Genomic DNA, 54,625 nt, shown 5'->3' on the forward strand with positions numbered 1-54,625 from the left:
CGCCTCCCGCACGGCCGCGAGCGCGCCCTGCTGGTCGCCGTCGGCGTGCTGCTGTCCCGCCCGCCGGGCCAGCAACCGGACGCGGGCCAGGTCGACCTGCTCCGGCGCGAGGGCGAGGCGGTAACCGGCCGGGCCGGCCTCGACCGCCCCGTCGGGCAACGCCGACCGCAGCCGGGAGATCTGGGTGTGCAGGGCATTGGCCGGCGACTTGGGCGGGCTGTCGCCCCACACGTCCTCGACGAGGGCGGACGCGCTACGACTGTGCCCCGGACGCCGGGCCAGCGCGACCAGCAGGCTGCGAGCGCGGGGACCGGGCAACGGAACGAGCACACCGTCCCGGCGTGTGGCGATGTCACCCAGCAGGGCCACGTCCACCGGCGGTCCTGTGGGTGCCGGAGTCTCGGAATCGCTCGTCACTGGTTGCACCGGCGCCCAGCCTATGGGAGCAACCGACCGTGCGGCCACCCGATTCGGCGGGGGTGAAAGGATCGCCACATGGCTACTGTCTCCCAGTGGATCGAAGGCGCCCGGCCGCGCACCCTTCCGAACGCGATCGCGCCGGTGTTCGCCGGTACCGGTGCGGCGGCGTCCCTCGACGGCGCGGTGTGGTGGAAGGCGCTGCTCGCGCTGGTCGTATCACTCGCGTTGATCGTCGGTGTGAACTTCGCCAACGACTACTCGGACGGCATCCGCGGCACGGATGACGAGCGGGTCGGTCCGCTGCGCCTCGTGGGATCGGGGCTCGCCTCCCCGGCGTCCGTGAAGGCCGCCGCGATGGGGTGTTTCGCGGTGGCGGCCGTGGCCGGTGTCGCACTCGCCCTCGTGTCGGCGTGGTGGCTGATCCTCGTCGGCGCGGTGTGCATCCTCGGCGCCTGGTATTACACGGGCGGCAAGAAGCCTTACGGCTACAGCGGTTTCGGTGAGATCGCGGTATTCGTGTTCTTCGGTCTGGTAGCAGTGCTCGGCACCGAGTTCGTGCAGGCCGGTCGCGTCGACTGGGCAGGCCTGCTCGCGGCGATCGCCGTCGGCTCGTACTCGAGTGCGGTCCTGGTGGCGAACAACCTGCGCGACATCCCCACCGACACCGAGTCCGGGAAGATCACGCTCGCAGTCAAGCTCGGCGACGCCCGGACCCGCGCCCTGCACCTGGTGCTGCTGGTGGTGCCGTTCGTGGTGACCCTTGCGTTGGTGGCGCGGACGCCGTGGGCCCTCGTGGGCCTCCTCGCGCTTCCGTTGGCGGTCAAGGCCAATGCCCCCGTGCGCAGCGGTGGCCGCGGCCCCGCACTGATCCCCGCCCTCGCGGTCACAGGGCAGTCGATGCTGGTGTGGGCCACGGCCACCGGTCTCGCGCTAGGCCTCGGCTGAGGGACGGCCACGCTCGGCGCGGTGCTCCAGCACGTTGACGATCTTGCCGTCGGGGTCGCGGACGAAGAACCGTCGTACGCCCCACTCCTCGTCCTGAAGCGGGTGGACGATGGTCGCGCCGCGCGCGACCATCGCGTCGTGGACCGCGTCCACGTCGTCCACCTCGACGCTCATGTCCGGATGCACCGGAGCGGTCGCGTCGTCACCCAGGAACGTCACCTGGGCGGTGGGATTCGACGGCGACGCCATCGTCATCACCCACCCCTGGTGCATCACCACGGTGAAGCCGAGCGCGCCGTAGAAACTGCGGCTCGCGTCCAGCGACGCCGCCCGGATGTCGGGGACGACCCGCCGGATCGTCATGTCACTTCTTGTCCGGGACGAGGGCGCTGAGCACGAAGTTCACCACCGAGATGATGAGCGCGCCCCACACCGCGGTCCAGAAGCCGTCGACGCTCAGGCCCCACTCGGTCTGCGAACTGATCCACGACGTGAGCAGCAGCATCAGCGCATTGATCACGAGAGTGAACAGGCCCAGGGTCAGGATGAGCAGCGGCAGCGACAGCAGTTGGACGATCGGCTTCACGAACGCGTTCACGACGGTGAACACCAGCGCGATCCCCAGGACGATCAGGATGTCCGTGCCGGTGCCCTCGCCGGAATCGGCGACGGTGATGCCGCTCACCCACTGCGACGCGAGCCAGATGGCGACCGCATTGATCACCAGGCGTATCAGGAATGTCATTCCCTCATGCTGGCACGGATCGTGTTCGGCGGAGTACCGGCGGTGCGGCAGTCACTCGCGACGAACGAGGCTGGCGTTCAGGCGCAGACGTTCGTGCAGCAGGTGCTCGATCGCCTCGATCTCGTCGGGCGAGCAGTCCAGCAGAATCTTCACCTCGACATCGCGTTTGGTCAGGTCGGCGGTGAGGACGATGCCGACGATGCCGGCACCGGACACGGTTCCCCGGAACACGTCGACGCCCTCGCCGTCTCCCCCGCTCGTGCCTTCGAGGTAGCCGTAGTCGACCGGATAGATCACCTCGGGAAACCGCGGATGCGCACTGCCGCAGGGCCTGTCGATGTGCAGTGACGCCCCACCGACGAGTCGGTCGAGTGCAGAGAAGAAGGCCTGCATCGTCTGCTCCATGCCCACAGCCTGCCACGGCCGCGGCAGGGCGTCGGCCGAACGAGACCGCATTCCCGCGTGAAATTTCATCGAAACGTGACCAATGCCGGGAACAGGAAATCCCGCAGATCCCACCCAATCCCGACTAGCATCCAGCCATGACCGCGCGCCGCGCCCATTGGCTGATGGCCGCCTGCGCGGGAGTGTTGCTGCTGGTGGTCGGCGTGGTGGCCGGCCGAACAGCGGTCGGGGACGATGCCTCCGTGCGGGCGGGCCGCGAGTACGGCTCCAATCAGGCCGTCATGTACAACCAGATCAAGCACGCCGACCCGAGCGACCACGACTTGGCCCAATGGTGCAACGAGGGCGCGGAACTGTCTGCGGCGACGCAGATCTGGTACCGCGGCGGTGTCATCCAGGTGGGCGAGCTCGACCGGCAGCGCTTCGCCGACGGCTGTATCGAGAGCTACCGCGACGGCGTCCGCTGACGGGCGGGCCGGGTGGCGATCGCCTCGTCCACCGCGGCCTGCAGTTCGGTCGCGACCGTGCGCGTGATGTTCATCGGGGTGGTCGGGAGATCGGCGACGGGGCGCGCGACGAAGACGTCGGCGGGACGGTCCGGGTGGTAGCTGATCCCCAGTCCGAGGAGCGCCGGTTCGGATCCGAGCTTGCGCGCCTTCACCGCGATGTGCCCGACGCCGCTGTTGATCTGCTGGACGCGTGCCGGATCCCCGTCGTTGCACGTGCCCTCGGGGAAGATGGCGAGAACGTCGCCGCGGTGCAATCGTTCGGCCGCGACGTCCATCATGGCGCGGCCGGCGTCGGCGACCGCCCGCAGTCCGTGATCCTTGCCCCGGAACACCGGGATCGAGCCCATCATGTCGATCGCGCGGCGCATTTTGGGATCGGCGAACAATTCGTCCTTCGCGAGCACGCGGGTTCGCCCGATGGCCGATCGCAGAGGCGTCCGCCAGGCCGTGGCCGCGAGTGTGTACTGATCCCGGTCGGTGAGGTGGTTGGCGACCACGATCAGACGGGTTCCACTGCGCAGCAATTCCTGCAACTGCGCCCGGGCGCCGTCCGCATACCGGATCTGCGGCCGGTAGCGCGCACTCAGCGCGGCGTAGGCAGCGCGAGCGAGGAATCGGTTCTGCCGGTGATCCAGATAGAAGCGGTAGACGTCCTCGTAGTTCTCGAGCGTCACTTCCGGCCGGACCATGGCACACCTCTCCTTCGGATGCCCCCGCCCGATCACCCACGGTACACAACCTACGCAACCGTAGGTTGTGTCCCGCGGTCGCGCTCGATCAGTGCAGGCGCGACCGGAACGCCGCGACCAGCCCGGGCAGAGCCGCCTCGGCGGCATCCGGGTCGGGGTCGATCCCGGCGACCGCCATCATCAGATCCGTTGCGCCGCTCGCGACGAGCGCCTCGGCGCCGTCCATCGTCCGGTCGAGGTCGATCGAACCGTTCGCCCGGCGCTCCACGACGAGCCGACCACGGACCTGCAGCGACTGCGGGTCACGCCCGGCCTCCGCGAAGCTGCGCCGCAGCAGTGCCGTACCCGCCGCGAGATCCTCGTCGGTCGCGCCCATGATCGGGATCCAACCGTCGCCCCACGTCGTCACCCGCCGCACGACAGGCTTCGACAGCGACCCCGACACCCAGATCGGGATGCTCCGGCCCGCCGCCGGACGGGGCGAGCAGTACGCGTCCTCGAACGACAGTCTGGGCGTCGACACCGCCGCCGGGGCACCCGACCACAACGCCCGGCAAGTCGCGAGGGCGTCGTCGAGCAGCGGACCGCGCTTCGCGAAGTCGAGTCCGGCGGCCTCGTACTCCCGTGCCTGCCAACCCGTTCCGACGCCCAGATCGAAACGGCCGCCCGAGACCAGGTCGAGTGTCGCGGCCGTCTTCGCGAGCACGGCACCGCCACGCAGGGCCGCGATCACGATGCCGGTGCCCAGGCGCACCCGCTCCGTTCTGCCGGCCAGCAGCGCCAGCATCGTGAGCGGCTCGAGCCAGACCGCGTCGGGCTCGGTGGGGAACGCCGACCACGTGTAGCCGGAGGTGTCGGAGCCCATCACCACGTGATCGGTGACCATGACCCGGTCGATGCCGGCGCGGTCCGCGGCGACACAGAACCGCACGAACCGGTCGTAGTCGTCCTGCGCCAGCAGGGGGCCGAAGTTCGGGACGTTGATGCTCAGGGTGGGTTTGTCGACGGACACGATCGACCTTTCGGCAAGGGGAGCGGAAGGGCGGCAGGGGTTCTCGCCGGTCACGGGTTGCGCGGACGGTTGGTCCAACCGCCCTCGGGCTTGGGGAACCATCCGCCGGCCGCGAACGTGCCGCCGTCGACGTGCACCGTGGTGCCCGTCGTGTAGCGACCGAGATCCGACGCCAGGAACAGCGCGGAGCCCGCGACGTCGTCCGGCTGTCCGGGGCCACCGAGCGGCGCCCACGTCGGCCATTTGGCCCACTCCTCCTCCGACAGCCACTCGGAGTACGGCACCTGCACGGACTCGATGAGGTCGGGAGCGATCGCGTTCACCCGGACCCCGATGCGCCCCACCTCGACCGCGAGGCTGCGACTGAACTGCGTCACGGCCGCCTTGTACGCCGCGTACACCGAGTGCCCCGGAATCGCCCGATGCGCCTCGACGGTGGTGAGATTGATGATGGAGCCGCCCCGCCCGCGCTCGGCCATCCCGGGCAGCACCGCGTGGGTGAGCCGCAGGACGTGATCGAGGTTGATGCCGCCGACCTCCGCCCAGAACTCGGGCTCGGTCTCGGCGAACGGGCGCGGCGGGCGCAGGAAGTGGCCGGCGTTGTTCACCAGAACATCCGGGGCGAACTCGACGATCCGCGCGGGCACCGTCGCGTCGAGGACGTCGTACCCGAGAACCTCGATCGCTCCCCCGGCGGCCGGGTCGAACTCGAGCGTCCGCGCCGCGTCGGCGTCGATGTCGGCGACGAGCACCTCGGCTCCGTGCGCTGCGAAGGATCGGGCGATCGCGGCGCCGATCCCGTGCGCTCCACCGGTGACGATCGCCTTCTTGCCCGCGAGCAGCGGCCCGGGACTGAACGCCGGCCGATCCGACGGCGTGACTTCTGACGACACGATTCCTCCTCGATTGACGAACGGGCGGCTGGCCCGATGTCACACGCGTCCAGCAGGACTGGACGCGTGTGACATTCGGCCATGATCGATCGGCCTCGGTGGAGTGCACACAACATTTCCCGGTTATCGAGAAACGGCACGCGTGGGGGTTCTCACGACGGGCCCCACAGCGGGCTGTCGTAGCCTCGAATCGAAGAATCACCACACGGAATCGGAGAAACCCCACATGCTGAACAAGACCGCCACCTCCGCCCTCGCCGCAGCCGGACTCGTCGGCGGCTACACCGTCGCGCGGCAGACCGGAAACCGTCAGCTCGGCGGCGCGGTCCTCGCAGCGGTCGGCGGCGTCTGCACCTACAACTGGGCCAAGAGCTCGGGTCCGGGCCGGGCCGCAGCTCTGCTCGGCACCTACGTCGGCGCGTTCGGTGGCTCGCACCCGCTCGCCAAGAAGATCGGCGCGTGGCCGTCCGTCGGCGTGGTCGCGGCCGGCACCGCGATCGCGTCGCAGGTCGTCTCCAAGGGCTGAGCGTGATCCGGCTCGCCGAACCCGCCGACCTGGCGTATCTCCCGGCGATCGACGTCGCGGCGGGCGCGGTGTTTCGCGACGTGGGCATGGAGGCCGTCGCGGACGACGAACCGCCTCCGCTCGCGCTGTTCGAGAAGCATCTCGCCCAGGGGCACGTATGGGTCTGGGGGAAGCGCAAGCAGCCACCGGCCGCCTTCTGCCTCGTCGAGGTGGTCGACGGCACCGCCCATATCGGACAGATCTCGGTGCATCCCGACCATGCTCGGCGCGGGATCGGAGCGGCCCTGATCGATCACCTCGACGAGTGGGCACGCGATCGCGGCCTCCCTGAGATCACGCTCACGACGTTCCGTGACGTGCCGTGGAACGCGCCGTACTACGCGCGCCTCGGGTTCACGGCGGTTGCCGACGCCGATCTCGGTCCCGGTCTGGCCGCCATCCGCGCGGCCGAGGCCGAACGGGGCCTCGACCGCTGGCCGCGGGTCGTGATGACCCGCCACGTGCCGATCGACGCGCCCGCTCGGACGGACATCGAGGGAGACTAGGCCGTCCAGCGCCCGGTCGCGGTGAACTCGGCGAGCACCGCGGCCGGGCCGGCCAGGTCGATGCCCTCCGACCCGACCCAGTCGTCGTCGAAATAGGTCCCGGCGTATCGCTCACCGCCATCGCACAGCAGCGTCACCACGCTGCCACTGCGCCCCTGCGCGAGCATCTCGGCGACGAGCCCGAACGCGCCCCACAGATTTGTCCCGGTCGAGCCGCCCACCTTGCGTCCCAGCACGTCGCTCGCGTGCCGCATCGCGGCAATGGACCCGGCGTCGGGCACCTTCACCATCCGGTCGATCACCTGACCGATGAACGACGGTTCGACGCGCGGACGGCCGATCCCCTCGATCCGCGAGCCGCGCTCGAACGTCGGCGCGGTGGCACAGTCCCCGCTGCGCCAGGCGTCGAAGAACACCGAGTTCTCCGGGTCCACCACGCACAGCCCGGTGTCGAACTTGCGATACCTCAGGAACCGCCCGATCGTCGCCCCGGTGCCTCCGGTGCCCGCACCGACCACGATCCACTCCGGAATCGGATGGTCCTCCTGCTGGAGTTGGGTGAAGATGCTCTCGGCGATGTTGTTGTTCCCGCGCCAGTCGGTCGCACGTTCCGCGTGAGTGAACTGGTCCATGTAGTGGCCACCGGTCTCGGCGGCCAGGCGCTGGGATTCCGCGTAGATGCGGGAGGGATCGCCGACGAAGTGGCAGCGCCCGCCCTGCGCCTCGATGAGGGCGATCTTGGCGGGGCTGGTGCTCGCGGGCATGACGGCGACGAAATCGAGTCCGAGCAGCTTCGCGAAGTACGCCTCGCTGACTGCCGTCGAGCCCGACGACGCCTCGATGACCGTCGTGTTCTCACCGACCCACCCGTTGCAGATCGAGTACAGGAACAGCGACCGCGCCAGCCGGTGCTTGAGGCTGCCGGTGATGTGGGTGGACTCGTCCTTGAGGTACAGCTGGACGTTCCACTCCGGCGGAAGCGGATAGCGCAGCAGATGGGTGTCGGCGCTGCGCTGCGCGTCGGCCTCGATCAGCCGGACGGCATTGTCGACCCAGGCCCGCGAGCCTCGCCGGTCCAGGACCGCCGTCACCGGTGCGGGCCTTCACCCCGCAGCTTCGCGTGCAGATCGGCCTTGTCGGCCCGACGCTGCGCGTCCACCGACGCGATGTCGAGGTTCACCCGCTTGCGGAGCTTCGCGAACAGGACCAGCGACAACGGCAGCGCGATGAGGACCGCGAAGAGTGCAGCCACGATGAGCGGCACGTCGACGCCGAAGGCCCTGCCACCGAACAGGATCAGGACCGCGAGCACGACGACGAGGCCGAGTCGTGCCACCGAGTAGAGGACGACGTCTCGGACCAGCGTCCCGGTCGTCACGCTGCCGGCGGCCGGCGTGCCGTCGGCTCGGGCCTGATCAGGACGGTTCTGCGCTGCTTCACTCACACGACCAGGGTACCGATCGCCCACCGGCGCCCTGCGGGAACTCCGGCCGACTGCGGTCTCCGTCACCGGTCTCAGAAGACCAGGGGCGCCACGCCCGGTCCCTGGTTGTTGAGGGTGGAGTCCCACTCCCAGACGCCGAACGCCACCATCAGACTGCCCCGGTTCCCCGTCACCACGGCGTTGCCGATGGTCGCGCCCTGCTGAAAGGCCCAGTAGACGCTGTCGATGATGTTCGTCCCGAGAAGCGGACCGCGGTTCTCGGCGACCATGCACATCCCCCTCCCGTCTTCACCGGTCTCGCAGATGCGGGGCCTCGGGCGCCTTCCGGATGTCCGGTCGGCCGTCTTCGCGTCGAGGCAGACACGGGCCACCATAGGGGCCGTCGGTGCTGTTCGTACCCGATTGCCGATTCCGGAGACACGGTTGATACCTATCGGCCCGAGTAGTCCGATTTGTCTATTACCTCCGCTTTACCAACTTTAGATCGTTCGAGTACCTGGGGGGTTGAGTGCCACTATGTCGAAGCCGGTCGACAAACGAACCGGTCCCGAATCTCTCCCCGGCCGACCGTCCTGGTGGGCCCCGAACCTTGGAGGATCGATGAGCGCACCCACCTACAACGGCGCCAAGGAAGCCCTGCTGACCCCGGGCCAGGTCGCCGCACTGTTCCATGTCGACCCCAAGACCGTCACCCGTTGGGCGCACGCAGGCCGGCTCGGATCGCTGCGTACCCCCGGAGGCCACCGGAGGTTCCGGGAGGCCGAGGTGATGGCACTCCTCTCGTCCCTCACCACCGAGGCGCATCACAGCTAGCTCCGGGGGTCCGGAACTTCGGACTCCAGGTGGATGCCGGGAACGCCCGGGCGCGGCTACCCTCGTAACCAGGAGGTGCACCGTGATCTACCTACTGGCGCTCATCGGCCTGGTGACGCTTGCGGTCCTGTTCTGGAAGGCGTTCGGGCCCACTCCCACCACCGCGGCACGCGGAGGCGGTAGGGGCGGCGGGGCTGTCGGCCCCGACGACGACCCCGAGTTCCTGTGGCGTGTGGATCGCGAGAATCACCGTCGGCACTCGGATCGTCCCGGTAGCGATTCGCCTACCGACCCGGACGCCTGACCACGCGCGAACGCAACACACAAAAGGAATCGGCCGCTGTCTTCACAGCGGCCGATTCCTTTTGTGCGTGGGAACGGAGTTTCGCGTTACGCGAGCGCGATCAGGTGAGACCCGCGTAGGAGTGCAGACCCGAGACCACCATGTTGATGATGAACAGGTTGAACAGCATCGCCACGAAGCCCGCCACGTTGATCCAGGCCGCCTTGGTGTCGCGCCAGCCCGACGTGGCACGGGCGTGCAGGTACGCGGCGTAGATGACCCAGGCGATGAAGGAGACGGTCTCCTTGGGGTCCCAGCCCCAGAAACGTCCCCAGGCCGCCTCGGCCCAGATCGCGCCGAGGATGATGCCGGCACCGAACAGCGGGAACGCGACGATCGTCGACTTGTAGGCGAGCCGGTCGAGGGTCTCGGCGTTCGGCAGTCGCTGCGCCACCTTGCCGAACGGCCCGTCGCCCTCCTCGCCCGCCGGGAACTTCATGCGGAACAGGAACAGGATGCTCGCGACGCCGGAGACCAGGAAGATACCGCTGCTCACGCTGATGATCGTGACGTGGATCGGCAGCCAGAACGAACGCAGCGCCGGAACCACGGGTGCCGCGTCGGCGTAGAGAACGGTTGCCGCGAGGAACATCAGGATGAGGACCGGCACCAGCATGAAGACCCAGAGGTCGGCCGTCTTGCGCAGGGCCACGAGGCCGGCGACGATCGCCGCCGCACACGCCATCGTCACGAACTCGTACATGTTGCCGAGCGGGAATCGTTCGGTCGCGAATCCGCGCAGCACGATCGATGCGATGTGCAGCACCGCGCCGACGACCAACAGGGCGTAGCCCATGCCGCCGAGCTTCTCGGACCACGTCTTGTCGGGCTTCTCGACCACCCGGCCGGGCACGAGCTCCGCGGTGTCGACGGGACCGCCGGAGGCGCCCGCCGCGACGAGTTCACGGTCCTGGACCGCGCGGGCACGCATCGAGGCGTACCGGGCGATGAGCAGCACCGTCGCGAGCGCGTAGATCGCGAAGGCCGACTCGAACGACCAGTCGCTGTAGCGAGCGAGTGTCTCGTTGATCGTCATATTCATCTCCTGCGCGTCGCGCGCTCGTCGTCCAGCAGTCGGGTGCACAGCCGATCGAACTCGTCGCCCCAGCCGGCCTGATCGGTCCTGGCGAGGCCACCGAGCTCTACTACGGTACGTCGTTCACCCTCGGCCAATGTAGCCGACACGGTGTCGGCATCCTTGCCGGGGCCGTTGGCGGGGTAGATCCGCACCCACACACGACGCCTCTTGATGACCAGCGAGACCAGCAGCCCCGCCATCATCACGATCGACGACACCAGCACCCACTTCTGTGCCGGGTCGTGCGAGACCTGCAGATTCACGAAGTCCACGGCGCCGTCGAACCGCACCTGGGTGCCGTCGGCGAGGGTCTTCGACTCGCCCGGGAACAGGTTCACGCGCTCCTGCTTGACGAGCCGGCCCTGGTTGATCAGCTCCTTGTTCAGCGAGAACAGGCTCTGCGGGTTGCCCGTGTCGAGACCGGTGTCGCCCTTGTAGATGTCGATCGCGACGGCCGGGTCGTTCATCGCCGGGTAGCCCGACGACAGCAGATTCCCGTGGAACACCGCGGTCGGCGCGAACAGCCCCTCGATCGCGATCTGGTTCTTGCGGCGCTCTTCCTCGTCGCCGTACATGCCACCGGGTGGGTCGAATCGCATCGCGCCGCTCGACAGGAACGTCGTGGCGTCGTCCGGCCGCCACTGCAGCGTCTCGGTGCGGATCTCCCCGTTCGGGAAGGTCACCGTGAACGTCGGCGCGTAGCCGTGGCCCTGCAGGTAGACGCGGTCACCGGCGACGCGGAGCGGGTGGTTGACCTTGAGCTGCGCGTCCCGCCACGTGTTCGATTCCAGGTCGTCGCCCGACTGGTACGAGATGTTCGAGGTGAACATCTCGGCCTGTCCGTTGTCGAGGTAGTCGGCGGTGAAGTCCTTGACCCGCACACACAGCGGGGTCATGCCGGTGCCGTCGCGCTCGTTGCCCGCCCGGAAGGAGTCGAACACCGCGGGCGACGTCGTGCAGAGTCCGGCGCCGTTGTTGGCGATCACGATGACGTTGCCCTCGTAGCTGTTGAGCTTGCCGACGGCCAGCGCGACGAGCAGCGCCACGAGCGACAGGTGGAAGACCAGGTTGCCGGCCTCACGCAGGAAGCCCTTCTCCGCGGAGAGGGTGATCTCCTCGGGGTGCTTGGCGCGGGCGCCCCCGACGCGCTTGACCACCCGCCAGCCGCGCAGCTGCTTGCGTACCTGCTCGGCGACCGCTTCCGGAGTCTCGTCGACCGTCTCGCTGCGGTGGTGCGGCAGCCGGCCGAGGTTGCGCGGCACCGCCACGGGCTGCGCGCGCAGCGCCTTGGCGTACTCGATGCACCGCGGCAGGATGCAGCCGACCAGCGAGATGAACAGCAGCACGTAGATCGCGGTGAACCAGTAGCTGCCGAACACGTCGAACAGCTCGAGCTTGTCCATGATCGGACCGAGCGTGGGCCGGGCCGCGATGTAGTCGTTGACCTTGCCCTCGTTGAGGCTGCGCTGCGGCAGCAAGGCGCCCGGGATGGCCGCCAGCGCCAGCAGGAACAGCAGCACCAGCGCGGTCCGCATCGACGTCAGGCCGCGCCACGTGTTGCGGACGAGAGCGACGGCTCGGCCGCCGGGCGACTGCCGCGGCGGGCGAGGCGGATTCTTCGGGGCGTCGGCGGGCGTTCCGCCGTCGCTCACTGTGTCTCGAACCGTCATATCGGCAGGGTCACCTCCGAGATAAATGCGTCACGGACCCAGCCGACGAACTGGTCCCACGCGCCGGTGACCAGCGCGATGCCGACAGCCACCAACATGATTCCGCCGATGACCTGAATGGTCCGGGTGTTGCGGCGCAGCCAGCCGACGCCGCGCAGCGCGCGTGCCGAACCGAGCGCGACGATCACGAACGGCAGCCCCAGGCCGAGGCAGTACGCGACGATCAGCGCGACGCCCCGGGCCGCGGTCGCGCCCTCGGTACCGGACGCGACCGAGATGACGCCGGCGAGCGTCGGGCCCAGGCACGGCGTCCAGCCGAGCGCGAACACCCCGCCGAGCAGCGGGGCACCCGCCAGGCTCGAGATGCGACGAGGCTCCATCCGCGTGTCCCGCTGCAGGGCGGGGACGAGGCCGATGAACACCAGGCCCATCACGATGGTCACGACACCGCCGACCCGCTGCAGCACGTCGCGGTTGAGGGCGAGCGCCTCGATCGCGCCGAACACCGACACCGTGGCCAGTACGAACACGACCGTGAAGCCCGCGACGAACAGGCCCGCGGCGCCCGCAACCCGCAGTCGGCCGTCCCGCAGAGTCTTCGTGCGGGTGGCGGCTTCCGACGCCGACACCGCGGGAGCATCGGCTCCGACGACACCGGCCAGGTACGACAGGTAACCGGGTACGAGCGGCACGACGCACGGCGACGCGAACGACACGAGACCTGCGAGCACGCACGCGCCGAGCGCGAGCAGGAGCGGTCCGCTCGCGGCGGCCGACTGGAAACTCTCGCCCACACCCGCGAGGAGGACGGTATCGGCCGTCATCCCTGGTCCTGCGGTTCCTGCGCAACCCGTTCGACCACCGGCTGGAGGTCCTCGACCAGCAGTTCCTTGAGGAACACCGCGGCCACCCGGTGCTGACGATCGAGCACGATCGTCGTCGGGATGACGCTGGTCGGGTAGTTCTTGCCGAGGGTGAGCAGCGTCCTCATCTCGGGGTCGTAGATGGACGGGTAGCCCACCTTGTTGTTGACGACGAAGTCCTGCGCCTTGTCCTTGGTGTGGTCGCGGACGTTGATCCCGAGGAACTGGACACCCATGTCCTTGGTGTTCTCGTAGACCTTCTCGAGATCGTCGGCCTCACCGCGGCACGGTCCGCACCACTGGCCCCACACGTTGAGCACGACGACCTGGCCCTCGTAGTCGGTGAGCGACGTCGTCTTGCCGTCGGTCATCAGGTCCTCGCCGGACACCTTGCCGACGGCCCCGCGATCGGACGGCGGATCGTAGAACAGTTCGGTCTTGCCGCCGGGCGAGACGAAGACGAACGTGCCGCCCTGCGCGACGGCGTCGTCACCGGTCGCGCAGCCCGCAACGGTGGCCGCGACAACCAGCGAGCACGCCGCGGCCGCCAAGCGGAGGGACGGGAACTTCATGCGCCGGTCACCCTCGGATCCGACGATCCGGCCGGCTCGGAGTAGACGATGTCGACGAGGGTGTCGCCCTCGTAGACCAGGGACGTCAGCGACGCGAGGCCGCACTGGCGATGGCGGGGGTCGTGCCACAGCCGCTCGCCCTGCAGGAAGCGGCGCAGCGTCCACACCGGGAGCTGGTGGCTGACGCACACGGCCTCGTGGCCGACGGCGGCGACGCGCGCGGCGTTCACCGCGGCGAGCATCCGGTGCGCGATCTGCAGGTACGGCTCGCCCCACGACGGAGTGAACGGGTCGCGCAGCTTCCACCAGTGCCGCGGGCGGCGCAGCGCACCGTCCCCGACAGCCACCTTGAGGCCCTCGAAGTCGTTGGCCGCCTCGATGAGGTTGGCGTCGGTGGCGATCTGCAGACCGTGCTTCTCCGCGATCGGTGCGGCGGTCTCCTGCGCCCGCTGCAGCGGCGACGCGACGACGTGCGTGATGTCGTGGTCCGCGAGCGCCGACGCGACGGACCGGGCCTGCGCTTCTCCGTTCACCGACAGCCGGAAGTTCGGCAGGCGCCCGTAGAGGATGCCGCTCGGGTTGTGCACCTCGCCGTGCCGGAGCACGTGAACGATGGTCCGGGTGTCGGAGTTGTCGGAGGTGTCGGCAGCGATCGCGTTGTCGGCGTCGGTCACGGTTGTGGTCCCTGCGTTTCGGTCGGTCGGCCGGTGTTCCGGTCGATCCGGTCTGGTCAGTTCTGGGCTGCTGCGGCGGCCTTCGCCGCGTGCGGTGCGGCGTCGGCGATCTTCGAGAAGGCGTCGTCGTCGAGGGCCGACGAGACGAACCATGCCTCGAACGCACTCGGCGGCGCGTAGATCCCGCGCGCGAGCAGGGCATGGAAGAAGTCCGGGAAACGCCACGTGTCGGCGGCCTTCGCCTCGGCGTAGTTGGTGACGGGCTTCTCGGTGAAGAAGACGCTGACCAGGGTGCCGGCGTACTGGACGCGGTGCGGGACGCCCTCGGCGGTGAGCGCGTCGCCCAGCAGGGTCCCCAGGGTCTGTGCATTCCGCTCGAGCGCCGCGTACACGGCGTCGTCGGCGGCGCGCAGGTTCGCCAGACCGGCGGCGACCGCGACGGGATTACCCGACAGCGTGCCCGCCTGGTAGACGGGGCCCGCCGGGGCCAGCTTGGCCATGACGTCGGCGCGGCCGCCGAACGCGGCGGCGGGCAGGCCACCGCTCATGACCTTGCCGAACGTGTAGAGGTCGCCGGCGACGCCGTCGCGGCCGAACCAACCGGAGCGGCTGACGCGGAAACCGGTCATGACCTCGTCCATGATCAGCAGCGCACCGTGCTCGGTGGTGAGCGCGCGCAGGCCCTCGTTGAAACCGGGCAGCGGCGCGACCGCGCCCATGTTGCCGGCGGCGGCCTCGGTGATGACGCACGCGATCTCGCCGGGGTTCGCGGCGAAGGCAGCGCGCACGGCCTCGAGGTCGTTGTAGGGCACGACGATGGTGTCCTCGGCCTGCGCGCCGGTCACGCCGGGCGACGTCGGGAGGCCGAAGGTGGCCAGACCCGAGCCGGCGTCGGCGAGCAGGGCGTCGACGTGACCGTGGTAGCAGCCGGAGAACTTGACGATCTTGGAGCGGCCGGTGAAGCCGCGGGCCAGGCGCACCGCGCTCATGGTGGCCTCGGTGCCGGAGTTGACCAGACGGACCTGCTCGACGGGCGCGACGCGCGAGACGATCTCCTCCGCGAGCGCGATCTCACCCTCGGTGGGGGCACCGAACGACAGGCCGGTGGTCGCGGCCTTCTGCACGGCCTCGACGACGGCCGGGTGCGCGTGCCCGAGGATCATCGGACCCCACGAGCACACGAGGTCGACATAGTCGTTGCCGTCGACGTCGGTGAGGGTGTAACCGGACGCCTTCTCGATGAACCGGGGGGCGCCGCCGACCGAACCGAACGCCCGGACCGGGGAGTTGACGCCGCCGGGGATCACCTTGGACGCCCGATCGAAGAGTTGGGTGGAACGGGCGTCACGAAGATCGGGTCCCAGGCCGGACCCGCTGGAGGCAGCAGTCACGGTTTCCAGTGTCCCAGTTCTGTCGAATTTGCCAACGACAGGGTGTAGGAGGTGGCCGGAATCACATCGGGTCGGTGTGTCCGTTCGCGCAGGTCGAGTGCCGGAGCGTTCCCCAGCAGGACCCGCCCGACCGCATTACCGTCGGGTCATGGCGACCACGGCGGACCATCTGCGGACGACTCTCGACGGACGATGGGCGGAGGTGCGCGAGAAGGCCCGGATCGATCTGTCGACGGACGAGTTCCGGCCCCACTACACGCCCGACACCGCGCAGGCTCGGGCGAAGACGCTCGAGCAGATGCGGGTTCTCGCGTCCGGCGGCTTCGTCGATCGCGGCTTCGGGGTCGAGATCGGCAGCGGGTCCGATCCCGGCGCGGCGGTGACCGCGATCGAGATGCTGGCGATGTCGGACCTGTCGCTCATGGTCAAGGCGGGCGTGCAGTGGGGGCTGTTCGGCGGTGCGATCGAGAACCTCGGCACCGCCGACCATCACGCCGAGTTCCTGCGGCCGATGATCGACCTGGATCTGCTGGGCTGTTTCGCGATGACCGAGACCGGGCACGGCAGCGACGTGCAGAGCCTCGAGACCACCGCCACGTACGACCCGGCCACCGACGAGTTCGTCGTGCACTCCCCCACCGCGTCGTCGCGCAAGGACTACATCGGCGGCGCCGCCGAGCACGCCCGGGTGGCAGCGGTGTTCGCGCAGTTGATCGTCGGTGACGAATCGCACGGCGTGCACTGCCTGGTGGTGCCGATCCGCAACGCCGACGGCACCGACCTGCCGGGCGTCACGACGTCGGACTGCGGCCTCAAGGGCGGTCTGCCCGGCGTCGACAACGGCCGCATCCTCTTCGACCAGGTCCGGGTGCCGCGCACGAATCTACTGAACCGGTACGGGTCGGTGGACGCCGACGGCGTGTACTCGTCACCGATCGAGAACAAGAACCGCCGCTTCTTCACGATGCTCGGCACACTGGTGCGCGGCCGGGTGACGGTGGGCGGGTCCGCGGCCGCGGCGGCCCGAGTGGCGCTCACGATCGCGACGCGGTACGCGTTGCAGCGCAAGCAGTTCAGCGCACCCAGCGGGAACGAGGCCACGCCGGATCCCGAGGTGCCGATCATGGACTACCTGGTGCACCAGCAGCGTCTGCTGCCGCACATCGCTCGCGCCTACGCGCTGGGCTTCGCGCAGAACGAACTGGTCGCGAAAATGCACGACGTCCAGACCGCCGACGAGGTCGATCCGACGGAGCAGCGCGAACTCGAATCGCGCGCCGCCGGACTCAAGGCCGCGAACACCTGGCACGCGACGCGCGCGATCCAGGAGTGCCGGGAGGCGTGCGGCGGCGCCGGCTACCTCGCCGAGAACCGTCTGACGGCGCTGAAAGCCGACACCGACGTCTTCACCACGTTCGAGGGTGACAACACGGTCCTCACCCAGCTGGTGGCGAAGGAACTGCTCACCAAGTACGCCGACGAGGTGCGCGGAATGAGCCCGGTCGAGTGGATGGGGTTCGCCGCCAACGCGTTCGGTGATGCGGTCCGGTCTCGCACAGCAGCACAGCAGATCATCCAGACGATTCTCGACACCCGCCAGGACAACGAGGAGGACGGCAGCCTCTTCAACCGCGGCACCCAGATGACGATGTTCGAGGACCGCGAGGAGTACCTGCTCGCGACGGCGGCCCGGCGCCTGCAGGCCGCGCGCAAGCGCGAGGACGATCCGTTCGACGCCTTCAACTTCGTGCAGGACCACGTGCTGCACGCGGCCCGCGCCCACATCGACCGCGTGGTACTGGAGGCGTTCATCGCCGGCATCGACGAGTGCGCCGACGAGGCCGCCCGGGATCTGCTGAGCGATCTGTGCGACCTGTTCGCGCTCACGGTCATCGACGAAGACAAGGCGTGGTTCATGGAGCACCGCATGCTGTCGGTCGAACGCGCGAAGGCGGTGCGCCGCGGCATCAACGAACGCTGCCGAACGCTGCGCCCGCACGCGGCGACGCTCGTCGACGGCCTGGGTGTGCCGGACGCCCTCGCGGGTGCGGCGATGCTCGACGGCCGGTAGACGGTCAGTAGTCGACCGGTCGGGTGCCCACGATCGCGGTCGCGTCGAGTTCGTCGGAGTGGACGATCCGCGCGAGCAGTCCTGCGGTCGTGAAGATTTCGATGGACGCGGGCGCTTGGTGAAAGCTGGTCTCGACCAGCAGGTGCCCGCCCGGCCGGAGCCAGCGCGGGGCCGCGTCGGCCACGGCCCGTTGGAAGTCCAGTCCGTCGGGCCCGCCGTCGAGAGCCGTGCGCGGTTCGTGGTCGCGGGCCTCGGGCGGCATCAGCGCGATCGCGTCGCTGGGCACGTACGGGACGTTGGCGACCACGACGTCGACCTGCCCTCGCAGGGTCTCGGGCAGTGCGTCGAACAGGTCGCCCTCGTGGACGCGTCCACCGACCGGTTCGACGTTGCGGCGGGCGCAGCGGACGGCGGCGGGATCGAGGTCGGCGGCATGGAGTTCGACACCGTCGATCGCCCCTGCGATCACGGCACCGATAGCGCCGGATCCGCAGCACAGGTCCACGGCGACGTCGCCCGGACACAGGAGCGCCACCGCCTCTCGTACGAGCAGTTCGGTCCGGCGTCGCGGGACGAAGACACCGGGCGCGGCATCGATTCGCCTGCCGCAGAACTCGACCCAGCCGAGCACGTGCTCGAGCGGAATCCCGGCGACTCGGCGGTCGATCATGCCGGACAGCTCGTCGGGGGTGGATGCCGCGGACATCAGCAGGTGCGCCTCGTCCTCGGCGAAGACGCAACCGGCGGTGCGCAGCGTGGCGACGACCACCGGGAGTGCGAAGTGCGAACGGTTGCTTTCGGGAGCGTGCACGTGAGGCCTTTCGACATACCGAAGAGGCTCCCGCGGCGGGACTACGCGGACGAGACCGCGCGACACGGAGACGAGAGCACCCTGCCTGGCTGAGCGTTGATGGATCTCACCTCCTCGGTCTGCACTCCCGATCGGTCACGAACACCGCGAGACTACCGCGGATCGACGCACCTGACGCCTACGATTGTTCGATGCCGAAGTGGTTCGAGCTGTCCGCCGGCGACGAGTCTCTGCTGGAGACGGCATCCTTCGTCCGTCGCTTCTCCGTCGACCTGTCGGTCTCCGCCGAGGCCGCGTGGGCAGAACTGACCCGCGACGACGCACTCGCATGGTGCGGGTCCGTCAGCGGTACCCGATACCTCACACCACGCCCCTTCGGCGCGGGCACACGACGTGAACTGTCGATGCGGCCGACCGCACTGAAGGCCACCGAGGAGTACTTCCGCTGGGAGGAAACCGCTGGAGTGCGGTATCGGAACACCTTTTACGTCAGCCGGTTCACCGCTCCCGGTCTGCGGCAGTTCGTCGAGGACACCCACGTCGAACAGCTCACTTCGGGCTCGCGACTCACGTGGACGTTCGCGATCGAACCGGGGCCGGTGCTCCGTGGTCCGCTGCGCCTCGGCGCGCCGGCGGTCACCGCCGGACTGCATCGTGTCGTGACGGATACCGCGGAGTATCTCGGACGCTCGCGGTAAACATGGCGGACGCCCGTCCTGAGTCCCGAGCCCCGAGCCCCGAGCCCTGAGCCCTGAGCCCTGCGGCTAGCCGGTCGTGAGCGCGAAGACCGGATGGTCGACGGGCTCCGGCAGCTTCTCCCAGTACCCCTGCACCGTTCTGCCCGCCTTGGCCCGATACGCCGCAATGATGGGATCCCGATCCGCGATGGGGACCTCTGCGGCGTTGTAGTGCACGGTGTGGCCGCGGCGGCTCACGTCCACCTCGGGGCTGGCGCGCAGGTTGCGGACCCACTCCGACTCCCCGCGCGTGGAGACCAGGTAGCGCACCCCGTCGACGTCCACGGGGACAACGGGAACCGATCGCGGTTCGTGACTGCGCCGGCCAGTGACGGTGATCTTCTCGGTGCCGCTGATGCCGGTCGCGAGGGCGATACGGTTGAACACCTCGCGGACCAGCAGCGGCGGTTTCAGGTATGCCATAACCGCAGTATGAGCGCGTTCACCGGACATGTCACCGACAAGCTGTCACCGATCGACTGCGGTCCGAACCGCGCCTGCCCGAGTAGCTTGGGACGAACCGGACGATTCGAGGGGGAACAATGACGGCCTGGGTCGAGGTCCTGGTGACCATGGCGGACGGTCCGAGCCTGCCGGTCCGGGGCGTGATCCGAAAGACGCCGGACACCCCTGAGCGCATCAACTTCGCGTTTGCTGCAGACCGTGAACCGGTCGTAGTCGGGATCGGCGGCGGCGATGTCCGCGTGTGGCGCGACCGCTCCCGGATGCGGATCGAAACCCCCGACGGGCGACCGGTGTTCATCACCGACGGCGACAGCGCGTGGCAGTTCGGACCCACCGACGAGCCACCGATCCGCAGCGACGCCCGGCGCGTCCGCTACCTCGGCACCGGGAATGAACTGCTGTCCAACCGGCCCGCCCACGACTGGCTCGGCGACGACTACACCCGACCGGTCGGGCCGATCGAGAACGTCACATTCCTCGAAAGAGACTGCTGGGCAGTGGACCTGGCGCCCGGACCTCACCAGACAGGTCTCCTGCGGATCGTTGTCGACCGCGAGAGCGGCGCGGTGCTCGAGCAGCGAAACGACACCGCCGAGGTGGACGTCGCCTACACCGAGATCTCGGTCGGGGAACCCGTCGGCCATGAACTGTTCACCTGGACCGGGCCGTCTCGCGACTTCGACGAGGAACGTCGAGCACGCGCAGAACTGGCCCGAGCCGACGACGCGAACAGGCTCGCGTGGTTCCACACCAACGTCGCCGACAGTCTGCCGGTCGTCCGGATACCGCTCCCGCTGCGGGTCGAGAGCATTCACACTCTCGACGAGGGAACCGGTGCATTCCAGGCGTCCATCGCGGCCGGGTTCGTCAACGGCATGCTGGCACGCCGTCCCCGATCCGATCAGCCGTGGAATCTCCGCTGGCACGGAGACGTTCAGCGCTGGTCGACCGACGAGTTCGACTGGGCCACAGTTCTGTACCAGGGCGCATTCGACGTCGACACCCTCACGGCACTGCAGGCCGCGCTGCATCCCGGCGAAACCGCGATCACCGACTGACCGGCCCGCCACTGCGGCGATCCGGTCAGTCCACGGATCCGCTCAGTCCACGAACGCCAGCACCCGGCACGGTCCGCCGGACCCGCCGCGATGCTTGGGCGCCCCGACCACGACGGTCGCCCCCACCGGCGGCAGGGCCGACAGGTTCGCCAGCGATTCGATGCCGTACTTGCCGGCGCCGAGGGCCGCGACGTGAGCGCCGTACGTGCGGCTGCGCGCGGCGTCCAGGCTCAGCGTGTCGACCCCGATCGCCACGATGTCGCGTTCCTCGACGAGGAAGGTGACTGCGTCGGGGTCGAATCCTGGGGAATGCGGTGTGCCGGACGGGTCCAATCCGACGTATTTCCGGGGGTTCGCGACATGCGCATCCCAGCCCGAGTTCATCGCGACCACCGAGCGCGCCGGGAGTCGACCGTGCACGCGCTCCCAGGCCTCGAGGTCGGCAACCGTCAGCACGGCGTCCGCGTCGGACCTGGCCCTGTCCGAGATGTCCACGACGGCGATGGGCGCGACGAAGTCCTCGATCGGCAGTTCCTCGACGGTGCAACCGTCGACAATCTTGTGGGCGGGCGCGTCGATGTGCGTCCCGACGTGCTCACAGTACGAGACCCGGTTGACGAGGAACTCGCCGCGCGCGGGTCCGAACGATCCACCCAGCGATCCCGTGAGCGACCCGAGCGGACTCGAATCGATCACGACGACGGGCTCCATCGCGAACGCTTCGCTGCCCGGCCACACCGGGAAATCGGCGGTGAGCGTATGCGTGAGATCGACGACCGAGCGCGCCCGGATCGAGATCGCCGGGGCTGCGGGCGTGGCAACTGCTGCGCGGGGAGCGAGCACCCCGCCGAGAGCCGCCAGACTGGCGACGCCGAACAGACCCCGCCGACTCATCCTCGGCCCGGTCGCACTCGGCCCGGTCTCACCGATCGTCCGGTGCACATGCGTCATCACCTCGGGAGCACACACGAGTTGCTCCTAGGAAGAGGCGGGGGCGACGCGCAGCACCTTGTCGCCCGACCCGTTGTCGGTGGTCACGAGCAGACTGCCGTCGGGCATCCGGGTGGCCGAACGCAGCCGCCCCTGGTCGGTGAGTACCGAATCCGTTGCGGTCACCGCGGTGCCGTCGGCGGACAGCTTCAGGAGCAGCATCTTCCGCCCCTGCTGGGTGGTGACCGCGAGGGCCCCGTCCCACTCACCCCACGCGGGACCGGAGACGAAGGTGCCGCCCGGGGTCGCGAGGGTCGGTGCCCCCGAACTCCACACCGCCGCAACCGCTCCGGGAACGCGGTCCGGATCGGTCATCGGCACGCTCTCGTCGTAGACGAACGGGGCACGGTCGGGGCGGTACCCGTAGTTGTTGCCGGCGGCGAGCAGGTTCACCTCGTCGTCGCGACTGGTGCCCTGCTCGATTCCGTAGATCCGGCCGCTACCCGGCTGCAGCGCCAGGCCCTGCACGTTGCGATGCCCGAGCGTGAAGACCGGGCTGTTCGGGAACGGGTTGCCCGCGGCAGGCGAGCCGTCCGTGTCGACGTGCAACACCTTGCCGCCGAGCGAGTTCGGATCCTGCGGCACCGTCGGGCTCGCAGTGTCACCCGTCCCGACGTACAGGGTGCCGTCCGGGTGCGCCAGGATCCGGCACCCACCGTGGCGCCCGTTGGGACCGGTCGGGATCCCGGTGAGGACGTCACCCGTGCGGGTCAGGGTGGTCCAACCGGGATCCACCGTCCACGAGACGACGCGGATGTCGGCGCCGGCGGCGGCACTGCCGAGTGACCCGGTATCGACCGAGCCGGTACCGAGCGAACCGTTGTCCGATCCGCGGTGTCCCTGGCACGTGAAGACGGTGCGACTCGTCGCGAAATCCGTGGCCAGCGCGATGCCCATCAGCCCGGTCTCGCCCTGCGCATACAGATCCGACAGGTCCGCACTCAGCTCGCCGACACTGTCGTCGGGGCGCTTGACGACGAAGCGGCCGGCCCGTTCACCCGTGAGGACCGCACCGTCGGGCGCGACCACGACGTCCCACGGCTTCTCGAGACCGTCGATCACCGTGGTGACCTCCAGTGGCGGCGACGACTCGACGGGCTCGGCGCATGCCGTCGGCGCCGTCCCGATACCGATGATCGCTGCCGCGACTGCGGCCCCTGCTCCGAGCGTCGACCTGCGCACGAACGACCCCTCCCCTGTCGGCTTGTGATGTGCCGCTCACCCTACGCGGACTCACCGACGTATGGTTCCGGAGTCGACGGACGGGCGACCGGTCAGGCGCAGGCAGCCACGGCCATGTCCAGGATTCGCGAGGCCTGCTCGTCGGACGGAACCGTCGTGCCGTTGGCGGCGAGCCCCTTGACCGCTTGCTTCAATTCGTCGTCGCTCGCGCCCTTTTCACGCAGCGCGCACGTGTCGTCGACGATCGCCTCGATCGAGTCGTCGTCTCGGTCGGTGGCCAGATCCGAGTACGAGGCACGGAAGGTGGCGACGAACGCCGCCTGCTTGGCGCTGTCGACGGCGTCACCCGCTCCGGCGGCAACGCTGGACGCGGCGCTCGAGGCCGAGGACGCCATCTCGGAAGCCTTGTCCCCGAGATCGTTTGCGGCCGACGACGCCGTGGTCGTGGCGGACGCGGTCACCGAGGCATCGGTCGAGTCGTTGTCGTCGCTGCTGCATGAACTGGCGAAAACGACTGTGGCGGAGGCGATCATGATTGCGGAGGCGATCTTCTTCCTGTTCATGACTACGAGTTTTGCACCGCTGGGGAAGTTCTGCCCGGCAACCGGTGACGTCGTCGGGGTATCCGGACGGCGATCCTCCCGGTCGCGCCGTTCGGCGGGATCGGAGGCGGGACCGTCGAGGTCAGTGGAAGCGCCTCAGGCGCAGGCTGTTGGCGACCACGAACAGCGACGACAGCGCCATCGCCAGGCCCGCGATCATCGGGTTGAGCAGGCCGGTCGCGGCGAGCGGGATCGCTGCGACGTTGTAGGCGAACGCCCAGAACAGGTTTCCCTTGATGGTGGCGAGGGTCCGTCGCGACAGCCGGATCGCGTCCGGCACCGACCGCAGGTCGCCGCGCACGAGCGTCAGATCACTCGCCTCGATTGCGGCATCGGTACCGGTGCCCATCGCGATCCCGACGTCGGCGGTCGCGAGCGCGGCGGCATCGTTGACGCCGTCGCCGACCATCGCGACGGCGCCTTCCTCGCGCAGTCGGGCGATCGTGGCGGCCTTCTGGTCGGGCAGCACCTCGGCGATGACGCGGTCGATCCCGACCTCGCGTGCGACCGCGGTCGCAACGGCCTGCGCGTCACCGGTGAGCAGCACCGGGGTCATGCCGAGTCCGCGGATCTCGCGGATCGCTTCGGCGCTGGTGGGCTTCACGGCGTCGGCGACGACCAGCGCGCCCCGCACCCGCCCGTCCCACGACACGATCACCGATGTCCGGCCCTCCGGGAGCAGCCCCCGCACCGCGGCCGGGACCTCGCCCTGCGCGCGCCCGACGCGGACCTCGTGACCGTTTACGGCGCCCTCGACGCCGATTCCCGGACGGTTCACGAATCCGCTCACCGGCAACGGCTGCGGCACCGCGCGTACGATCGCCTGCGCGACCGGATGCTCCGACCCGGATTCGACGGCCGCGGCCAGTTCCAGCACCCGATCGCGGTCCTCCCCCGGCACCGCGACGACGTCCTCGAGCTCCATCCGGCCGGTGGTGACGGTGCCGGTCTTGTCGAGAACGACGGTTGCGATACCGCGGGTCTGCTCGAGCACCTCCGGCCCCTTGATGAGGATGCCCAGCTGTGCGCCGCGGCCGGTTCCGACGAGCAGGGCGGTGGGTGTCGCGAGCCCCAGCGCGCACGGGCACGCGACGATCAGGACCGCGACCGCGGCGGTGAAGGCCTCCGTGGTCTCCCGCCCCACCAGCAGCCATACCGCGAGGGTCACCGCGGCGATCACCAGGACCACCGGCACGAACACCGCCGACACCCGGTCCGCGAGTCGCTGGGCGTGCGCCTTGCCGCTCTGCGCCTCGGTCACCAGCTTCGCGATGTGTGCCAGTTGCGTGTCGGCTCCGACGCGTTCGGCCCGCACGGTGAGCAGGCCGTCGGTGTCGAGCGTGCCGCCGACGACCGTGTCGCCCTCCGCTACCTCGACCGGCACGGACTCGCCCGTGAGCATGGACGTGTCGACGGCCGCGCGGCCGCGCACGATCCGGCCGTCGGTCGCGATCTTCTCGCCGGGCCGCACCACGAATTCGTCGCCGACCCGCAACGCCGACACCGGGATCCGCTGCTCGGCGCCGTCCCGCAGTACCGAGACGTCCTTGGCGCCGACCTCGAGCAGCGCGCGCAACGCGGCACCGGATCGGCGTTTGGCCCGCGCCTCGGCGTATCGGCCGGCCAGCAGGAACGTGGTGACGCCGGCCGCGACCTCGAGATAGATCTGGCCGGACGGATCGTGCGCGCCGGGGCGGAACGTGAACTCGTGCGTCGCGCCGATGTGTCCGGCGGTGCCGAACGCCAGCGCCCACGTCGACCACCCGTACGCGGCGAGGGTGCCGAGCGAGACGAGCGTGTCCATCGTCGCCATCCCGTGCCGGGCGGTGACGGCCGCGGCGCGGTGGAACGGATAGCCGCACCAGAACACGACGAGGGTGGTGAGGGCGAACGCGATCCACTGCCAGTAATCGAACTGCAACGGCGGGATCATCGACACCAGGACGACCGGCACCGACGCGACGGTCGCGACCGCGAGCCGAATTCCGAGGCGGTCGCGCGCGGCCTCCACCTCGGCGGGTTCCTCCGGCGCCGCGACGGCGGCCGTGTATCCGGTCTTCTCGACGACGTCGATGAGGTCCTGCACCGGCAGGTCGTCGGGGAACTCGACGTGCGCCTGCTCGGTGGCGTAGTTGACGGTGGCGGTGACCCCGTCGAGCTTGCCGAGCTTGCGCTCGATCCGGGCCGCGCACGACGCACAGGTCATGCCGCCGACGTCGAGTTCGACGGTGCGCGGCGCCGTGGTGGTCACTACCGGGCCAGTTCGTAACCCGCCTCGGTCACCGCGGCAGCGACGGCGACGGTGTCCAGCGGGGAATCACTCTGCACGACGACCCGGCCGGACTCGACGTCCACGTCGACCGCCGTGACCCCGGACAGATCGCTGATCTCCTCGGTGACCGCGGCAGCGCAGTGCTGACACGTCATGCCCTTGACGAGGTAGGTGTGCTCCATCGGAGGCCTCCTTCGGTTCGGAATCGCACCGGGGTCAGGATCGCACCAGGCGCGCGATCGCGTCGGACGCTTCCTTGACCTTGGCGTCCGCCTCCGGGCCGCCCTTCTTCGCGGCCTCGACGACGCAGCCCGCGAGATGCGCCTCGAGAAGCTTGAGCGACACCGACTGCAGCGCGGACGTGGCCGCGGACACCTGGGTGAGGACGTCGATGCAGTAGCGGTCGTCCGCGATCATCCGCGAAATACCCTGCACCTGCCCCTCGATGCGCCGCAGGCGCTTGAGCAGGTCTTCCTGCTGCGGGCTGTATCCGTTCATGTCACCCATGATACCCCCTATGGGTACTCGAGCGACGGCGTCGACGGATCGCGTCGAGCGCGAGCAGCCCCGCCACCAGCACCGCGGTGAACGCCGCCGCGATCCACGGACCCGAATAGTCGGCCGACCGGAAGAACGGCCCGCCCGGCACGACGGGCGCGAACTCGTGATCCGTCACCCCTCGCGTCCAGCACCACACCGCGACGGCGAGCAGCACGACGGCCGCGGCCGCCTCGCCGACCGGTACCAGCGTGCCGCGGTTCACGAGGCCACACCCTTCGCGTCCGCGACCGCCGCGGTCAGGGCGTCCCGCAGGCCCTCGTCGTCCCGCGCCCACGCCTGCGCGAGGCTGCCGTCCCGCAGGCGCAGGCCGATACCCGTCCGCCGGCGCGGCACCCCGGACAGTTCACCGAGCGTGCGTGCGCTCTCCCACGGTTGCGGTTCGTCCGCGTAGGGATCGGCCTCCGGCAGCACCTCGTCGATCTCGTCGAGCGGCACCTCCTCGGCCCCCTGCCGCAACACCGAGTCCGTCAACAGCACGCTCACGTGCCGGCGCGCCGCGGCCACCTGCACGGACACGATGCCTGCCAGGATCGCCGCGAACAGCGTCAGTGCGAACCAGTGCACCACCGGGCCGGTCACCAACTCGATCACGAGGGCGACCACACAGAAGACGGGGCCGTAGGCCACCGTCCGCCACCGAGCGCCCTCCTCGAGGAACAGCGGCGCCCGCGCGTCGGCGCCGCCCGGATCAGGCACCTTGCCCGGCTCAGGCACTGCGCTCGAACCACTCACGTGCACCCTCCCTGAACACCAGCACACAGGCCACCGACAGCAGCACCGGAATCACCAACAGCGCCGGGGCGAGGACCCCGATCGCCACCATCGCGACGACGGCCAGCGCGAACACCCCGCACAACACCGCGACGACCGACCGCAGACGCCGATCCCCCGCGCGCACCGGGGCAGCGAGGAAGCCGATCGCGACCCCGAACGACACGGACCCGACGCCGATCCCGCGCAGCAACCAGACGAACGCTCCGACGTCGGAATCGTGGCTGCCGCGGATGGCGTCGGCGGACGTCGTCGCCGCGAGCAGACCGAAGAGCACCATGAGGGCAGCGCACAGCACCCAGATCCAGTAGGCGACCGACACCGGGCGCGGGGGACGTTCGCTCACGACCCCATCCTGGGGTATCGCGCAGACGGGCGCAGCACCGAGGTCGCGCAGGGCCGGGGGGACGTCACGCAGCGAGGACACCCGGCAGGATCAGGAGCAGCAACGTGGCGATCCCGAACAGTGCGACCACTGCGATCCACACCAGTTCTCGTCGCCCACCGGTCCGATGTTCGACGCGCATCCCAACCCCCTGATTCCGAACGAACACGCTGGTCATGTGACTCGATTCACACTACAACGCAGGCTCGGGAAGACCGAATCGGAAGAACCGGTCAGCGCGCGGGAGGCGCCGGCGGCAGATTCAGGAAGTACGCGTTGGATTCCTTGCGGTGCATCAGGACGATCGCGCCGATCGCGGCGACCGCTTGCAGGATGCCGGCACCGCCCATCAGCAGCGCGGCCGTGCCGCTCCCCGCGCCCGCGCCGAACAGCGTCGGAATTGCGGAGAAGACCGTGAACACCCCGGCCATGGTGAGCAGCATCCGGGCCCAGTTCTTGCCCTTGCGCATCTTGAAGGCGAACAGGATCGTCAGCCCGCCGAGCACGAGGGTGAGAATCACGCCCGTGGCGACCAGGCCCAGCGTCAGGAGCTGGTCGACCTCGGTGCGCGTGGGCAGCGGATCGATGTTCTGCTTCGCGAACTCGTCCATCAGCTGATCGACGAACGAGGACCGGTCGCTGTGGACGAAGAACAGTGCCGCGGCGAGATACACGACGCCCAAGGCCGCGACCACGAACCACAGCTGGAACGCGGTGACGACGTCGGCCGGTACCGGGCGCTTCTCCTGTGGGGCCGGCGGCACCGGGTATCGGCCCGGGTCGCCGCCCGGGTACTGGGGCGGGCCTACCGGACCTTGCGGGGTGCCCGGCCACGGGTCGGGCTGTCCCGGCTGCTGCGGAGGCCCGGGCCACTGCCCGGTCATGCCAGCCACCCCGCCGCCTCGGCGGCCCAGTAGGTCAGCACGATGTCGGCACCCGCACGGCGAATGCTCAGCAGGGATTCGAGGACCGCGGCGTCACGGTCGATCCAACCGTTCTGCGCGGCGGCGGTGATCATCGCGTACTCACCGGAGATCTGGTACGCGGCCACCGGGACCGTCGACCGGTCCGCGACCTCGCGCAGCACGTCCAGGTAGGACATCGCGGGCTTGACCATCACCAGGTCGGCGCCCTCCGCGAGATCGAGATCCACCTCGAGCAGCGACTCGCGGCGGTTCGCCGGATCCTGCTGGTAGGTGCGGCGGTCGCCCTCGAGCGACGAGCCGACGGCCTCCCGGAACGGGCCGTAGAACGCCGACGCGTACTTCGCCGAGTACGCCAACTGCCCGACCTCGGTGTGACCGGCGGCGTCGAGACCCTTGCGGATCGCGGCGACCTGGCCGTCCATCATGCCGCTGGGTCCGAGCAGGTGGGCGCCGGCGTCGGCCTGCGCGACCGCCATGTCGACGTAGCGGGCCAGCGTCGCGTCGTTGTCGACCCGGCCGTCGGCGGTCAGCACACCGCAGTGCCCGTGCGACGTGAACTCGTCGAGGCACGTGTCCGCCATCACCACCGTCGCGTCACCGAGCTCGGACCGCAGTGCGGCCAGGCCCCGGTTGAGCACGCCGTCCGGATCGGTGGCACCGGAACCGTCCGGGTCCTTGTCCTCCTCGCGCGGCACACCGAACAGCATGAGCCCGCCGACACCGGCCGCGACCGCGTCGGTCGCGGCGCCGCGGAGCGAGTCCAGCGTGTGCTGGACGACGCCCGGCATCGACGAGATCGGACGCGGCTCGTCGATGCCGTCGGCGACGAACATCGGTAGCACGAGATGCCGCGGTTCGAGCGACGTCTCGGCGACCAGTCGGCGCAGCGCGGGAGTACCGCGCAGACGACGGGGACGGTGAACTGGAAACACGGTTCTCCCGAGGGGTGTGTCAGCGGCGGGCGCGGGACTTCTTGCGCGGAGGCGGCAGCGCGCCCTCGGCGCGCAGTCGGGCCGCGTGCTCGGCGAGTGCCTCCACCAGCGGACCCATCTGTGCCGTCTCCGGCTGGACGTCGACGCGCAGACCGAACTCGATCGCGGTCTCGGCGGTCTTCGGTCCGATACACGCGACGATCGTGCGGGCGTGCGGCTTGCCGGCGATGCCGACGAGGTTGCGCACGGTCGACGACGACGTGAAGCACACGGCGTCGAAGCCACCCGTCTTGATCATCTCGCGGGTCTCGGCGGGCGGCGGCGCCGCCCGGACGGTGCGGTACGCGGTGACGTCGTCGATCTCCCAGCCGCGCTCACGCAGGCCCTCGGCGAGGGTTTCGGTGGCGATGTCCGCGCGGGGTAGCAGGACGCGGTTGACCGGGTCGAACACCTCGTCGTACGGCGGGAAGTCGGCCAGCAGGCCCTCGCTGGACTGCTCGCCCGACGGCACCAGTTCGGGGGTGATGCCGAACGAGCGCACCTTCTCGGCGGTGGCCTCACCGACGCACGCGATCTTCACGCCGGAGAACGCGCGGGCGTCCAGCCCGAACGCCTCGAACTTCTCCCACACCGCACGCACCGCATTGGTGGAGGTGAACACGACCCACTGGTAGCGGCCGTCGACGAGTCCCTTGACCGAGCGCTCCATCTGCGCGGGGCTGCGGGGCGGCTCGACCGCGATGGTCGGCACCTCGATCGGGATGGCGCCGTGCGTGACGAGGCGGTCGCTCATGTCGGCGGCCTGCTCCTTGGTGCGCGGCACCAGGACGGTCCAGCCGTACAGCGCGCGCGACTCCCACCACGACATTTTGTTGCGCTGCGAGACGACCTTGCCGACCGTGACGATCAGCGATCCGACCAGCTCGGAACCGGCGTCGTTGAGCGTCGCGAGGGTGGCCTCGACGGTGCGCTGCTGACGGGTGGTGCCGCGGACGGTGATCGCGGCCGGGGTCTGCGGCGCCAGGCCGTGCTCGACGAGCGCGCTCGCCGTCTCGGCCAGGTGTGCGGACGTCGCGTGCAGCACCAGCGGGCCCGGGGCGGCGGCCAGCGCGGCCCAGTCGACCTCGCCGCGGACGTCGGCCTCGGTGTGGCCCGAGCCCAGCGCCATACCGGCGTAGCTGGGGACTGCAGATCCGGACGGCAGGCCCGGCAGCACCTCGAACACCACCTGGGTGCGGGCGACGGCCGACACCTCCGCGATCACCGAGTCGGTGGTCAGCGGGTCGCCCGAGACGAGTCGGACCACGTCGTGCCCGTTCTTGGCCTCAGCGACGAGGGTCTTGGCGACCTCGGCCGGCTCACCCAGGGCGGGACGGACCTCGGCGATCGGGAGATCGGTTTCCGCGTCGCGGCCGAGTGCGGTGCCGACGAGCGCGGTCACACCCTTGTCCACATCGGGGTCGGTGTACGCCAGCGCGGCCGACGCGAGCACGTCGTGTGCGCGGACGGTGAGCAGCGCCGGATCACCGGGTCCCGATCCCACGAAGAGGATCCGGCCGGGGCTGTTCTTACGGACTCGGCTCATCGGTAGTTCTCCAGTGCGGTCTCATGTCGATAGGTAGTAGAAAGCGTGAAATCGGGCCACGGACGGGCAAGCAGGTCAAGCATCGGCATCACCGTCCTCGGCAATCGTCATCAGATCGCGTGCCCCCAGGTCGAGGAGTTCCCGTGCAACCGCACGCCCCAACTCGTCGGCACGCTCGGGTGACCCCACGAGGGACGCCCGAATCACATCGGAGCCGTCGATCGCGGCAGCGCAGCCGCGAATCGACAGTTCCTCGAAAACTCTGCCGTCGTCGTCCAGCGACTCGACGACCTCGGCGATCGCCCCCACCGGGGCGGTGCAGCCCGCTTCGAGCTCGGCGAGCAGGGCACGTTCGGCGATCACCGCGGCGCGGGTGGCGTGATCGTCGAGCTCGCTCAGAACCGCGATGAGTTCCGGGTTGTCGGAGCGGCACTCGACGGCCAGGGCGCCCTGCGACGGCGCGGGCAGCATCTGGACGGGCTCGAGCGTCTCGGTGATCTCACCGACGCGGCCGATGCGGGACAGGCCGGCCCGGGCGATCACGATGGCGTCGAGCTCGCCCGAGGCGACCTTGCCGATCCTGGTGTCGATGTTGCCGCGCAGCGGCTCGATCTCGAGACCCAGGCCCATCGCTCGAAGCTGGGCGCGGCGGCGGGGCGCCGACGTGCCGATCCGCGAGCCGGCCGGCAGCTCGCCGAGCACCAGACCGTCGCGGGCGACGAGCGCGTCGCGCGGATCCTCGCGCGACGGGACCGCGGCGATCGTCAGGTCGTCGGGCTGCGCGGTGGGCAGGTCCTTGTAGGAGTGGACGGCGACGTCCACCTCGCCGGCGACCAGCGCCTCGCGCAGTTCGGCGACGAACACGCCGACGCCGATGCGCTGCACCGGTCCGGCGGTGACGTCACCCTTGGTCTTGATGATCACCAGCTCGGCGGGATGCCCGGCGGCGATCAGCGCATCGCGCACATGGCCGGCCTGCGTCGTCGCGAGCAGACTGCCTCGCGTGCCGATCCGCAGGGTGCGGGTGTCCGGGCCGACGTTCGGTTCGGTGGCCGGCGACGCGGCCGCATCGGTGCTCATGCCTGCGCATCCTTTCCTGTGATGTCGGGTCCGGTGGTGAATTCGTCCAGATCGATCGGCGCGGCAACCGCCTCCGCCGATCCGGGGCGCAGCTCGAACAGTTCGCGCAGCGCCGCGGCGTACGTGTCGCCGCCGGGCGCGGACGCGAGTTGTTTGACCCGCACCGTCGGCGCGTGCAGCAGCTTGTCGACGACGCGGCGGACGGTGCGCGCCACCTCGTCGCGCTGCGGATCCTCGAGCCCGGGCAGGCGCGAGTCGAGACGCAGCAGTTCGGCCTCGACGACCTCGGCCGCGCGCTGACGCAACGCGGTGACGGTCGGGGTGACCTCGGCGAGACGCTGCGAGGCCAGGTACTGGGAGAGTTCGGAGGCGACGATCGCGCGGGCGGCGTCGGCGTCGGACGCGGCGGCACCGGCGGCCGGATCCCGTTGCAGCGCAGCCATGTCGAGCACGGCCACCTCGGGCAGTCCGGCGACGGCGGGCTCCACGTCGCGGGGCAGACCCAGGTCGCAGATCACGAGCGGACGGTTCGGCTCGCGTCCCGGAGTGGCCAGGGCCCGGTGGGTGTCGGCGAGCGTGACGACGGAACCGACCGCGCCGGTACAGGTGACGAGGACGTCGGACTGCGCCATCGCGTCGGACAGGTCGTCGAAGCTCATCGCGACCGCGTCGACGCCGTTGCCCGCCGCGGTGGCCGCGAGGTGCTCGGCGCGCTCGCGGGTGCGGTTGACGACGATGATGCGGCCGATCCCGGCGCGCGTGAGGTGCGCGACCGACAGGCTGCCCATCGCGCCGGCGCCGACGACGACGGCGGTGCGGCCGACCAGTCCACCGTCACCGAGGATCCCGGAGGCGCGGTCGAGCGCGACGGACACCACGGAGGCGCCGGCGGCGTCGATGCCGGTCTCGGAGTGGACGCGCTTGCCGACCCGCAGCGCCTGCTGCGCCAACTCGTGCAGCGCGCGGCCCGCGGCCTGCTGCGCGTCGGAGGCCGCATACGCGGCACGGATCTGGCCGAGGATCTGCTGCTCACCGATGACCATCGAGTCGAGACCGCTGGCGACCGCGAACAGGTGCTCGGCGGCGGCCTCGCTGTACCGGACGTACGCGTGCTTGTGCAGTTCGGTGAGGTCGAGTCCGGAATGCGCGGACAGCAGGTCACCGATCTCGGTGAGCGCGCCGTGGAAGGCGTCGACGACGGCGTAGATCTCGATGCGGTTGCACGTCGAGACGATCATCGCCTCCGAGATGTGCGCCGACGCGAGCATCCTGTCCGTCAGCTTCGGGCGGTCGGTATCGGTCACCGCGATCCGCTCGAGGACCGAGACGGGAGCACTGCGGTGCGAGATCCCGACGAGAAGCACACTCACGGCCTGATCACCGATCCGTTTCTGGTCGAAGCGCCCACCGCCACGGATGCGGCGGAGACCTGCTGGGGAGACTGTTCCTCGTTGCGCGCCAGGTTGAAGGAGAGCACCTGCATCTCCATCGCGAGATCGACCCGACGCATTTCGACGTGGTCCGGGATCTCCAGCGTGAGCGGAGAGAAGCTGAGAATGCAGCGCAGACCGGCGCCGACGAGCTGATCGCACACGTCCTGCGCGGCGGTGTCCGGGGTGGCGATGACGCCGATCGTGGCGTCCAGTTCGCGGCACGCGTCGGCGAGTTCGGCGACGTCCCGAACCGTCATGCCACCGATGTCGGCGCCGACCAGGGCGGGATCGCAGTCGAACAGACCCACCATCGAGAAGCCGCGGCGGTCGAAGCCGCCGTAGCCGGCCAGCGCCCGGCCCAGGTTTCCGACGCCGACGAGCACCACGCGGTGACCCCGGTCGAGCCCGAGGGCGGATTCGATGCGCGCCCGCAGCCGGGTGACGTCGTAGCCGACACCGCGAACACCGTTGGGGCCCAGGAACGAGAGGTCCTTGCGGAGCTTGGCCGATCCGACGCCGGACGCGGCGGCGAGTTCCTCGCTGGAGACGATGATGGCGCCCTCGTCCGCGAGCACTCCGAGGACCCGCAGGTATGTCGCGAGACGCGTCACCGTAGCCTGGGGGATGTCCCGATGCTGCGCAGCCGAAGGCGTTCCACGCCGAGAAGCGGACGGAGCAGCCCGGGAGACACCGCGGGACACTGCCCCCTGCGTCTCGTGCTGTTCACTCACGTCGATGGTTCCTCGTCCGGTCGGCCGTGTACCCCGGCCTTCACACGAAGGTCCGGGGCGTTTGTTCACACCACGGTAACCGCTTGTGAAGCCATGCACAAAGTTGCTCGACCGCCCTCACACGTGCTCTCACCTGCAAAGCGACCGAACTCGACGGTCCGGCGTGACCCTTCCCACTCGACGATGCGAGCGGGGCCGGAGGCTCGGAATCAGCCCTGCGCGAGGTCGGCGCGCAACCGGTCCTCGTCGACCTCCCAGTAGCTGTGCTCCTTGTCGTCGAGGAGGACGACGGGCAGCCGGTCGCCGTACTCGGCACGCAGATCCGGGTTCTCCGCTGCGGCCTCGTCGACGTCCACGCAGGTCAGTTCCACTTCGAACTCGCTGCAGATCGCCTCGAGCGACTCGCGTGCCGGCAGGCACGCACCGCAACCGGCGCGGGTGAGCAGAGTGATCCGGTGTCGCGACTGTTCCATGCGCTCCAGTGTTCCTCGAGGCTCCGGGCGACGTACGGGAGCGCCCCACCCCTCGGGGTTCCGGACCGTTCCGTTTCGAGACGAACATCACACGCTGCGGACCGCTGCGCCATCCAGCGGGATCGGCACCGACGCGCGGGCTAGGGTGAGCCAGAGGTGAGCCGGAGCTGTCTTCGACACGGGAGGTGCGAGTGCCTGGACGATCACTGCCGAACGGCGCGAAATTCGGTGTGGGTCTGTCCGGGATTCTGCGCCCGGGCCGCCGCAGGATCCGGAACCTGCTGGGGCCGAGCGAGGCCGAGTTGCGCGCCAACCTCGCCGGCGAGGCGAGCGCCGATGCCGCCCTCGCGATCCAGGAAGCCGAGGCCGCGGAGGCCGCAGAGGCGGCGGAGGCGGCTGCCGCCCTGGAGTCCGTCGAACCGGAAGTGGCACCGGACCTGGAGGTCCTCGAACCGCCGACCGAGCCCGTCGTCCCGCGGGACCTCACGGCCGCCGCGTTCTTCGACGTCGACAACACGATGGTGCAGGGCGCTTCGATCATCCACTTCGCGCGCGGTCTCGCCGCCCGCAAGTACCTCAAGACCTCCGACCTGGTCGACTTCGCGTGGAAGCAGGTCAAATTCCGAGTCACCGGCAAGGAGAACAGCGACGACGTCGCGGAGGGCAGGGAGAAGGCGCTGTCGTTCGTCGCGGGACGATCCACGGCCGAACTCGCCCGCCTCGGCGAGGAGATCTTCGACGAGGTCATCGCAGACAAGATCTGGGCCGGCACCCGGGCCCTCGCGCAGATGCACCTCGACGCCGGTCAGCAGGTGTGGCTCGTGACGGCCACCCCCGTCGAACTGGCGCAGGTGATCGCCAAGCGCCTCGGTCTGACCGGTGCGCTGGGCACGGTCGCCGAGAGCAAGGACGGCGTCTTCACCGGCCGCCTCGTCGGCGACATCCTGCACGGACTGGGCAAGGCCCACGCCGTCCGCACGCTCGCGGTCCGCGAGGGTCTCAACCTCAAGCGCTGCACCGCGTACTCGGACAGCTACAACGACGCCCCGATGCTGTCGCTCGTCGGGACCGCGGTCGCCGTCAACCCGGACGCGGACCTGCGCGAACTCGCGAAGACCCGGGGCTGGGAGGTGCGCGATTTCCGCACCGGGCGCAAGGCCGCGAAGGTGGGCATCCCGACGGCGCTGCTGCTGGGTGCGGTCGGTGGGGCCGTGGGCGCGATCCTCAGCCGGCGCCGCGAGCGCGCCCTGCTGACGAGACTCGCCGCCGAGCGGTCCGCCGCGGGACGCGGTCAGCCCATGAAGACGTTGCGGCGCTGCGCCAGAAGTCGGTAGAGCGTCTGCTGGATGATCTCGCGGACGTGGTCGGTGACCTCGAACAGCACCATCGGGTCGTCGGCCTCGGCCGCGTCGTAGGTGTCGGTGGGGATCGGCGTCCCGAACTCGATGTACCACTTGGACGGCAGCGGCACCAGGCCGAGCGGACCCAGGTGCGGGAACAGCGGTGTCACCGGAAAGTACGGCATGTTCAGTAGCCGGGCGAGCGGCGCGATGTCGCCGATCTTCGGGTAGATCTCCTCGGAGCCGACGATCGAGCACGGGACGATCGGCGCGCCGGCCCGCATCGCGGCGGAGACGAAGCCGCCCCGGCCGAACCGCTGCAGCTTGTACCGCTCGGAGAAGGGCTTGCCGATGCCCTTGAATCCCTCCGGGAACACCGCCGCCACCTCGCCGCCGCGCAGAAGTCGCTCGGCGTCGGGGTGGCATGCGAGCGTGTGCCCGGCCTTGCGGGCGATGTTCCCGACGATCGGCATCTCGAACGCGAGGTCGGCCGCGAGCATCCGCAGCGCGCGCTGCTGCGGGTGGTGGTCGTGCACCGCTACCGACGTCATGAGCGCGTCGATCGGCACCACCCCGGCGTGGTTGGCGACGACCAGCGCGCCCCCGTCGGCCGGGATGTTCTCCACACCGCGGACCTCGACCCGGAACCATTTCTCGAACAGCGGGCGCAGCGCGGGAAGGAAGACGCCGTCGGCGAAGTGCGGGTCGTACCCGAACTCGTCCACCTCGTAGTCGCCGGCCAGTCGACGGCGCACGAACCCGGCCGCGCCGGCCACCTGGCCCGCGACCCGGGCCCGCAGTCCGCTGTCGGCCCCGTCGGTCCCGGGACCAGCCTCCCCGATTGCCTCGTGGAGGGGACTCGACTCGGTATCGGTCTCGGTATCGGTCTCGGTGTCGGTGTCGGTGTCGGTCTCGGGTGATATCGGGGGTCGGTCCGCCGCCCGGTCACGCGTCGACCGACCGCGCGCATCCGCATGCAACGGGATCACCTTCGCCACCTCGTTCACCCCAACCCCTTTCGTTCCGGCCCCTCGTCCGCCCCGCTGCCGTCCGTCCCGCTGCGCCGAGCCGTCACCCGCGGCCGCCGCCCGCCCCGACGAGGCCGAGCGCGGTCGCCTCGGCGCGATCGACCCACTCCGGCCGGATCATCGGGGTCAGCCCGGTGCCCCGTACGAAATCGTCGAGGGCCTCGAGGGTCGTCCAGCGCGGTTCGAATCCGAGTTCGGCACGCATCCGGGTGGTGTCGAGTCCGCATCCGAAATGGAAGTAGTCGAGCTGTTCGTGGGTGAAGGACCGCATCTGCGACCCCATCAGGGCCCGTCCGGCGCTGCGGAAGAGCGCGAACGGCATCGGGACCTCGACGCGTCCGGCCCGGCGCACGGCCTGCGACATCATGACGATCCCGTCGCCGGCGACGTTGAACGTGCCGGTCGGCCCGGCGACCGTGGCACGGTGCAGCGCGGCGAGCGCGTCCTCCTCGTGGAGCAACTGCATACGAGCGTCCCGCCCGAGGATGCTCGGCACGATCGGGGACGACAGGTACCGCGCGACCCATCCGTGCCGGTGCGGGCCCATGAGGGGTGCGAGCCGCAGGATGGAGACCGCGATGTCGGGGCGGCGCCGGCCCATCGCGCGCGCGTAGCCCTCGATGTCGACGCAGTCCCGTGCCCAGGCCCCGCGGGGTGGACGGCGCGCCCCCATCTCCTCGGTGAACTTGGCGGGATCGCCGGCGCTACCGCCGTACACGGCGGACGCGGATCGCAGCACCACCTTGCGCACGCTGGGCGACTTCTGGCACACCGCGAACAACTGCATGGCGCCGATGACGTTCATGTCCTTCATGGCCGCGCGGCTGCCCGATCGGGGCGCCTGCGCGACGGTGGCCGCGTGCACCACGGTGTCGACCTCGGCGCCCCTGATGACCTTGCCGATGAAGGGGTTCCGAATGTCTGCCCGCACGAACTCGGCACGGCCCATCCGCCGCATCATGTCCTTGCTGGGCGAGACGGCGTCCACCGCGACCACACGCTCGATGCCGGGGTCCTGGACCAGCCGCGACACCAGGAACCCGCCCGGGAACCGGCTCGCACCCGTCACCAGGACCACCCGCGGCGGCTGCACACCCCGCTCGTCAGGACTCACCGCTACCCCCGTCCATTCACCCCACCGGCGAGCCTAACGAATCCGAGGGGCGAGGCAAGGGTTCCGCGCGAGCCTTTACACCCTGGCAACACGGCCCCGAACACACGGATGCCCGCCACCGCGAGGTGACGGGCATCCGTGAGCAAGTTCTTACTTACCGAGCTTCCGACGCTGGACGCGCGTGCGGCGGAGCAGCTTGCGGTGCTTCTTCTTCGACATGCGCTTGCGGCGCTTCTTGATCACTGAACCCATGGTGGGTGTCCCTCACAGTCTTCTCTAGCGTTCAGCGCACGCCGGTCACGTACGCCTGTGTCTGCCTCTGGCGCTGAGGCCTCGTTGCCATGGCCGCTCTCACGACCCCAGCGCCTGACGACACCGGCTGGCTGGTACGACGACTAACGATCGTACCGGGGCGGATCGGCTCGGCGAAAACCGAGGCCCATCCTTTCCGACTCCGGCGGGTCAGCCGGCGTCGAAATACGAGGTCTGCAGATAATCGTGCACGGCCTTCGCGTGGACGCGGAACGACCGTCCCACGCGGACCGCGGGCAGCTCGCCGCTGTGTACCAAGCGATACACGGTCATCTTCGAGACCCTCATCAAGGCCGCGACCTCGGCGACCGTGAGGAACTGCGTCCCGCCGAGACCGGGCTGCCCTTCCTGTTGTCCCTTGGGGGACCTGTCAGGTTTGTCGATGGATCCCATCTCTTCAATTACCTCCGGCACATGTCGCGCCGCCGGCTTCCCCTCCGGCGGACCAGACACGCACGTGCTGACACGAGCTTAGCGGGACCAGAGGGATTGATGCGACGGGTGTTGCAAACAAGATCGACAATCGCAGTGGCACCGTGCCCCGCGACGCCTATCTCCGGACCCGGTCGGTCAGCTCTGGGCCGCAGCCTGGGCGACGCCGTTCTGCCCGGACGGCTCGATGTCGTGCCGCTTGACGAGCAGGACGATCGCGATCACCGGGTACGCCAGGATCGGCGCGATGGTGCCGAGGTAGAACGTCTGGTCCAGCAGGATGGCGATGCCGCTCAGCAGCGCGAAGTCGAAGAGTCCGTGCATCACCGAGTTGAGCGCGTTACTGCCCGAGACGCGACGGATGAGGTAGAAGAAGTAGCCCGCCAGGCTCACGATGACGGCCTGCGGGATCGCCGACGCCCCACCGTGCCCGAAGACGTTCGACAGGTGAACCACACCGAAGACGAGGCTGGACCACAGTGCGACCTGGCCCTCCCGGAGGCCGTGCCTGCGCAGGACCGTGACGCCGATGCCGCGGAACATTCCCTCCTCGCCCCACCCGACGAACTGCGTCGCGACGAACAGGACGACGACGAACAGCCATCCCTTCTCGGACAGGGCGCTGTAGTTGATGCCCAGCAGGATCGCGACCAACAGGATCGCGGGCACGGCCCACACCCAGCGGTTGACCGGCCGGTCGTCCTTCATGACGGGACGCCACCAACCGAGGGCCGCGACGACGCCGTAGGTGAAGACGAGGGCGATCCCGAGCGGAATCACCATCGTGAAGAACACCCCACGCGTGGTCAGGGTGTCGCTCTCGTCCGCCCAGTTCCCGATCAGGCGACCGCCGAACTGGATGATCGCCAGGTAGACGACCACGATCACGGCGAAAGCCGCATAGGAGACGCTACGGCCGGTGATCCGAGGCGAGGCCTCGTGCTTCTGCGGGTCCACGGCGCAACAGTAGAACTCCTACAGGTGTTCTCGCGCGTCGTGGACACGCATCGCACCACCGTGTCGGGCCGGCGCTCACGCGGCGGCCCGACCGGAAGTTACTCGGGCGCGACGCCCAGTTCCGCCGACCGGTCCCGCGCCGCGGCGAGACCCTCGTAGAACGCGGTCCGGATCCCGCCGCCTTCGAGGGCACGCACGGCGGCTGCCGTGGTGCCTCCCGGTGAGGTGACAGCGGCCCGCAGGTCGTTGGCGCTCTCCCCCGACTCCGCGAGCATCGCGGCCGAGCCGACCATCGTCTGCACGACCAGCTCGCTCGCCGTCGCGCGGGTCAGCCCGAGCGAGACCCCGGCATCGATCATGGCCTCGGCCACGAGGAAGAAGTAGGCCGGTCCGGAACCCGAGACCGCGGTCACCGCGTCGATCTGCGACTCGGGCACCGTGGTGACGGTGCCGACCGTCGCGAGGATCCCGCGGACCAGTTCGAGGTGTTCGGCCTTGACATGTCGTCCGGGCGCGATGGCGCTGGCACCCTGCCCGACGAGCATCGGGGTGTTCGGCATGACCCGCACGACCGGGAACCCGGCCGGCAGCTTCGACTCGTAGCGGGCCGTCGGGATGCCCGCGGCGAGCGAGACGATGATCTGCTCACGCTCGCCGTCGAGGTCGACCTTCGTCAGCGCAGCCAGCACCGAGTCCACGTCGGTGGGTTTGACGGCGACGACGATGACGTCCGCGCCCTCGGCGGCGTCCTCGGGGGTCGTCACCCGGATCGAGTAGGTCGCTGCCAATTCCTCGGCGCGCGGCTCGTACTGCTCCGCGACAACCAGGTCCCGGGTCGCGTGACCACCCTGCAACAGCCCAGAGACCAGCGCCTCGCCGATCTTGCCGCCACCGATCACCGCAATTCTCGTCATGCGGACAGCTTAGGCACTGCGTGCCTGTGCGCCTTTTCGGTAGCCCCCACTACCGAAAAGGCGCACGGGCGCCGAAGGCGCCTAGCGCGGGATCATCGCGAGCTGGCGGCTCTGCACGACGACCGCGCCCGTCGAGTCGAGGACGGTGTGATCCTCCTCGAACCACGTGTCGCCCAGCACGGTCGAGCTCGCCATGACGCGCAGCCAACCGGGTGCGGGCCGGCGCCGCAGATACGTCGTCAGCTGGACGGTGGGTGCCCAGCCGAAGATGCCGCGGTTCATCGTGACGGGCGCACAGATGTCGCCGGTCATGATCGCGAACAGGGCCGCGGTGCCCGGGTCCTCCTCGTCGCCGGCCCACGGCCGCGCCCACATCCGGACCTGGGGCTCCCCCTGCGTGCCGCTCAGGAAGTGCGCCGACGAACCGTCGACCCTCAGGTCGCAGCCCTGCGAGACGTGCACGATCTGCGCCATCGGATGGTCGGCGACGAGCGCGTGCGCCTCGGCGGGCGGTTCGACGGGCAGTTGCGCGAGCGCCTGCTCCTCGGCGTAGTGCGGCTCGCCCGCGTCGGGCACGCCCAGGGTGACCGCGGCGTGCACGGCCGGGCGGCCCTTCTGCGACAGCTCGACGTCGACGAGCGAGACCTGGCGGCCTCGCTTGCGGACGGTCGCGACGATGTCGACGTCGCCGGGATCCGGGGCCGCGAGGTAGTTGGCGCTGACGGCCAGCGGCTGCACGGCGGGATCCACGGGCATGGCCGACGGCGCCGTGGCGGCCAACTCACGCCGGGCTGCGGCCGCACAGACGGCCATCATGCAGCCGCCGTGCACCTTGGGGCCGATCGTCCACATCGGATCGATGTGGGCCGTGTACCGGCCGTCGCCGGCCCGGTCGACGGTGGTGAGGTCCCGGAACGGGTGAGTGGTCACGGCTGATCCTGTCTGTCGGGGGTGTCGAAGTCGTCGAAGGTCCGGCCCGCGAATCGCGCGGCGCCGATGTCCTGGTGGGCGAGCCTGCGCAGAGCGGCCAGCACGGGTTCGTAGATCGCGGTACCGAGAACCGCGTACTCGATCGCGGATTCGGCCGAGTCCGTCGGCATCAGATCCAGATCGATCTCCGCGATGCCCCGGACGTGGCGCGCGTACGCGTCGAGCCGCTCGTCGGTCATCGGGATGCCGACGTCCTCGGCGGCGGCGAGCGCCCGTTCCAGTTGCGCGACAACGGGGTACGCCGGTGCGTACACCTGACCCAGTCGCTCGAGCACGGCGCGGGCGCGCGGATAGTCGGCGCTGCGCTCCTCCCCCGCGGCGGGATACGGCGGCAGTGCGGCGAGGGCCCGGCCGATCGTCTCGAACACGGTGTCCGCGGGGTTGTCGACCAGTCCGACGATCGTGCGGATCCTGCCGAGCGGCAGTCCCACGCCGGCGAGGGCCTTGACGAGCGCGAGCCGTCGCACGTGCTGCTCGCCGTACTCGGCCTGCGTCGCGCTGCTCGCCGCGCCGGGCATGAGCAGCCCCTCACGCAGGTAGTACTTGACGGTCGCGAGCGGTACGCCGCTCACCGCGACCAGTTCGGACACCCGCACGTCGAGCCTCTCCCGCTTGACACCCGGTCACCCCGGGTCGACCATGAATCCGGATTGGATAGTTGAACTATCCAATCCGGGTCCGAGCCTACCGCACACCGAGGAGCTCCCCATGATGGATCCCGTTCTCACGATCGTCGTCGGCGTCACCGTGCTCACGGTGGTGGGCATCGCGTCCGGGGGCGCGTTCCTCCTCCGCATCCTCACCGGACACCAGGGTGCCAATGCCCTGCAGAAGAGCTTCTTCCGCGCCGGTCACGCCCACGCGGGCGTGCTGGTCACGCTCGGCATCCTGCTCGCGACGCTCACCGCGGTCGTCGACGCGAGCCCCGGCTGGGCCGCGACCGGTGCGATCGCGGTGCTCGTCGCCGCGATCTTCATTCCCGCCGGGTTCTTCCTGTCGGTCCTCGGCCGGGACCCCGCGAAGCCCGGGCCGATGATCGCGTCGATCTGGCTCGGCGCGGCATGCCTGGTGGCGGGTCTGGTCATCTCGGGGATCACCGTGATCAGCGCGGGAGTGGCCGCGCTGTAGACGTCAGCGCAGGTTCTCGCGCGCGAAACTGAGCGCCTCACCGAGCATCGAGGCCCGCTCCGGCCGCGTCCGCGCGTTCTGCGTGTTGATCTCGACCACGATCTGCCCGGCGAACCCGCTGTCGTGGAGGTGGCGGAACACCTCGACGCACGGCTGACTCCCGTGTCCGGGAATGAGGTGCTCGTCGACCGAGGCGCCGCGACCGTCCGCGAGATGCAGGTGCGAGAGCCCGCCGCCCATCCGACGGGCCAGATCGAGCGCATCCATCCCGGCGGTCGCGGTGTGCGAGAGGTCGAGCGTGTAGTGCCGGTGACCGGAATCGGTGGGGTCGTACGAGGGGCTGAACGCGGACAGCGCCGCCCCCGGTCCCCCGCGCCTGCGCAGTCGTTCGGCGCTCTTCTCGCGGCCACCGAAGAAGCTGTCCGCGCGCATCGGGAACATGTTCTCCACGGCCACGATCGTGCCGGTCTTCTCCTCGAGGCGCTCGACCTGGTCGGCGAACCCGTCGGCGTACCGACGCTGCCAGCGGAACGGCGGATGCACCACCACGTTGGACGCGCCCAGCGCCTCCGCGGCCTCCACCGAGCGGTCCAGCTTCGCGATCGGGTCCGACCCCCACACACGCTGGGAGATCAGCAGGCACGGCACGTGGAGGGCCTGCACGGGTATCGCGTACTTGCGGACCAGACGCTTGACGGCGGAGATGTCCTGGCTGACGGACTCGGCCCACACCATCAGCTCGACGCCGTCGTAGCCGACCTCGGCCGCGTAGCGGAACGCCGCCTCGGTGTTCTCGGGGTAGACGGACGCCGTGGACAGCCCGACGAGGATCTTCCGATCCGGCATCCGCGCCCTCCCCACGACTCCGCTCCGCCCGCGTCCGGTCAGCTCGTGCCGAGCAGGAAGGCCAGCGGTCCGAGTGTCACGAACACACCCGCGACGACCGCGATGACCAGACTCGTGATGTCGTCGGTGCGACGCAGGATCCGAACCATCGCCACCAACCCGACGATCACCAGGACCGCGAGGATCAACGCCACCATCGGCAGCATGTCCCAAAGCTTCTCGAAGCCCTTGAACATCAGTGCACCCGCGACGAGGGCCACCGCGCCCTGCCCCAGCAGCACCGCCCACTGCTTCGCGGCGCTCGGCTCCGCGGGCAGATCTTCGGGGGCAGCGGGGCTCTCGTCGTCACGGTCGACGTCCGTCGCGGCGACGGCGTCCGGGGTGGGCGCCGAAGCGCCGTCCCGCCGGAGCAGATCGCCGGCGACGGCCTGGCCGGACAGCAGCCGCGGTTCCGGCTCCACACTGTGCGCGAGGGACGGGGCCGGGACCGGCTCGAGAACCGTCGTCGTCGCCGACCTCCAGCCGGTGTCGACCTTGCGGTCGTCGGCCTTGCGGTCGCCGGCCGCAACAGCCGGGGTGATCAGGGTCGGGGCGTCGTCGGCAGGCTTCTCGGGAGCGGGCTTCTCGTCGGGCTTGTCCGCGGCCGCCTTGTCCGTGGCCGTCTTGTCCGTGGCCGTCTTGTCCGTGGCCGTCTTGTCCGCGGCCGCCTTGTCCGCGGCCGCCTTGTCGGCAGCCGCCTTGTCGGCAGCGTCGGCGTCGGCGAGTGAGAAGGCGGCCGTGGCGTCGAGGTCCCGCTTCGGCGCGGCCTCGGCCGCCTCTGCCTTCACGGCCTCCGCAGCCTTGGTTTCGGAGGGTTCCGGCTTCTCCGGCTCGGCCTGCTCGACGACGGGAGCCTCGGGGGCGGGCGACTCGGGAGCGGACGTCTCGGCGGCCGGCGTCGCGCTCTCGGGCGTCTCCGACTCGCTCTCGGGCGTCTCCGACGTCGGGGTTCGGACGGCCTGGAACTCACCGGTCAGCTCGGCGACGGAGATGCCGCCCTTGACTCCGCGACGACGTCGGCCGCCGCCACCGGCACCGACACGCTGGCCGTTGCGGGCCAGCAGTTCTGCAACCGAGATTGCTTGGCTGTCGCCTTCGGGCTCAGTCATCGAGCGCTCACCACCAGTTCTCCACCCATGTCCGTATCGAGCTTGCGAAGAATCAGACCCTCACGCAGTGCCCAGGGGCAAATCTCGAGGGCGTCGATCCCCAGCGCGCGCATGCTGGCCTCCGCAACGAGAGCCCCGGCGACGATCTGTTGGGAACGGTCGGAGCTCACGCCCTCCAATTCTGCACGGTCCGCCGCAGTCATCCGCGAAATGAACGCGATCAGCTGCCGCAGCCCGCTCGCGGTGAGGGTGCGCTTGACGCGCGGACCTGCACCGGAGGGCGCGGCGCCGGTGAGCCGGGCGAGAGATCGGAAGGTTTTGGAGGTACCGACGCACAGGTCCGCGCCGCCAGACGCGCGCAACTGCTTCGCGGGCGTGGCCAGTTCGGCGTCGAGCCAGTCCCGCAGGACCGCGACGCGGCGCTTGCCGGGCGGATCCTCCTGCAGCCAGTCCCGCGTGAGCCGGCCGGCGCCCAATTGCAGCGAGAAGGCGACGTCGGGATCCTCGTCGCCGCCGCACGTCAGCTCGAGCGAGCCGCCACCGATGTCGAGGTTGAGGATGCGTCCGGCGCTCCACCCGTACCAGCGGCGCACCGCGAGGAAGGTCAGCCGGGCCTCGTCGACGCCCGACAGCACCTCGAGGTTCACACCGGTCTCGGTGCGCACACGGGCGAGGACGGCGTCGGAGTTGTTGGCGTCCCGCACGGCGGACGTCGCGAAGGCCATCAGCTCGCCGCACCTCGAGGACCTGGCGATACCCGCGAAGTCGTGCACCGTCGCGACCAACCGGTCGGCACCGATCGAGGTGATGTCCCCGCGGTCGTCCGTGTTCTCCGCGAGCCGTAGAGCGGCTTTCGTCGAACTCATCGGGGTGGGGTGCCCACCACGATGTGCGTCCACCACGAGAAGGTGGACGGTGTTGCTTCCGACGTCGAGTACCCCAAGGCGCACAGGGTCACGGTACTGGGTCTACCGTCGGGCACTGTGACAGCAGGCAGCACCGACAGGTCCCACAAGTTGGCTCCCGCGCCCGAAGTCGATATGGATTTCCCCCGCGAGTGGGTGCAGTTCGTCGATCCGGAGAACGCCGAGCACACCATCAAAGCCGACATGACGTGGCTCCTTTCCCGCTGGACCTGCGTGTTCGGCACGCCCGCATGCCAGGGCACGGTCGCCGACCGACCCGACGACGGCTGCTGCTCGCACGGCGCGTTCCTGTGCGACGAGGAGGACCGCGCGAAGCTGGACAACGCGGTGAAAATGCTCACACCGGACGACTGGCAGTTCATGGAGAAGGGCCTCGGCAAGAAGGGGTACCTCGAGGAGGACGACCTCGAGGACGAGCCGGCGCTGCGCACCCGCAAGTACAAGGGCGCGTGCATCTTCCTCAACCGGCCTGGACATCCCGGAGGCATCGGGTGCGCACTGCACCAGATGGCGCTCCGCAAGGGCATCGAGCCGCTCGAGGTGAAGCCCGAGGTGTGCTGGCAGCTGCCCATCCGCCGCACGCAGGAGTGGGTGGACCGGCCCGACGGCGAACAGATCCTCGAGACCACGATCACCGAGTACGACCGCCGCGGCTGGGGCGAGGGCGGCGAGGACCTGACGTGGTACTGCTCGGGCTCTCCCGACGCGCACGTCGGCACCCGTCCGGTGTGGCAGTCGTACGCCCCGGAACTCACAGAACTGCTCGGCAAGCCCGCGTACGACGAACTGGCGTCGCTGTGCCGCCGCCGCGAAGGCTTGGGCCTCATCGCCGTGCACCCCGCGACCACCGCCGCGCAGGCGAAGACGCAGCGCGGCTGAGCCCTGACAGCCGAATGTCACACGCGTTCAGTCCACCTGGACGCGTGTGACATTCGGCCGGGGAAGGGTCACTCCTCGAGCTTGTACCCCAGGCCACGAACCGTCACCAGGTGCTTGGGCTTGCCGGGATCGCCTTCGATCTTGGCGCGCAAACGTTTGACGTGGACATCGAGCGTCTTGGTGTCGCCCACGTAGTCCGCGCCCCACACCCGGTCGATCAGCTGCCCGCGGGTGAGCACCCGGCCCGAGTTGCGCAGCAGGTACTCGAGCAGGTCGAACTCCTTGAGCGGCAACGTGACCGGATCGCCGTTCACGTGGACCAGGTGGCGCTCGACGTCCATCCGGACCGGGCCGGCGGCGAGCACACCGTCGTCGACGTCGCCGGCCGCGTCGCTGTCGGTACCCCGCCGCAGCACCGCCCGGATCCGGGCGATCAGCTCTCGCGCCGAGTACGGCTTGGTGACGTAGTCGTCCGCACCGAGCTCGAGGCCGACGACCTTGTCGATCTCGCTGTCCCGGGCGGTGACCATGATGACCGGCACCGAGGACTTCGCACGCAACTGCTTGCAGACGTCGGTCCCGCTCATACCGGGCAGCATGACGTCGAGCAGGACGATGTCGGCTCCGGAACGCTCGAACGCTGCCAGCGCGGACGGCCCGTCACCCACGACGGTCGTCTCGAAGCCCTCCTTGCGGAGCAGGAAGGCCAGCGGATCGGCCAGCGATTCCTCGTCCTCCACGATCAGCACACTCGTCAACGGTTGGCCTCCAGGCTCGTGGCGGCGGCGCCTCGCGCCGCGGCCTTCTTGTCGATCATCGATGAATCACGACCCTCGCCCGCCGCGGCGGACTCGGGTGGAACGGTTTCGAAATGCGCGGGGATGCGCAGGGTGAACGTGGACCCGGTACCGGGCCGGCTCCACAGGTCGATGGATCCGTTGTGGTTGGCGGCGACGTGCTTGACGATCGCCAGGCCCAGCCCGGTGCCGCCGGTCGCCCGGGAGCGGGCCTTGTCGACGCGGAAGAACCGCTCGAAGACGCGTTCCTGGTCCTCCTTGGCGATGCCGATGCCGCGGTCGGTGACGGCGATCGCGACGTCGTTCCCGCGGACGGTGCGGCTCACGGAGACCGGGGTGCCCTTCGGCGAGTACGCGATGGCGTTCTCGACGAGATTCGACAGCGCCGTCACCAGCAGCGTGCGGTCGCCCATCACCTCGAGTCCGCTGGGCGCGTCGGCGTGGACGGTGATGTCCGCGGCCTCGGCGGCCACGCTCGACCGGCGCAGCGCCTCGGCGATGACGTCGTCGACGTCCACCACCTCGAGATCCGGCAACTTCTCCGCACCCTGCAGCCGCGACAACGCGATCAGTTCGGTGACCATGTTGCCCAGACGAGCGGACTCGCTCAGCACCCGCTGACCGAAGTAGCGGACCGAATCGGGATCGTCGGCCGATTCGAGCAGTGCCTCCGCGAGCAACCCCATCGCACCGACCGGGGTCTTCAGTTCGTGGCTCACGTTGGCGACGAAGTCACGGCGGGTGGCCTCCATCCGCACCTGCTCGGAGTCGTCGTCAGCGAACACCACGACGAATCGGCGGTCCTCGTCGCTCAGCCGCCGCGCGACGCCGCGCACCGCGATCTTGTCGCGGCCACGCTGCGGCGTGCGGGCGGTCAGGTCGACCTCGACCGACTCCCCCGTCGCGAGCACCTCGGTCGCTGCGACCCATGCGCGGTCGTCGAGCATTCGGTTGCGGACCAGCCCGAGTTCCTCGGCCCGCGGATTGACCAGCACGACGTCGTTGAACTTGTCGACGACAGCGATGCCGCTCTCGGACGTCAGGACGATCAGATCGAGCACCTGGGACATCGTCAGGCCCGCCTGGGCCTGCTGCCGCTCGGCGTGACGCCTGCTCAGTCGGGGAACGACGACCCCGCCGACGACGTAACCGACGATCGCGGTCGCGACGGCCAAGATTACGGCCTGAACAACAGTCACACGTGAATCGTACGTTCGCACGGACAGCGCACGAAGGCGGGTGTGACCGTTTTCTCGCACGTCACAGGCCCGAGAGCTGGCGTTACCCACCTGTTCACCGTTTGTTTCCCGGCCCCCTCGCGTTTCGCGCACTTATCGCGTTCCGAACGCGAAAAACCCCGCGTTTCGCGCACGTGACGCGGGCCCGGTGGGGGCCGTTGTCGCGACAAGTGCGCGAAACGCGGGGTGGAAAACTGCCAGGGCTACTTGGCGCCCTGGTTCGCGACGGCGGCGGCGCCGACCGCGGCGGCCGCCGGATCGAGGTAGGTGCCACCCGGGTTGAGCGGCTTCAGGTTCTCGTCCAGGTCGTAGCGCAGCGGGATGCCGGTCGGGATGTTCAGGCCCGCGATGTCCTCGTCGGAGATGCCGTCGAGGTGCTTGACCAGCGCGCGCAGCGAGTTGCCGTGAGCGGTGACCAGAACGGTCTTGCCGGCCTTCAGGTCGGCCGCGATGGTCTCGTCCCAGTACGGAATGAGGCGCTTGACGACGTCGAGGAGGCACTCGGTCAGCGGAACCTCGGGCAGGTCGGCATAGCGCGCGTCCTGGTCCTGGCTGTACTCGCTGCCGGCCTCGATCGCGGGCGGCGGGGTGTCGTAGCTACGACGCCACAGCATGAACTGGTCCTCACCGAACTCGGCCTTGGTCTGGGCCTTGTTCTTGCCCTGCAGCGCGCCGTAGTGGCGCTCGTTGAGGCGCCAGTCGCGGACGACGGGGATCCAGTGGCGGTCGCACGCGTCGAGCGCGAGATTCGCGGTGCTGATCGCGCGACGCAGCAGCGACGTGTAGAGAACGTCCGGGAGCAGGTTGTGCTCGGCCAGCAGTTCACCGGCACGCTTGCCCTCGGCCATGCCCTTGTCGGTCAGGTGCACGTCCACCCAGCCGGTGAACAGGTTCAGCGCGTTCCATTCGCTCTCGCCGTGGCGGAGCAGCACAAGTGTTCCGGTACTCATACCCCCAATCCTGGCATGACCCCCTCCGGCGGCTGCGACAGCCGTCGGTGCACACCCTGTGGCTTCGTCACGACAGGGCGACGGTGTGATGTGATTCCCACTTCTCGATCACCGGTCCGAACTCGTCGAGGAACGCCCGGACGTGCGGCGTCGTGCCGTGGTCGTCGAGCGCCTGACGGGTATCCCAGTGCTCGAAGCAGTGGAACAGCGCGGGGTGGTCGAGGTCCCGATAGAACTCGTAGCCGATGCAGCCCGGTTCGGCGAGCGTCGGCTCCACCAGGTCGAGCATGGCCCGCGCCGCGCGATCGGCACTGTCGGACCGGACCGTAATGCGGATGAAAGCGGTGTGCATCTCGAAGCGCCCTCTCGTCGACCGACCGGTCGCCACACCGTACGAAGCGCGAGAGACGCGGCGGCAGAGCAACTCCCACCAGACGGGAGCCTCTCGGATCCTCTCCGAACGCCCGGGGCACCCGCCGCTAGACCGCGAAGGGTTAACGGCCGCAACAACTGCCACTGAAGGGCCCCTTCGTGCGCTGGTAGCGCACGAAGGGACCCTTCATCTCGTCCGACGGGGCTCAGCCCAGCCCGACGTCGAACTCAGCGGTCGATCAGAGGTACTGACCGCAGACCGGCCATGCACCACGGCCCTGGCCGGCCAGCACGTTCTCGGCGACGCGGATCTGCTCCTCGCGCGAGTTCTGGTGCGCCATGCCCGAGCCACCGAAGGACTGCCACGTGCTCGAGGTGAACTGGAGGCCGCCGTAGAAGCCGTTGCCGGTGTTCGCGGCCCAGTTGCCGCTGCTCTCGCACTGCGCGACGGCGTCCCAGTTGCCCGAGGCGGCGTTGGCGGTGCCGGCGCTCATAGCGAAGGGCGCGGCGACGAGTGCTGCGGTGGCGGCGACGGTACCGATGGTGCGCTTGATGTCGAACTTAGCCATGGGGGGGGTGGATCCTCTCCGTATTGCGGGCGAGGCGGCCTGCGGACGATGACATCGATCCGGGCTCGGGGTTGGGCCTCGCTTCTGCCCCTCGAAGGTCTTGCTGTGTCCGATCCCGCGGGGCAGAGCCGGCGGCGGCGGGTCGGGGTCGTGCTCTTACGGTTGCTGCTTCTCGAGTTCGTTCGTCTCGAGCTGGTTACAACCGTAGGTGCCCATCACGGAAAGGTCACGGGTCGATTTTGTGAGACGCCCGTACGTGAAAGAGGCCATGAGCTGGTAAAAGTTGCAGCTCAGACAGGGAGAATCGCCGCAAGCTATCCACAGCGTTGCATAACCGTAATGTGACTCAGGTCACAGAAAATTAGTGAACGCGGTCACGAAATCTCGGCCGGATAACGGCTCCGACGTCCCGCAGGACGTTATCGAGACCCGGGATCGGAACCCCAGCCGGCCCCGCTCGGCGCCTCCTGCGCCTCCTCGACCAGGTGCTTGAACGGCTCCAGGTTCGCGAGCGACTCGCCCCGCGACACCCGCCAGGCCCACTCACGCTTGATCGACGACGCGAATCCCAGCTCGAGCAGCATGTTGAAGTCGCCGTCCGCGGCCTCGAGGATCGAGCCCAGGACACGGTCCAGCTCGGCGCCGGTCACGGCGTGCGCGGAGATGCGGCCCACCAGATAGATGTCGCCGATCTTGTCGATCGTGTAGTACGCCCCGTACAGCCTGCGGTTGCGACGCAGCAGGTACTTGTAGACGCCCTCGAAGTTCTCGTCCGGCTTGCGGCACACGAACGCCTCCACCCGGACGCCGTGATTGCCGACGGTGAGCAGTGTCGTCGTCTTGAGTTTGTGCTCACCCGGTAGTTCCACGACGAACTGGTTCTCACCCCGGCGGCTGTACTCGAGTTCGCGTTCCTTCAGCGCCGCGTCGATGACGCCCGCGACCACATCCGCTGTCGGTTCCTGTTCGCTCACGCCCGCACTCCGCTCGTCCGACGCAACTTCCACAACCCTCGGGGCCTACGCTGCCAGAGTTCCCCGCTCTCGGCTCGGTGATACATCGCGGTCGCGGCCCGGTAGCTCGCGAGCAGCGCGTCTGCCGTGTGCTCCCACGAGAAGTTCTCGGCGTGCCGCGGGGCGCGCGCGGCAAGTTCGTCGAGGCGATCCGGCGCCGCGACGAGAGACTCCAGCGCCGCCGCCCAGTCGTCGATGCGATGGCCCTGGACCAGCAGACCGGTCCGGCCGTCCCGCACGGCCACACCCAACCCGCCGACGTCGGCGGCGATCACGGGTGTGCCGCACGCCTGGGCCTCGATCGCGACGAGCCCGAAGGACTCCGAATAGCTCGGCACCGCAACGAGATCCGACGCCCGGTAGACGTCGGCGAGCTTGTCGGGCGGCTGCGGCGGCAGGAACGTCACGCGTGCGGTGATCCCGAGGGCCGCGGCCAGTTCGATGAGCGAATCGGGCCGGTCGAGCCCGGTGCCGGACGGCCCGCCCACCACCAGCACCCGCAGCGGCAGGTCCGGACGACGCGCGGCCACCTCGGCCGCGGCACGCAACAGCACGTCGGGCGCCTTGAGCGGCTGGATCCGGCCGACGAACGTCACGACGGTCTCGGACGGATCGAGCCCCAGTGCCGCCCGGGCCTCGAGGCGGTCACCGGGTCGGTAGCGCGTCAGGTCGGCGCCGGGCGCGACGATGTCGATCTTGTCCGCGGACGCCCCGTAGGTGGCGGTGAGCTGCGCGGCCTCGTCGGCGGTGTTGGCGGTCAGCCGGTCGGCCTCCGCGACCACCTGCTGTTCGCCGATCTGCCGGGCCGCCGGTTCGGGGGTGTCGCCCTCGGCGAGCGACGCGTTCTTCACGGCGGCCAGGGTGTGCGCGGTGTGCACGAGCGGCACGCCCCACCGGTCGCGAGCCAGCCAGCCGACCTGCCCGGACAACCAGTAGTGCGAGTGCACGAGGTCGTAGTGGCCGGGTTCGTGCCGCACTTCCTCCCGCAGCACCCCGGCCGCGAAGGCACACAGCTGCGTCGGCAGCTCGTGCTTGTCGAGACCCTCGTACGGACCGGCCGCGACGTTGCGGACCCGGACGCCCGGCGCGGCGTCCTGCACCACCGGGTCGGCCGACGACGTCGCGCGGGTGAAGATGTCGACCTCGACACCGCGGCGGGCCAGCTGGATCGCGGTCTGCAGCACGTACACGTTCATTCCGCCCGCGTCGCCGGTGCCCGGCTGGGCCAGCGGCGATGTGTGGACGGAGAGAACCGCGACCCGCCTCGGCGTCGCAGTGTGCTTGGGTGTCACGCGTCCATACTGCCCTGTCGCTCTGTCAGGAGGTAATTGCGCCCGCAGTGTTCTCGCCGACCGGGACACGCTCGCCGACAGACGACAGGAACGCGTCGATCTCGCCGACGAAGCGCTCCGGATCCTCGACGAACGGCCCGTGACCGCAGCCCTCCCAGTACGACGCGGTGGCGTGCGGGATCAGTGCGGCAGCGTGCTCACCGGCGGAGACGTCGACGACGGTGTCCGCGGTGCCGTGCAGGACGAGGGCGGGGACGGCGAGTGCGCGCAGCAGGTCGTCGTGGCTCGCGGCCCGTCGGAACAACGCCGACCGCACCCGCGGCGGGGTGGACAGGCTGGCCCCGAACAGCGCCTGCGACCACGCGCCCCTGCCGGCGCCGTCGCCGAGCGGACCGGTGAGGGCGGCGCCGAAGCTGCCCAGTGCCCGGACCGCTACGGCCGGGTCCTCGGCCATCGCGGCGGGGATCGCCGCCTTCATGGCCGCTCCCACCGCGCCGCCGGCCTCGCCGCGGCCGATGCTCGTGATCGCCCCGACGAACACCACCGCGTCGACGGCGCCCGTGCCGTGCGCGGCCAGGTAGTCGCAGATCACCAGGCCGCCGTACGACCAGCCGAGCAGCGCCGCACCCGCGGTGATCTGCTCCGCGGACAGCACTGCGTCGACGTCGGCGGCCCAGTTCGCGGAGTCGTCGTACCCGGCGGCGGGGACGTCCGAGTATCCGTGCCCGCGCAGGTCGACCGCGATCACGCGGTACCGCTGCGCCAAGGCGTCCACGACGTCGTCGCCCCAGCAGCGCGACGACTGCGCCCACCCGTGGATCAGCACGAGCGGTCGGGCATCCGGGTTACCGAACGCTCGATAGACGATGGTGGTGCCGTCGGAACTGACGGTTTCGCGGATGGCCATGCGGCCACCCTAGGGCCACCGGTCAGTCGGAGCTGCGTGCGCGGTGCACGAGGTACGCCGTCAGGGCGACGACGAGGGCGACCGCACCCGCGGCCACCACCACCGCGAAACCGGCCCGCGCCCCGAATCGGTCGATCATCTGGCCGGCGAGCGCCGAACCGACCGCGACACCGACTCCGAGACCCGTCACCGTCCACGTGATGCCCTCGGTGAGCTTGTGGTGGGGAACGACGGATTCGACGAGTGTCGTCGCGATGATCAGCGTCGGGGCGACCGAGATGCCGGCGAGCGCGAGCGCGGCGGTGAGGACGGGGATGGAGTTCACGAGCAGCAGTGGCCACACCAGGACCGCGACCGCGCCGGTCGCGAACACCAGCTGACGGCGCAGCGCGGTACCGGGGCGGAGAGCGCCGAACACGATGCCGGCCACCGCGGATGCGCCCGCGAACAGGGCGAGCGCGATCGTCGCCGCCGCGGGGGCGCCCCGGTCGGTCGCGAACGCGATGCTCGTGACGTCGACGGCGCCGAAGATCGTGCCCATTCCGAGCATCACCGCCACCAGCACCCAGATCGCCGGGTTCCGCACTACCGAGGCGCCGCCGTGCGTGCCGCGCTCGGCGACGGCGGGTTCGGTGCCGCGCTGCGCGACCAGCGCCAGGGTGCCGACGACCAGCAGGACCAACGCCAGCAGCGGACCCGCCTCGGGGAACACCGACACCGACAGGCCCACCGAGATCACCGGGCCGGCGATGAAGCAGACCTCGTCGAGCACCGATTCGAACGCGAACGCAGTACGCAACTGCGGCTGTCCCCGGTACAGCTCCGTCCACCGGGCACGGACCATCGCGCCGATCGTGGGCATGCAGCCGGC

At 69.8% G+C, this 54,625-nt stretch carries 66 protein-coding genes (1 of these 66 cut by a window edge); 12 read left to right on the forward strand and 54 right to left on the reverse strand.

Annotated elements, in window-relative coordinates; all coding sequences use genetic code 11:
- Positions 1 to 417, reverse strand: a 417-nt coding sequence (locus ABEU20_RS20800) for an AfsR/SARP family transcriptional regulator (RefSeq protein ID WP_420166286.1), incomplete at its 3' end; no start/stop codon positions are given.
- Between the two features lie 78 nt (positions 418 to 495).
- On the opposite strand from ABEU20_RS20800, the gene ABEU20_RS20805 reads away from it, so the two are divergent.
- Positions 496 to 1,365: a 1,4-dihydroxy-2-naphthoate polyprenyltransferase gene (locus ABEU20_RS20805; protein WP_420166287.1), complete on the forward strand. Its 870-nt coding sequence runs from the start codon at positions 496 to 498 to the stop codon at positions 1,363 to 1,365.
- Here ABEU20_RS20805 and ABEU20_RS20810 read toward each other — a convergent pair.
- Genes ABEU20_RS20810 through ABEU20_RS20820 form a run of 3 tightly spaced genes read right to left on the reverse strand, consistent with a single transcriptional unit; the run spans position 1,351 to position 2,515 of the window.
- Positions 1,351 to 1,728 carry a VOC family protein gene (locus ABEU20_RS20810; RefSeq protein WP_420166288.1) on the reverse strand — a complete coding sequence of 126 codons (378 nt, stop codon included), beginning with the start codon at positions 1,726 to 1,728 and terminating at the stop codon, positions 1,351 to 1,353. The two genes, ABEU20_RS20805 and ABEU20_RS20810, sit on opposite strands and share 15 nt — an antisense overlap.
- Position 1,729: 1 nt before the next feature.
- Positions 1,730 to 2,110 carry a phage holin family protein gene (locus tag ABEU20_RS20815; protein ID WP_005518152.1) on the reverse strand — a complete coding sequence of 127 codons (381 nt, stop codon included), beginning with the start codon at positions 2,108 to 2,110 and terminating at the stop codon, positions 1,730 to 1,732.
- 51 nt (positions 2,111 to 2,161) lie between these two features.
- On the reverse strand, positions 2,162 to 2,515 hold the full coding sequence (locus tag ABEU20_RS20820) for an inorganic pyrophosphatase (RefSeq protein ID WP_420166289.1): 354 nt from the start codon (positions 2,513 to 2,515) through the stop codon (positions 2,162 to 2,164).
- Positions 2,516 to 2,652: 137 nt separating this feature from the next.
- Between ABEU20_RS20820 and ABEU20_RS20825 the strand changes: the two genes are divergently transcribed.
- The gene (locus ABEU20_RS20825) at positions 2,653 to 2,982 is read left to right on the forward strand and encodes a succinate dehydrogenase (protein WP_420166290.1); all 330 of its coding nucleotides are present in this window, start codon (positions 2,653 to 2,655) and stop codon (positions 2,980 to 2,982) included.
- Here the strand turns inward: ABEU20_RS20825 and ABEU20_RS20830 are convergent.
- The 3 genes from ABEU20_RS20830 to ABEU20_RS20840 form a co-directional block, all read right to left on the reverse strand.
- Entirely contained in the window at positions 2,961 to 3,713 is a 753-nt protein-coding gene (locus ABEU20_RS20830) for a lysophospholipid acyltransferase family protein (protein WP_420166291.1), read from the reverse strand. The genes ABEU20_RS20825 and ABEU20_RS20830 overlap by 22 nt on opposite strands.
- 88 nt (positions 3,714 to 3,801) lie before the next feature.
- Positions 3,802 to 4,725: a TIGR03619 family F420-dependent LLM class oxidoreductase gene (locus ABEU20_RS20835; RefSeq protein WP_420166292.1), complete on the reverse strand. Its 924-nt coding sequence runs from the start codon at positions 4,723 to 4,725 to the stop codon at positions 3,802 to 3,804.
- Positions 4,726 to 4,775: 50 nt separating this feature from the next.
- Positions 4,776 to 5,618: an SDR family NAD(P)-dependent oxidoreductase gene (locus ABEU20_RS20840; protein WP_420166293.1), complete on the reverse strand. Its 843-nt coding sequence runs from the start codon at positions 5,616 to 5,618 to the stop codon at positions 4,776 to 4,778.
- A 226-nt stretch (positions 5,619 to 5,844) separates the two neighbouring features.
- On the opposite strand from ABEU20_RS20840, the gene ABEU20_RS20845 reads away from it, so the two are divergent.
- Both ABEU20_RS20845 and ABEU20_RS20850 read left to right on the forward strand, forming a co-directional pair.
- Positions 5,845 to 6,144: a hypothetical protein gene (locus tag ABEU20_RS20845; protein ID WP_420166294.1), complete on the forward strand. Its 300-nt coding sequence runs from the start codon at positions 5,845 to 5,847 to the stop codon at positions 6,142 to 6,144.
- Between the two features lie 2 nt (positions 6,145 to 6,146).
- Positions 6,147 to 6,689, forward strand: a complete 543-nt coding sequence (locus ABEU20_RS20850) for a GNAT family N-acetyltransferase (protein WP_420166295.1) — start codon at positions 6,147 to 6,149, stop codon at positions 6,687 to 6,689.
- On the opposite strand, the gene cds1 is transcribed toward ABEU20_RS20850, so the two are convergent.
- The 3 genes from cds1 to ABEU20_RS20865 all read right to left on the reverse strand — a co-directional run bounded on the left by cds1 (position 6,686) and on the right by ABEU20_RS20865 (position 8,402).
- Positions 6,686 to 7,780 carry an L-cysteine desulfhydrase Cds1 gene (cds1, locus tag ABEU20_RS20855; RefSeq protein WP_420166296.1) on the reverse strand — a complete coding sequence of 365 codons (1,095 nt, stop codon included), beginning with the start codon at positions 7,778 to 7,780 and terminating at the stop codon, positions 6,686 to 6,688. The two genes, ABEU20_RS20850 and cds1, sit on opposite strands and share 4 nt — an antisense overlap.
- On the reverse strand, positions 7,777 to 8,133 hold the full coding sequence (locus ABEU20_RS20860; protein WP_420166297.1) for a DUF4229 domain-containing protein: 357 nt from the start codon (positions 8,131 to 8,133) through the stop codon (positions 7,777 to 7,779). Before ABEU20_RS20860 ends, cds1 begins: the two co-directional genes overlap by 4 nt.
- 71 nt (positions 8,134 to 8,204) lie before the next feature.
- A complete protein-coding gene (locus ABEU20_RS20865; RefSeq protein WP_420166298.1) occupies positions 8,205 to 8,402 on the reverse strand; it encodes a metal ABC transporter permease in 198 nt (65 codons plus the stop codon).
- 331 nt (positions 8,403 to 8,733) lie between these two features.
- Here ABEU20_RS20865 and ABEU20_RS20870 point away from each other — a divergent pair, with 331 nt between their 5' ends.
- Positions 8,734 to 8,946 carry a BldC family transcriptional regulator gene (locus ABEU20_RS20870; protein ID WP_005518137.1) on the forward strand — a complete coding sequence of 71 codons (213 nt, stop codon included), beginning with the start codon at positions 8,734 to 8,736 and terminating at the stop codon, positions 8,944 to 8,946.
- A gap of 82 nt (positions 8,947 to 9,028) precedes the next feature.
- A complete protein-coding gene (locus ABEU20_RS20875; RefSeq protein ID WP_420166299.1) occupies positions 9,029 to 9,250 on the forward strand; it encodes a hypothetical protein in 222 nt (73 codons plus the stop codon).
- 100 nt (positions 9,251 to 9,350) lie between these two features.
- Here the strand turns inward: ABEU20_RS20875 and ccsB are convergent, their stop codons facing one another.
- From ccsB to hemL, 6 genes are read right to left on the reverse strand one after another with little or no spacing between them, the layout of a single operon-like run.
- Positions 9,351 to 10,325: a c-type cytochrome biogenesis protein CcsB gene (ccsB, locus tag ABEU20_RS20880; RefSeq protein ID WP_420166300.1), complete on the reverse strand. Its 975-nt coding sequence runs from the start codon at positions 10,323 to 10,325 to the stop codon at positions 9,351 to 9,353.
- 2 nt (positions 10,326 to 10,327) lie between these two features.
- Positions 10,328 to 12,019: a cytochrome c biogenesis protein ResB gene (resB, locus tag ABEU20_RS20885; RefSeq protein ID WP_420166565.1), complete on the reverse strand. Its 1,692-nt coding sequence runs from the start codon at positions 12,017 to 12,019 to the stop codon at positions 10,328 to 10,330.
- 14 nt (positions 12,020 to 12,033) lie between these two features.
- The gene (locus ABEU20_RS20890; protein WP_420166301.1) at positions 12,034 to 12,861 is read right to left on the reverse strand and encodes a cytochrome c biogenesis CcdA family protein; all 828 of its coding nucleotides are present in this window, start codon (positions 12,859 to 12,861) and stop codon (positions 12,034 to 12,036) included.
- Positions 12,858 to 13,472: a TlpA disulfide reductase family protein gene (locus tag ABEU20_RS20895; protein ID WP_420166302.1), complete on the reverse strand. Its 615-nt coding sequence runs from the start codon at positions 13,470 to 13,472 to the stop codon at positions 12,858 to 12,860. The genes ABEU20_RS20890 and ABEU20_RS20895 overlap by 4 nt, the downstream gene beginning before the upstream one ends.
- A complete protein-coding gene (locus ABEU20_RS20900; protein ID WP_420166303.1) occupies positions 13,469 to 14,146 on the reverse strand; it encodes a histidine phosphatase family protein in 678 nt (225 codons plus the stop codon). The genes ABEU20_RS20895 and ABEU20_RS20900 overlap by 4 nt, the downstream gene beginning before the upstream one ends.
- Positions 14,147 to 14,202: 56 nt before the next feature.
- Complete coding sequence (gene hemL / locus ABEU20_RS20905; RefSeq protein ID WP_420166304.1) at positions 14,203 to 15,537, reverse strand: glutamate-1-semialdehyde 2,1-aminomutase; 1,335 nt, start codon at positions 15,535 to 15,537, stop codon at positions 14,203 to 14,205.
- A gap of 148 nt (positions 15,538 to 15,685) precedes the next feature.
- Between hemL and ABEU20_RS20910 the strand changes: the two genes are divergently transcribed.
- Positions 15,686 to 17,608, forward strand: a complete 1,923-nt coding sequence (locus ABEU20_RS20910) for an acyl-CoA dehydrogenase family protein (RefSeq protein WP_420166305.1) — start codon at positions 15,686 to 15,688, stop codon at positions 17,606 to 17,608.
- A gap of 4 nt (positions 17,609 to 17,612) precedes the next feature.
- Here ABEU20_RS20910 and ABEU20_RS20915 read toward each other — a convergent pair whose 3' ends face one another.
- Positions 17,613 to 18,419, reverse strand: a complete 807-nt coding sequence (locus tag ABEU20_RS20915; RefSeq protein WP_420166306.1) for a putative protein N(5)-glutamine methyltransferase — start codon at positions 18,417 to 18,419, stop codon at positions 17,613 to 17,615.
- A 191-nt stretch (positions 18,420 to 18,610) separates the two neighbouring features.
- On the opposite strand from ABEU20_RS20915, the gene ABEU20_RS20920 reads away from it, so the two are divergent.
- Positions 18,611 to 19,117 carry an SRPBCC family protein gene (locus ABEU20_RS20920; protein ID WP_420166307.1) on the forward strand — a complete coding sequence of 169 codons (507 nt, stop codon included), beginning with the start codon at positions 18,611 to 18,613 and terminating at the stop codon, positions 19,115 to 19,117.
- A gap of 66 nt (positions 19,118 to 19,183) precedes the next feature.
- On the opposite strand, the gene ABEU20_RS20925 is transcribed toward ABEU20_RS20920, so the two are convergent.
- Complete coding sequence (locus tag ABEU20_RS20925) at positions 19,184 to 19,579, reverse strand: nitroreductase family deazaflavin-dependent oxidoreductase (RefSeq protein WP_420166308.1); 396 nt, start codon at positions 19,577 to 19,579, stop codon at positions 19,184 to 19,186.
- 119 nt (positions 19,580 to 19,698) lie between these two features.
- Between ABEU20_RS20925 and ABEU20_RS20930 the strand changes: the two genes are divergently transcribed.
- Positions 19,699 to 20,679: a hypothetical protein gene (locus ABEU20_RS20930; RefSeq protein WP_420166309.1), complete on the forward strand. Its 981-nt coding sequence runs from the start codon at positions 19,699 to 19,701 to the stop codon at positions 20,677 to 20,679.
- A gap of 42 nt (positions 20,680 to 20,721) precedes the next feature.
- Here the strand turns inward: ABEU20_RS20930 and ABEU20_RS20935 are convergent, their stop codons facing one another.
- From ABEU20_RS20935 to ABEU20_RS21010, 16 genes are all read right to left on the reverse strand, one after another.
- Entirely contained in the window at positions 20,722 to 21,648 is a 927-nt protein-coding gene (locus ABEU20_RS20935; protein ID WP_420166310.1) for a cyclase family protein, read from the reverse strand.
- Between the two features lie 9 nt (positions 21,649 to 21,657).
- Entirely contained in the window at positions 21,658 to 22,851 is a 1,194-nt protein-coding gene (locus tag ABEU20_RS20940) for a PQQ-dependent sugar dehydrogenase (RefSeq protein WP_420166311.1), read from the reverse strand.
- A gap of 92 nt (positions 22,852 to 22,943) precedes the next feature.
- On the reverse strand, positions 22,944 to 23,414 hold the full coding sequence (locus ABEU20_RS20945) for a hypothetical protein (protein WP_420166312.1): 471 nt from the start codon (positions 23,412 to 23,414) through the stop codon (positions 22,944 to 22,946).
- A 121-nt stretch (positions 23,415 to 23,535) separates the two neighbouring features.
- Positions 23,536 to 25,704, reverse strand: a complete 2,169-nt coding sequence (locus ABEU20_RS20950; protein ID WP_420166313.1) for a heavy metal translocating P-type ATPase — start codon at positions 25,702 to 25,704, stop codon at positions 23,536 to 23,538.
- Entirely contained in the window at positions 25,704 to 25,907 is a 204-nt protein-coding gene (locus ABEU20_RS20955; protein ID WP_420166314.1) for a heavy-metal-associated domain-containing protein, read from the reverse strand. The genes ABEU20_RS20950 and ABEU20_RS20955 overlap by 1 nt, the downstream gene beginning before the upstream one ends.
- Positions 25,908 to 25,941: 34 nt before the next feature.
- The gene (locus ABEU20_RS20960) at positions 25,942 to 26,223 is read right to left on the reverse strand and encodes a metal-sensitive transcriptional regulator (RefSeq protein ID WP_013416995.1); all 282 of its coding nucleotides are present in this window, start codon (positions 26,221 to 26,223) and stop codon (positions 25,942 to 25,944) included.
- 1 nt (position 26,224) lies between these two features.
- The gene (locus ABEU20_RS20965) at positions 26,225 to 26,488 is read right to left on the reverse strand and encodes a hypothetical protein (protein WP_420166315.1); all 264 of its coding nucleotides are present in this window, start codon (positions 26,486 to 26,488) and stop codon (positions 26,225 to 26,227) included.
- A complete protein-coding gene (locus ABEU20_RS20970) occupies positions 26,485 to 26,982 on the reverse strand; it encodes a hypothetical protein (RefSeq protein ID WP_420166566.1) in 498 nt (165 codons plus the stop codon). The genes ABEU20_RS20965 and ABEU20_RS20970 overlap by 4 nt, the downstream gene beginning before the upstream one ends.
- A gap of 10 nt (positions 26,983 to 26,992) precedes the next feature.
- Positions 26,993 to 27,403 carry a hypothetical protein gene (locus ABEU20_RS20975; RefSeq protein ID WP_420166316.1) on the reverse strand — a complete coding sequence of 137 codons (411 nt, stop codon included), beginning with the start codon at positions 27,401 to 27,403 and terminating at the stop codon, positions 26,993 to 26,995.
- Between the two features lie 272 nt (positions 27,404 to 27,675).
- Positions 27,676 to 28,326 (reverse strand): hypothetical protein, encoded by a 651-nt coding sequence (locus ABEU20_RS20980; protein ID WP_420166317.1) that lies wholly within the window; start codon positions 28,324 to 28,326, stop codon positions 27,676 to 27,678.
- Entirely contained in the window at positions 28,323 to 29,300 is a 978-nt protein-coding gene (gene hemB / locus ABEU20_RS20985) for a porphobilinogen synthase (protein WP_420166318.1), read from the reverse strand. Before hemB ends, ABEU20_RS20980 begins: the two co-directional genes overlap by 4 nt.
- Positions 29,301 to 29,319: 19 nt before the next feature.
- A complete protein-coding gene (locus tag ABEU20_RS20990) occupies positions 29,320 to 30,885 on the reverse strand; it encodes a bifunctional uroporphyrinogen-III C-methyltransferase/uroporphyrinogen-III synthase (RefSeq protein WP_420166319.1) in 1,566 nt (521 codons plus the stop codon).
- A gap of 75 nt (positions 30,886 to 30,960) precedes the next feature.
- Positions 30,961 to 31,965: a hydroxymethylbilane synthase gene (hemC, locus tag ABEU20_RS20995; protein ID WP_420166320.1), complete on the reverse strand. Its 1,005-nt coding sequence runs from the start codon at positions 31,963 to 31,965 to the stop codon at positions 30,961 to 30,963.
- Positions 31,962 to 33,335, reverse strand: a complete 1,374-nt coding sequence (locus tag ABEU20_RS21000; protein ID WP_420166321.1) for a glutamyl-tRNA reductase — start codon at positions 33,333 to 33,335, stop codon at positions 31,962 to 31,964. The genes hemC and ABEU20_RS21000 overlap by 4 nt, the downstream gene beginning before the upstream one ends.
- Entirely contained in the window at positions 33,332 to 34,099 is a 768-nt protein-coding gene (locus tag ABEU20_RS21005) for a redox-sensing transcriptional repressor Rex (protein ID WP_420166567.1), read from the reverse strand. The genes ABEU20_RS21000 and ABEU20_RS21005 overlap by 4 nt, the downstream gene beginning before the upstream one ends.
- Positions 34,100 to 34,338: 239 nt before the next feature.
- Positions 34,339 to 34,602 carry a glutaredoxin family protein gene (locus ABEU20_RS21010; protein WP_420166322.1) on the reverse strand — a complete coding sequence of 88 codons (264 nt, stop codon included), beginning with the start codon at positions 34,600 to 34,602 and terminating at the stop codon, positions 34,339 to 34,341.
- 191 nt (positions 34,603 to 34,793) lie between these two features.
- On the opposite strand from ABEU20_RS21010, the gene ABEU20_RS21015 reads away from it, so the two are divergent.
- Positions 34,794 to 35,936, forward strand: coding sequence for an HAD family hydrolase (locus tag ABEU20_RS21015; RefSeq protein ID WP_420166323.1), 1,143 nt, complete (start codon positions 34,794 to 34,796; stop codon positions 35,934 to 35,936).
- Here the strand turns inward: ABEU20_RS21015 and ABEU20_RS21020 are convergent.
- From ABEU20_RS21020 to ABEU20_RS21055, 8 genes are all read right to left on the reverse strand, one after another.
- Positions 35,894 to 36,949, reverse strand: a complete 1,056-nt coding sequence (locus ABEU20_RS21020) for a lysophospholipid acyltransferase family protein (RefSeq protein WP_420166324.1) — start codon at positions 36,947 to 36,949, stop codon at positions 35,894 to 35,896. The genes ABEU20_RS21015 and ABEU20_RS21020 overlap by 43 nt on opposite strands.
- 64 nt (positions 36,950 to 37,013) lie before the next feature.
- Positions 37,014 to 38,084 (reverse strand): NAD-dependent epimerase/dehydratase family protein, encoded by a 1,071-nt coding sequence (locus tag ABEU20_RS21025; RefSeq protein ID WP_420166325.1) that lies wholly within the window; start codon positions 38,082 to 38,084, stop codon positions 37,014 to 37,016.
- A gap of 150 nt (positions 38,085 to 38,234) precedes the next feature.
- The gene (locus tag ABEU20_RS21030; protein WP_003402602.1) at positions 38,235 to 38,336 is read right to left on the reverse strand and encodes a 30S ribosomal protein bS22; all 102 of its coding nucleotides are present in this window, start codon (positions 38,334 to 38,336) and stop codon (positions 38,235 to 38,237) included.
- Positions 38,337 to 38,546: 210 nt separating this feature from the next.
- Positions 38,547 to 38,789, reverse strand: a complete 243-nt coding sequence (locus ABEU20_RS21035) for a helix-turn-helix domain-containing protein (protein ID WP_420166326.1) — start codon at positions 38,787 to 38,789, stop codon at positions 38,547 to 38,549.
- A gap of 177 nt (positions 38,790 to 38,966) precedes the next feature.
- Entirely contained in the window at positions 38,967 to 39,785 is an 819-nt protein-coding gene (locus ABEU20_RS21040) for a CPBP family glutamic-type intramembrane protease (RefSeq protein WP_420166327.1), read from the reverse strand.
- 98 nt (positions 39,786 to 39,883) lie between these two features.
- Positions 39,884 to 40,699 (reverse strand): pyrroline-5-carboxylate reductase, encoded by an 816-nt coding sequence (proC, locus tag ABEU20_RS21045; RefSeq protein WP_420166328.1) that lies wholly within the window; start codon positions 40,697 to 40,699, stop codon positions 39,884 to 39,886.
- Positions 40,700 to 40,780: 81 nt separating this feature from the next.
- Positions 40,781 to 41,629 (reverse strand): thioesterase family protein, encoded by an 849-nt coding sequence (locus ABEU20_RS21050; RefSeq protein ID WP_420166329.1) that lies wholly within the window; start codon positions 41,627 to 41,629, stop codon positions 40,781 to 40,783.
- Positions 41,626 to 42,285 carry a MerR family transcriptional regulator gene (locus tag ABEU20_RS21055; protein WP_420166330.1) on the reverse strand — a complete coding sequence of 220 codons (660 nt, stop codon included), beginning with the start codon at positions 42,283 to 42,285 and terminating at the stop codon, positions 41,626 to 41,628. Before ABEU20_RS21055 ends, ABEU20_RS21050 begins: the two co-directional genes overlap by 4 nt.
- A 115-nt stretch (positions 42,286 to 42,400) precedes the next feature.
- Here ABEU20_RS21055 and ABEU20_RS21060 point away from each other — a divergent pair, with 115 nt between their 5' ends.
- Positions 42,401 to 42,817, forward strand: coding sequence for a hypothetical protein (locus ABEU20_RS21060; RefSeq protein WP_420166568.1), 417 nt, complete (start codon positions 42,401 to 42,403; stop codon positions 42,815 to 42,817).
- Between the two features lie 3 nt (positions 42,818 to 42,820).
- On the opposite strand, the gene ABEU20_RS21065 is transcribed toward ABEU20_RS21060, so the two are convergent.
- The 3 genes from ABEU20_RS21065 to ABEU20_RS21075 are packed head-to-tail and all read right to left on the reverse strand — an operon-like array spanning position 42,821 to position 45,761.
- Positions 42,821 to 43,663 (reverse strand): sugar phosphate isomerase/epimerase family protein, encoded by an 843-nt coding sequence (locus ABEU20_RS21065; protein ID WP_420166331.1) that lies wholly within the window; start codon positions 43,661 to 43,663, stop codon positions 42,821 to 42,823.
- 38 nt (positions 43,664 to 43,701) lie between these two features.
- On the reverse strand, positions 43,702 to 44,811 hold the full coding sequence (locus ABEU20_RS21070; protein ID WP_420166332.1) for a hypothetical protein: 1,110 nt from the start codon (positions 44,809 to 44,811) through the stop codon (positions 43,702 to 43,704).
- Positions 44,808 to 45,761 carry a Ppx/GppA phosphatase family protein gene (locus ABEU20_RS21075; RefSeq protein ID WP_420166333.1) on the reverse strand — a complete coding sequence of 318 codons (954 nt, stop codon included), beginning with the start codon at positions 45,759 to 45,761 and terminating at the stop codon, positions 44,808 to 44,810. Before ABEU20_RS21075 ends, ABEU20_RS21070 begins: the two co-directional genes overlap by 4 nt.
- Before the next feature lie 66 nt (positions 45,762 to 45,827).
- Between ABEU20_RS21075 and ABEU20_RS21080 the strand changes: the two genes are divergently transcribed.
- Positions 45,828 to 46,616, forward strand: a complete 789-nt coding sequence (locus ABEU20_RS21080) for a hypothetical protein (RefSeq protein WP_420166569.1) — start codon at positions 45,828 to 45,830, stop codon at positions 46,614 to 46,616.
- 68 nt (positions 46,617 to 46,684) lie between these two features.
- Here ABEU20_RS21080 and ABEU20_RS21085 read toward each other — a convergent pair whose 3' ends face one another.
- From ABEU20_RS21085 to ABEU20_RS21125, 9 genes are all read right to left on the reverse strand, one after another.
- A complete protein-coding gene (locus ABEU20_RS21085) occupies positions 46,685 to 47,374 on the reverse strand; it encodes a response regulator (protein WP_420166334.1) in 690 nt (229 codons plus the stop codon).
- Positions 47,371 to 48,612: a sensor histidine kinase gene (locus ABEU20_RS21090; protein ID WP_420166335.1), complete on the reverse strand. Its 1,242-nt coding sequence runs from the start codon at positions 48,610 to 48,612 to the stop codon at positions 47,371 to 47,373. Before ABEU20_RS21090 ends, ABEU20_RS21085 begins: the two co-directional genes overlap by 4 nt.
- 242 nt (positions 48,613 to 48,854) lie before the next feature.
- A complete protein-coding gene (locus ABEU20_RS21095) occupies positions 48,855 to 49,610 on the reverse strand; it encodes a phosphoglyceromutase (protein ID WP_420166570.1) in 756 nt (251 codons plus the stop codon).
- A gap of 58 nt (positions 49,611 to 49,668) precedes the next feature.
- Positions 49,669 to 49,953 carry a putative quinol monooxygenase gene (locus tag ABEU20_RS21100; protein ID WP_420166336.1) on the reverse strand — a complete coding sequence of 95 codons (285 nt, stop codon included), beginning with the start codon at positions 49,951 to 49,953 and terminating at the stop codon, positions 49,669 to 49,671.
- 259 nt (positions 49,954 to 50,212) lie between these two features.
- On the reverse strand, positions 50,213 to 50,542 hold the full coding sequence (locus tag ABEU20_RS21105) for a transglycosylase family protein (protein ID WP_420166337.1): 330 nt from the start codon (positions 50,540 to 50,542) through the stop codon (positions 50,213 to 50,215).
- 419 nt (positions 50,543 to 50,961) lie between these two features.
- Complete coding sequence (locus ABEU20_RS21110) at positions 50,962 to 51,516, reverse strand: type III secretion system chaperone family protein (protein ID WP_420166338.1); 555 nt, start codon at positions 51,514 to 51,516, stop codon at positions 50,962 to 50,964.
- On the reverse strand, positions 51,513 to 52,847 hold the full coding sequence (gene mshA / locus ABEU20_RS21115) for a D-inositol-3-phosphate glycosyltransferase (protein ID WP_420166339.1): 1,335 nt from the start codon (positions 52,845 to 52,847) through the stop codon (positions 51,513 to 51,515). Before mshA ends, ABEU20_RS21110 begins: the two co-directional genes overlap by 4 nt.
- 25 nt (positions 52,848 to 52,872) lie before the next feature.
- Positions 52,873 to 53,754, reverse strand: a complete 882-nt coding sequence (locus ABEU20_RS21120; protein ID WP_420166340.1) for an alpha/beta fold hydrolase — start codon at positions 53,752 to 53,754, stop codon at positions 52,873 to 52,875.
- 22 nt (positions 53,755 to 53,776) lie between these two features.
- Positions 53,777 to 54,625 carry the 3' portion of an MFS transporter gene (locus ABEU20_RS21125; protein ID WP_420166341.1) on the reverse strand. The gene runs 339 nt beyond the window's last position, so 849 of the gene's 1,188 nt are visible here — the last part of the coding sequence; its start codon lies off the right edge, out of view — the gene reads right to left on this strand; the stop codon is at positions 53,777 to 53,779.

The organism is Rhodococcus parequi, from assembly GCF_046042785.1.
GTDB lineage: Bacteria > Actinomycetota > Actinomycetes > Mycobacteriales > Mycobacteriaceae > Prescottella > Prescottella parequi.

Coding starts and splice junctions, on each gene's coding strand:
- ABEU20_RS21010 (WP_420166322.1), bottom strand. CDS start 34,602: ATGGAACAGTCGCGACACCGGATCACTCTGCTCACCCGCGCCGGTTGC.
- ABEU20_RS20820 (WP_420166289.1), bottom strand. CDS start 2,515: ATGGAGCAGACGATGCAGGCCTTCTTCTCTGCACTCGACCGACTCGTC.
- ABEU20_RS20990 (WP_420166319.1), bottom strand. CDS start 30,885: ATGAGCCGAGTCCGTAAGAACAGCCCCGGCCGGATCCTCTTCGTGGGA.
- ABEU20_RS20810 (WP_420166288.1), bottom strand. CDS start 1,728: ATGACGATCCGGCGGGTCGTCCCCGACATCCGGGCGGCGTCGCTGGAC.
- ABEU20_RS20910 (WP_420166305.1), top strand. CDS start 15,686: ATGGCGACCACGGCGGACCATCTGCGGACGACTCTCGACGGACGATGG.
- ABEU20_RS20845 (WP_420166294.1), top strand. CDS start 5,845: ATGCTGAACAAGACCGCCACCTCCGCCCTCGCCGCAGCCGGACTCGTC.
- ABEU20_RS20980 (WP_420166317.1), bottom strand. CDS start 28,326: ATGACCGGGCAGTGGCCCGGGCCTCCGCAGCAGCCGGGACAGCCCGAC.
- ABEU20_RS21030 (WP_003402602.1), bottom strand. CDS start 38,336: ATGGGTTCAGTGATCAAGAAGCGCCGCAAGCGCATGTCGAAGAAGAAG.
- ABEU20_RS20945 (WP_420166312.1), bottom strand. CDS start 23,414: ATGAACAGGAAGAAGATCGCCTCCGCAATCATGATCGCCTCCGCCACA.
- ABEU20_RS20805 (WP_420166287.1), top strand. CDS start 496: ATGGCTACTGTCTCCCAGTGGATCGAAGGCGCCCGGCCGCGCACCCTT.
- ABEU20_RS21120 (WP_420166340.1), bottom strand. CDS start 53,754: ATGGCCATCCGCGAAACCGTCAGTTCCGACGGCACCACCATCGTCTAT.
- ABEU20_RS21070 (WP_420166332.1), bottom strand. CDS start 44,811: ATGACTGAGCCCGAAGGCGACAGCCAAGCAATCTCGGTTGCAGAACTG.
- ABEU20_RS20920 (WP_420166307.1), top strand. CDS start 18,611: ATGCCGAAGTGGTTCGAGCTGTCCGCCGGCGACGAGTCTCTGCTGGAG.
- ABEU20_RS20870 (WP_005518137.1), top strand. CDS start 8,734: ATGAGCGCACCCACCTACAACGGCGCCAAGGAAGCCCTGCTGACCCCG.
- ABEU20_RS21065 (WP_420166331.1), bottom strand. CDS start 43,663: ATGCCGGATCGGAAGATCCTCGTCGGGCTGTCCACGGCGTCCGTCTAC.
- ABEU20_RS21060 (WP_420166568.1), top strand. CDS start 42,401: ATGGATCCCGTTCTCACGATCGTCGTCGGCGTCACCGTGCTCACGGTG.
- ABEU20_RS20895 (WP_420166302.1), bottom strand. CDS start 13,472: ATGAAGTTCCCGTCCCTCCGCTTGGCGGCCGCGGCGTGCTCGCTGGTT.
- ABEU20_RS20830 (WP_420166291.1), bottom strand. CDS start 3,713: ATGGTCCGGCCGGAAGTGACGCTCGAGAACTACGAGGACGTCTACCGC.
- ABEU20_RS20930 (WP_420166309.1), top strand. CDS start 19,699: ATGACGGCCTGGGTCGAGGTCCTGGTGACCATGGCGGACGGTCCGAGC.
- ABEU20_RS21105 (WP_420166337.1), bottom strand. CDS start 50,542: ATGGCTAAGTTCGACATCAAGCGCACCATCGGTACCGTCGCCGCCACC.
- ABEU20_RS20815 (WP_005518152.1), bottom strand. CDS start 2,110: ATGACATTCCTGATACGCCTGGTGATCAATGCGGTCGCCATCTGGCTC.
- ABEU20_RS20865 (WP_420166298.1), bottom strand. CDS start 8,402: ATGGTCGCCGAGAACCGCGGTCCGCTTCTCGGGACGAACATCATCGAC.
- ccsB (WP_420166300.1), bottom strand. CDS start 10,325: ATGACGATCAACGAGACACTCGCTCGCTACAGCGACTGGTCGTTCGAG.
- ABEU20_RS21035 (WP_420166326.1), bottom strand. CDS start 38,789: ATGGGATCCATCGACAAACCTGACAGGTCCCCCAAGGGACAACAGGAA.
- hemC (WP_420166320.1), bottom strand. CDS start 31,965: ATGAGCACCGATGCGGCCGCGTCGCCGGCCACCGAACCGAACGTCGGC.
- ABEU20_RS20955 (WP_420166314.1), bottom strand. CDS start 25,907: ATGGAGCACACCTACCTCGTCAAGGGCATGACGTGTCAGCACTGCGCT.
- proC (WP_420166328.1), bottom strand. CDS start 40,699: ATGACGAGAATTGCGGTGATCGGTGGCGGCAAGATCGGCGAGGCGCTG.
- ABEU20_RS20925 (WP_420166308.1), bottom strand. CDS start 19,579: ATGGCATACCTGAAACCGCCGCTGCTGGTCCGCGAGGTGTTCAACCGT.
- ABEU20_RS21100 (WP_420166336.1), bottom strand. CDS start 49,953: ATGCACACCGCTTTCATCCGCATTACGGTCCGGTCCGACAGTGCCGAT.
- ABEU20_RS20960 (WP_013416995.1), bottom strand. CDS start 26,223: ATGAACGGATACAGCCCGCAGCAGGAAGACCTGCTCAAGCGCCTGCGG.
- ABEU20_RS20825 (WP_420166290.1), top strand. CDS start 2,653: ATGACCGCGCGCCGCGCCCATTGGCTGATGGCCGCCTGCGCGGGAGTG.
- ABEU20_RS20890 (WP_420166301.1), bottom strand. CDS start 12,861: ATGACGGCCGATACCGTCCTCCTCGCGGGTGTGGGCGAGAGTTTCCAG.